Origin of the sequence: Paenibacillus sp. HGF5 (assembly GCF_000204455.1) — a bacterium.
Taxonomy (GTDB): Bacteria; Bacillota; Bacilli; order Paenibacillales; family Paenibacillaceae; genus Paenibacillus_AQ; species Paenibacillus_AQ lautus_A.
In genome coordinates, this window is the sequence record NZ_AEXS01000096.1 from 57,672 (window position 1) to 107,976 (window position 50,305).

Genomic DNA, 50,305 nt, shown 5'->3' on the forward strand with positions numbered 1-50,305 from the left:
GTTAGTATAGACTGAGCACAAATAAAAAAGTAGTACGCACTTATTTGAAAGGTACTACCCGAAAGGATAGTGTAAATATGAGCATGGCTGAATTTAAAGGTAAAGTTAAGAATATTCAAGATACGCCTTTTGGTTATACGGTGTCCGTGATCGGCGGCAAATGGAAAATGGTCATTATCTACCTTCTTGCAGAAAACCAAACGGTTCGCTTCAATGATCTGAAGAGACAGATCGGCGCCATTACTTACAAAACATTGAGTTCGCAGCTTAAGGAATTGGAGGCGGATGGACTCGTGAAACGGAAAGAATACCCTCAAATCCCCCCTAAAGTCGAGTATAGCCTCACGGATAAAGCGGTAACGCTATTACCCGTTTTGGAAGGGTTATGCGAGTGGGGAGTAAAGAATCAATACGATTAAAATCGGAACGGCTGGCTCCCCGACTACGCTCCGCGAACGACCCGAAAACCTTGATCCGGGCCAAAGCCATTGGCATCGAATTTGCCTCGGAACGAGATCTCGTTGTTGCTGACGTCGCCGATCCAGCCGCCGCCCTTCACCACCCGAAAGGTGCCGCTTTGGCTGTTCGAGTCGCCATACCAGTCCCAGCACCACTCCCTAACGTTGCCTGACATATCGTAAATGCCTAACTCGTTGGGCTTCTGGGTGCCGATCGGTTTGGTTTGATTATGGTTGTTCTCGATGACGGGCCAGTTCCAATCTCCGGATAAGTATTGATCTCCGGCGTTTCTCCAATACCATGCAACCTCGTCGGCATTATGGCTTCCGCTGTATGCGTAGCCTTTGCTCGCCTGCCCTCCGCTAGCAGCATATTCCCACTCCGCTTCAGTAGGCAACCGATAGCCGTCAGCTCCCTCATTGATCGTGACGGTCCATTTTATATGATCATTATCATTCTTATTATTTGCGTCTTTTTTATCCTTGTGGATGTTGTAATACGGTTCGTATCCTTCCTGTATGCTTCTTCGATTGCAGTATTCCACAACGTCATACCAACTCACCATTTCAACCGGCAGTTGATCTCCAACGAATTCCGATGGATTGCTCCCCATGACTTCTTCCCACTCTTTTTGAGTGACCTCATATTTGCCGATATAGAAGCTTGATAACGACACGCTTTGTCCAGCGTAGTTGGACTTGTTGTTCTTAATAGGCCCGCCTTCTACGAACACAAGATCTTCCTTCTTATCAAGTTTATCCTGCGAACAAGCGCCGATCACAAGCATTGCTGCTATAAAAAGAAACAAGCATAGCTTTCTCATGGATAGATCTCCTTTAAGCTGATAGAAGAATCGATAAGTCATGCCCCGGTCTGCAGCTCGCCTCCGGCAACGTCGAAGGCCGCTGCTCAAACAGAGAACGGCCTGCAACGCATCCGGATAACGGATTGGTTAGGATGACGGCTTACTTATGATTGATGGTTGGGAAGTTACCACACCGTTACGTTGGAGCTCCCGCTGCTCTGATAGCCCTCTGTCGCTAACACCTGGTAAGACCAGCTGCTTCCCAGATTCATTCCTTTGCTTGCCCATGCGTTCACGTGGTTGCTGAACGTGATGCTGGAGTTTACGCCTGTAGCTCTCTTCGATTGCCGAACGCTCCAATACTGGGCAAATGTTTGTGTGCCGTCAATCGAGGGCGCGTTGTATCGCATCGTTGTATAGATGTCATAGGTGCCCCCATCGCTGGTCACGGTGCCTTTATGCGTTCCGGTAGGCCGGTAAGTACCCCAGCTGTCAACGACGTAATATTCGATCAGCGAGTTTCTCGTCCAGCCGTAGAGCGTCAAATACCCGTTGCCGGACGGCGCCCAGACGCCGGCATTGTAGTTAATCGTCCGGTTCGGCGATCCTGTATTCCAGCCTTTGCCGACAACGAAATTCCCGGTATTTTGCCACGTTACGCTGTAATTGCCTCCGGAGCCGTTAACGGCATTGACCGTTCCGCCGCCATCGGTCCAATTCTGCCAGTAGTCCGTCGCTGCGTTCGAGGTTGTTGCAAACAAACCAAAACTCATGGAAGCTGCCAGCACCAGCGTCATTACCTTTTTACTAAACTTAATCATAATCTACCTCCTCTTTTGTGTTTGCTCTGTACAACCGAATGTCGAATGATTCTCTGTTTTTTACTTTTACCTCCTTTCTAAACAAATTATAGGATGATAGCGGTTACATAAATATTAACAAATTAAATATGATGTATTGATTTTCTTGGTAATTATAGTAAGTAATGGGACACTCCGGATATTCGGTGATGACTTGCCGATACCATAAACAAAAAAAGCCGCGTTTCCCGCGACTTATGCATGCTTATATTTTGCCCCTATTCGATTACGATTCTTCTTATTGCAGACTTGCCTAACACCTTACATATTTGCGTTTAAATCCGATCTTCCCTCTCTCGATCTCTTTTTGAATATTGTCGGAAGCCAGCAGGATGCTGCTCTTCTTCTTGTCCCTTTTGATTTCGACTGGGCCGACGGCCTTCGCGATTTCTACCGCCTTATCATGGCTTGGCAAATAAGAAACCCCTACGGTGTATACAAAATTGTTCATAGCGGATTTCGTTCGTTCAGGGGAGTCGTGGATCGTGTTTTTCACCTGTTCGAGCATGCTCTCGATCTTGACGGTATCAAATGCAGCGTCCGCACGATTACCCAAAAGCCAGCAGTAGCAGCTCCAGCCTGCCGACATTTTAAGCTCTTCACCGCTAGCGATCCACTTATCGGCAACTGTTTGAGCAATTTCCGTTTCGGCCAAAGTCACGGCAACCACATAATCTGACAGCATATAAAAATAGGCACGATCCATCCAACGATCGAAATCGGCTTCCGTCATGATCATGGGGTCTGCAATAATGCCGGCAAAATACATCGCATCATAGTTGCCGGTGGTGTAAAGCTGCTCTGCTAAAGGTTGATTTTTCTTGATTTTCTTTGCTAACGGCTTCATGGCACCAGTAGCAACCCCAAAAAGCGGCTCGTGTGCACCATTGCTCATATAGTTTTTTTTAATCCGTTCCTTGCCGAGTGACTCCAGTTCCTGCATAACCACGTCGAATTCCAATATAATCCACTTCCTTTTTTGTACAGTATTCATTCGTAAATCACGTAGATATCCGGGTAAGGATGGAAATATATTAATTACGAAAAATTATATCATAAGTCGGCTTGTGCAGCCTTACAACCAAAGTTAACCATGATCGTCCTTTCTCTTTGAAAACACCCCGCTTCTCCTTATGGTGGACTGAGCCGATCTTCATTGACAGGTATAGCCGTCAATGCTAGAATTCAACGTATCATTGATGAGGAGGCTCGTGATCTATGTTACATTCCATGCGTATAAGATAAGCCGGCCATAAAAAAGCGGATTTTCCAACCACGAATGTGGGCTTTTTTTGAGTTGCTTATTTCCTGCGTATGTAGACATGGATTGCGACACGGTTAGCTTTTTTTAGCTATGCCTTTATATCGCCATCTTCTCTCGTGATCCATGCAGATTTAAGCCCCATTGTGGACTCGGATCTGTATTTTTTATTGCCAAAAAAGAAGCGTGCTGCTTCCATCTATCCGAAATTTAGACAAATCAATAGGAAATGAGGCAAATCTTATGAGATCCATGCATTGGTACTTCTTTATTTAAACCTCTCTTCTTCAATCGCAGGCGATCCTGCGAACAGAAACTGCGATTTTTGAAGGAGGAAATCAATATGGAATTCTTGATCAAAGCAAAAGATATGGTAGTGGAATATTCGGGACGAGATGTTCTGGACATTGATGAACTGGAGCTTTACAGCTATGATCGCATCGGACTGGTTGGCGTGAACGGAGCAGGCAAAAGCACACTGCTAAAAGCGCTGCTGGGGGAAATTCCTTTGTCCCATGGTAAAGTTATTCGGGAAGGCAGCTTCCATTATATTCCCCAGTTGGATGATGTCATTGTGCTGGAGATTCAAGATTACGCTTTAATCGGCAAGCTGGGAATCGAGCACTGTGACGCGGAACATATGAGCGGCGGTGAAGAAACACGGCTAAAAATAGCCCAGGCGCTCTCCGGAGAGGTGCACGGAATTTTTGCCGATGAACCGACGAGCCACCTGGATCGGGATGGCATAGACTTTCTGGTCCACCAGCTTAAATATTACTCCGGCGCCTTACTCATCATCAGTCACGACCGTTATTTCCTTGACCAGGTCGTCGACAAGATCTGGGAGTTGAATGAGGGGAAAATCACGGAGTACTGGGGCGGTTATTCCGATTACCTGCGCCTTAAGGAAGAGGAGCGGCATAGTCAGGCTGCAAAATATAAGCAGTTTACTGCGGAACGGGAGCGGCTGGAGAAAGCCATTACCGAAAAGCTTAGCCAGGCTCAAAAAGTGGATCAAAAGGCTAAAGGCGCTCCAAGAAAAAACAGCTCCGATGGCGGCGGCCGCCTGGCTCATCAAAAATCGACGGGCAGCAAACAGAAAAAGCTCCATAATGCCGCTAAAAATATGGAGCATCGAATCGAAGCTCTTGGTGAGGTGAAACCTCCTGAAGCCATGCGATCCATCCGTTTTCGGCAAAGCAAAGCCTTGGAGCTTCATCATCCGTTTCCGATTACCGGAAAAGACATTTGCAAACAGTTTGAGGGCAAGGAAATTTTCGAGGAGGCCTCCTTCCAATTTCCATTGGGTGCCAAGATCGCGGTCACCGGTGCGAATGGATCTGGCAAAACGACGCTTTTCAAGATGATACTCCATCGTGAGCATGGTATTTCCGTATCCCCTAAAGCGGAAATCGGCTATTTTGCCCAAACGGGTTACAAGCTTGACCGTGATCAAGGGGTTATGGAGTTCATGAAGGAAGACAGTGATTATGAAGTGTCGGACATTCGCGCCGTTCTGGCATCGATGGGATTTTCTCAACAGGATGTACGCAAGGCTTTATCCGTGTTGAGCGGCGGAGAAATCATGAAATTGCAGCTTGCCAAAATGCTGTTAGGACGGTACAACATACTGCTGATGGATGAACCCAGCAATTTTCTGGATCTTCCTGCGGTGGAAGCGCTGGAACAATTAATGAAGAACTATGCGGGAACCATCATATTCGTATCGCATGATTTCCGTTTGATCGACAATGTAGCCGATACCGTATATGAAATCAAGGACAAAAAAATCATTCAGAGGGAATAAGTATCGTTCGGGTCTTTAAGCGGAGGATAGGAAATGGTGTTTCGCCGGGTAAAAAGTTTGGCTTAGGACAGCCTTTATGGCGGGTCCTAAGCCTTTTCGCGTTAAACTAGGTTGCTCCATTTTTATTCAAGACGGTCTTCGTCCATTCGATATTCTAAAATATCTCCGGGCTGACATTCCAAAGCCTTGCAAATCGCCTCTAAAGTCGATAATCGTATCGCCTTTGCCTTTCCGTTCTTCAATATGGAGAGATTGGCCATCGTGATTCCAACCTTCTCAGAAAGCTCCGTAACGCTCATTTTTCGTTTTGCCAGCATCACATCGATATTGATTATTATGGCCATGTCGTTCACCTCAGATTATTAAGTCGTTTTCCGATTTGATATCGATCGCTTCTTGTAACAGCCTTTGAAGGACGGCGGCAAAAACGGCAATCACCATGGAGGCGAAAATCAAGATCAATCCGATCAAGATGATGCCCGGGGCATCGTCTTTCTCCGCAACAAGATAGAACAGCGGCAGGCCAACCACGAACAAGCTGCTGATTGTGATTGCACAGTATTTTATACTCTTTAAAGCTCGTACGGACCATTCCGAGAACGCCTTGTTCTTATCAATATAACTTAAAAGCTTAAAGGCTTGATACAGCGCATAGTAAAACGGGATCGCCGCGGCATAAAAATCGATGAATACGAGATATTTAATATAACTCATATCCGGATACAGCTCGGCAGCAAAATTCGCGATCTCCGGCACCAAAAAGATGCACAAAGCAAGAATCGGAATACCGATAAGAATAACAGCCACCTTTAAAAAGAGCGTTGAAACTTGTTTCATCAAAAGCACCTCACTTCGATATTTTCATTGTTGACTTTATCACATAATTTATCGTTTTACAATAAATCATTATTGTGTTTTATTATATTATTACTGTTAATTGATTATACTTTTTATTCTGAAATTGAAAAAAAGCATTCTTCATTACGAAGAATGCTTTCATCCACAAGATGTCACCGGAACAGGGATTCAAAGAAACCTGGAGCGAAATCGCTCACGATTTTATACTCCTTGCCGTACCTTTTATGATTGCTCGAATGGTTATCAATTAGTATATGGTCTGGACTATAAACGACTATAGTAAAGGTCGGGCCGTATTCGGTACTCAACAGGATCTCATATTCGTTGCCGCTGTGATCCCTTACGCTGTTCTTACGCAGTTTGAGATCCGAGAAGCTGTTCACGATGCGGTCAATCTCCGCTTGATCCGTCATTTTCAGCTGCTGCTCGTTCGGGCGGTTCCGGTTTCTTACAATGTCCAGCTCACGGATCGTGCCGGATTCCTTCAGCTGATCAAGGACCAGCTCCTTGAACGAGGTGCGGTTTTGACTTGCCGAATATACCGTCGCGCTAAGCAGGAGCAGGACGCAGATTGCCAAAAAGACATACCAAAAGCGCTTGCTCACCCGCATCTCCTCCCTCGTGGTTGGTCATAAAAGTTCAAGATTGTTTTCGAGTGTTCGCGGCAGCTTCTTCCATAACTATACCAAAATACTAGGCACAACGTTGGGCAAAGTGACTCATGGCTTATGATAAATGGTTATTGAACCTCAGGCGTTTCATTGCGATGCCTCATGCCGAGTTGCAATACCATTGTGGTGCTCTATAGGAAAAACAAAATAACAGACGGAGGGAAGTCGTAAGACTTCGCCCCGCCTGTTAGAGGATGTGAATTGCACTCCTGCAACCGAAATAAATAACCGTATCTCCAGTTAAAAGCATGATCTGTCGAAGTATCAATTTACTCCGGCGTTCCTTGGGTCACGCCATGGATATAGGTGAGCCAAGGGGTATCCAAGGCTCCTTGTCCCGGGTTATAGGTGAAAAAGTACTCGACGGTGTCCCCTTGCTTCAGATTGTTTACAGGGTAAGTATAGTTGCCGTTCCCCGTTGGGGTCATGGCTACGTTCAGCTGCCCGCCGTTATTGATCTTGTAATGCAGATCGGCAAAGGTAGCGCCGTTAATATAGAACAGCAGGTCATTGCCGATTTTTTCAGTCCCCTCACCTCATCGCCGATGACAATCACGGTGGATGGCGCCGGTACCACCGTGATCGTGGAAGAAGCGGTTTTCTGGCCGTCGACGGTCGTAGCCGTAACGGTTGCCGTACCCGGAGCGAGCCCCGTCACGACGCCTTCCTGGCTCACAGAGGCAGCACTCGCACCCGAAACGGTCCAAGTCACCTGCTTATTCGTTGCATTGGAGGGCGCTATGCCGGCGTTTAACTGAAGACTCTGACCCACTTCCACCTGAGCGGTGGTTGGATTCAGCGTGACGCCGGTAACCGGCACATTTCCAGGATTACCGCTGCCGTTTTCTTTATAAACCCGAACATAATCGACCTGCATCGTAGCAGGAATATCGGACGGATTCGGGGAAATGCCGCCGTCAAAATTTCCGCCGAGCGCCAGATTCATGATGAGGTAGAAAGGCTGATCGAAAGGTGCGTTCGGATTGTTTGGCGCGGCCAAGGAGTACCATTGTTCATTCGTCACTTTGAAGAAAAACTTGCCATCCACATACCATTTGATGTTGTCCTCTTCCCATACGACGGAATAGACATGATAATCATTGTTGATGTTCTGCCCTTCCGGGAAATGATATTCGCCAGAAATATGTTGGTTCGCCGGCCATGTTCCACCGAAGTGCACGGCACCGCTCGTCGAACCAGGCAATCTCCCTCTTGCTTCCATCACGTCGATTTCGCCGGATGCTGCCCATGTTCCGTAAGGGCTGTCTTGCGGAAGCATCCATAGTGCCGGCCATACGCCATTGCCAGTCGGCAGTTTCGCACGGAAGTCGACTCGTCCGTACTTCAGGGTAAAATGATTCTTCGTGTTAATCTTACCGGAGGAGTACTGGGCATACCGGTTCGGATCCTGCGGGAAAGCTTTGGGATCGTTTAATGCGCGGATGTTCAGCTTCCCGTCCTGCACGAACACATTTTGCGCACTATCGGTATAATGCTGCAGCTCCGCGTTGCCCCAGCCCCAGGTGTTAGGATCATCATTAAGATAATAACCTTGTTCATAGTTCCATTTGCTTGTGTCCAATGTCGTGCCATTAAATTCATCCTGCCAAATGAGATTCATGCCTTGGATGGCCGGGTCGCTTGGTGTCCCGATCGCAATATCCTCTTGGTCGCTTACATCCGGGCGAGGAGCATCCGGATTGCCAATCAACGTGTAGTTGACGTAGTTGCTGCCCACGCTGCCTCCCTTTAGCCCGTTCAATGGATAGCCGATCCGGATCTGCATATCTACCTGGATGGGCTGAAACCACAGGCCATAAATATAATCGGCCCAATATCCCCATTGATTCGCATCGGACATGTTGTTATAGCCATTGGCAGCGTATGTAAATCCGCTCTGGCCGGAATTCCCCAGCTCAACCCACTGCCCGTTGATGTTAATCTGATATACGAAATTATCAAGCTCCTTACCTATCGGCGCTCCCCCGTCAATCTTAGGCAGCGGAATGCCGATAGAACCGTTAGCATCTGCCGTAAAGGTCGTTCCCTCATAAGGCGTAATGACATACGAATTTCGTACGGCTTCATTAAAAGTGATGGTATACACGACGTTAACTCCGGACGTTTTCGATTCCAATTTGACGTGGATCGACTCCGTTACGGTAAACCAATACCCGCCGCCTCCGTCCGTGAATTGTCCGAAGTTTTGGTCATAGATCCAGCCGCTTGCAGCGTTGTTGTCGATGTCAATCCAAGCACTGCTGTTAACAGGCTTTACATACACCTTCAAATCATCATCGACGGCTGCATAGGTCACGGCCGGATCGTTATTGAACGTAGGGTAGGTAAAACCGGCGCCCCCCGTAAAGCTTGCAGTAATCTGCGGCCCTTGGGTCGGCGTCATGGCCGTGATCGTGGTTTTGTTAATGTTCTGAAACACCAGCCTGTAATCCAGGGTAACCCCATTCGCTTTCGAGTACAGCTGAATCTCCGTCGTTGCAGAAAGCGTGAACCAATAACCTGTAAATCCTCCGTCGCTCCAATGTCCCCAATTCTGATTATAAATAAAGCTGCTCACACTATCGATATCGACCCAGCTGCCGCCCACTTTCACTTTGACGCCCACGTCTTGGGCTACATCATTCCAAGTAGCTGCGCCTCCGTTGAATATGGGCATAACAAAGCCATAGCTGGCCTGTCCGACTCCTGATTTGGAGATGACCGGTCCGTCAGCCGCCGAAAAGTAATCCATCGAGGTCACCGTAGTATCTGCTGCCTCGACCTTCGAAGCTGGCCATAATCCGACACTTGCCAGCATGACAACCGCGAAGAACAAACTCAATCCCTTTTGCAAGTACCGCCTTTCCGTCGCGTAAGATCTCTTCATGAATACCCTCCCTTGTTCATATTGTGTGCTCTCAGCAATAGCACCTGCAGGAAAACGCTTACAGCTGAGGACGTCTTCATTCTATCGAATTCCTAATCTGATGAATAGGTTCCAAATTTAGGGTAAGGTCTCAATATTTTGGATAACTCAAATGCAAAGACTTGGCTACTGTCAGAAATTCGCGAATCATGGTGCGTAGAGTTATTTTCCATGCGACAATGAACAGAAGGCTGCCTCTTCGGCAGCCTTCTGTCTTTTGGATTAGTTGACATAATATTAATTGGGTAAACTTTAAATTATCATGTGGAGGACGCCAACAATTACGTCACTTGTTTCGCTTGCTTGCTCAAAATTCGGTTCACTTTCTCGGCGCTCAGCCACATGAAGATGAGGAAGGCAAGGACAACGGAAGGGAACAATCCGATGCTTGTCTGCGAAGCGACCAATCCAAACATGGGGGGAAGCAGCGTGGTCCCCGTATAGGCGACGGCCATTTGATAACCCATCAGCTTGGCCGAATGTTCTTTTCCGAACCGAGAAGGCGTTTCATGAAGAAGTCCAGGATAAATGGGCGCAAGGCCAAGTCCAATCAGCATAAATCCCGTCAGAGAAAAGGAAGCACTAAGAGGTAGCACAAGGATAATCCCACCTAGAATGGTGATGAGCTGTCCATAGCGGATCAACAGACGATTGGCAACCTTCAGCGTGATAAAGCCGGTAATCAGTCTTCCTAGCGTAATACCTCCGTAATATAAAGAAATCCATATGGCAGCCGTATCGGCTGAAATATGTTTAGCACCGACAAGGTAACTGGCTCCCCACAACCCCACCGTGGTTTCGACTCCGCAATAGAATAAAAATGCCGTAAGTGTTGGTTTAACGCCTCTGATTCGAAATATGCCTGTTTTTACGATCTGCTCCTGTTGGCGCTTTTCATTATCGACTACGCTTTCGGCTTGCGGCCGGTCAATCTCCCGCATTGCTGCGACGCGTTTCCATAACGGGAGCGTAATGAGCAAAATGATTACAAGCGAGAACTGGATTATGGATACAGTTGTATATCCGCTTCTCCAGGAGTTATGATCTGCAATGTAAGAGGACATAATAATGGGCCCCATTGTTGCCCCGACACCCCAAAAGCAATGTAACCAGTTCATATGATGCGCCTTATAATTCTCAGCAACATAATGATTCAAAGCAGCATCCACAGCACCCGCCCCTAAACCCAGTGGAATGGCCAAAACGACAAGCCAAGCCATAGAGGGAGCCAAGGAGAAACCAAGCAGAGCTCCTGCAGTCAGGAAGCAGCTGAACAGGGTGATTCTCCCTGTTCCTAACCGCTTTATCATAGAGCCGCTTGCCAGACTCGAAACAATGGTTCCTCCTGCAATAACCATGGACACGATGCCTGCAGAGCCGACGGAAGACCCAATGTCGGGCCATATCACCGGCCAGGCGGATCCAAGTAAAGAATCGGGTAGTCCCAAACTAATAAAAGCCAAATAAATGATAATCAAAAACCAGGTTGCCAAGCGTACACCTTCTCCCCTTGTAAATACATCTTCGTTTCACTAAATAAATACTCTTTATAAAGTGTATTTATTTAATATGCAACAGCATCTTTTTTTTGTCAAGATTCAAAACTCAAAAAACCCTCGGAATATCAATTCCGAGGGTTCCGGTCAACTGCAAGATCAAGGGTCGGTTCCAATTCTTGCAGGGTTAGCCAGCGCATGCCTGCTTCAAAGTCCTCTTGAAACGTCTGCTTCAACACCACTTCAGGATAAGAAGGCATGGGATGTTGAAGCCGATAAGTTTCCCAAGCCTGAGACCAGGCTTCCGCCTCCATTCGGTATTGATATATCACGATTTTGTCAGGTGCCAGGACGGCATTAACAGTATGTATGATTTTACACACAGCATGCACAAACTTCTCCGTTGTCATGTCTTGACTCCAATCCAGGCCAATGGGCAGAAATTTGATCTCGCCCGACATGCCGTTCTTCCCTTTAACGATCCTCCCATCGAGATAAATAGCTAGGCCAGGCGGATATTTCATAGGGAAGTACATGCCTAGCACGCACTGGTCACCTTCCAAATCCTCCTTCATCGAATAACCGCTAATGGCAGCATTCACATCATTCTCGACCATTACGGGCAGCCCAAATTGAGATTCGATCTCTTCAATCATGCGAAACCCGGTTAATTCTCGATGACTGCTTACCGTAATTTCTCCATTGACGGCCTGTCCCGGAATGCCGATACCAATCACCTTGATGGAGGGATAAAGCCCAATGTAATGCTCAATGATTTCATAGAAGCGCTGTCGATCAAATACAGGCATGGTGTATTCTTCTTTGGCCAACTGATCATTTTCCAAATTCACGACGGTTGCCGAGATCAGCTCTTCTCCCTGCTTCTCCTTCAAATAAACAACAAGAGCCAGGCTGAAATTATAATTATATCTATAGGTTAGCGCGGGCCTCCCGCCGTTGGACGGAACGATATCGTCTTCAAACAATTCCCCAAGCTCATACAGCTCCTTGACCAACGAATTCACCGTAACCACACTCAGCTTGGTCAATGAGGCCAATTGGGGCTTCGTCGCCGTTTCTACTCGCTTCATGGCTTTGCGGACAATATTTAAATTGATTTCTTTCATTAAGTTAGCGTTTGCTTTTTTCATAAGCCCCCCTGCACACATGTTTCATCTTAATCTATGTTATCCCTATGATATACTACTTTACCTGGTATACAAAACGGCATAATCATGCGTAAAGAACAAAAAAACCGCATATGTCATGCGGCTTTATATGTTACTGAGATGAGATCCGGTAAACTAATTCGGTGAGGCTTCTTCCTGCGGCAGCGGCATGCCCGCTTCAACCAATCGCTTATTGCGCATGAAGAAAACAGTAAGTATTAGCATCAACAGCCCCGTACCGATCAGCAGCCATTCGATTTTGACCATGTCGGCAAGCGGACCGAATATCAGCATCCCGATGGGCATCATGGAAGTCGAAATCATCCCGAAGACACCGAATATACGGCCCAGATAATTTTCATCCACCTTCTCCTGCAGCATGACGGTCGTTGGCGTATTAAATATGGGCATCGCTACTCCGAATACAGCCATGATGGCCAAGTAAATCCAGAATACAGGCACAATGCCGAGCGCAAACGTGGACACGGCCATGACGAAGCTGGCTATAGCCATCGTGTACACTTTATTTTTAAAGCCGCCCCAGGAAGCAATGATCCCCCCTCCAGCCATCATGCCGACGGAAAACGCGATCTCGATTGCCGTCAAGCGCCATACATCGTCCCCGAAGCTGCGGGTAACCTGCAGCGGAGTCAGAAAGGCAGCAGGCGCCATAAGCACGAAGAAAAAGGCGAAGAAGATAAAAAACGACTTGAGAAAAGCATGCTGTTTAATGTAGACCAAGCCCTCTTTGAAGTCGTCCAGATAACCCGTTTTTTGGGTGTCCGACGCCTTTTTGTGCAGCGGAATTTTGAGAAAGACAAACAATGTAAAGATCGCGATCGCAGCCGTAACGACGTCGATAAAAAAAATCGCCTCGATCGTTGCTACAGTGAGCAATCCCGCGCTGACGATGGGCGCTACGAACATGATCAGCGCTTGTAGGCTGCCGTTAATTCCGTTTACTTTCGTCAGCTTATCTTGCGGCACGATTTGAGGCAATATGGCTCCGACCGCTGGAGTCTGAATTCCGGCCCCGAGCGCGCGTACGGCGGAAATGATAAACAGCAGCCAAACCGCCTGATAGCCAAGCATAAACGTAATGGCCAACATCAGCGTAACCACCGCGATCATAGAATCCGCGATCATAATGAGCGTTTTACGGTTGAAGCGGTCCGCCCATACCCCGGCAAAAGGCGACAGCAGGAACGTCGGAATGAATCCGCAAATAATATACAGCGTCATCATGATGCCCGACTGCGTCGTCAGCGTAATGTGCCACATAATGGCATATTGAACCAAGGCAGACCCGAACAGCGAAAGTGTTTGGCTGCTTAAAAAGAGAATGATGTTCCTTTTCCAATGGATTTTCTGAGCATCTTCGGTTTCTGACATCGTCCCACCCTTTCGTATGATCTCGCTACCGCGAATTACACTCATTATAACGTTTAACGCCAGGCGACATTTCTTCTTAATTGCTCATTATGCGTTATCCGCGATCCATATATCCTACAGAATATTTCTAAGTTATCCTATAAAACGCTTGATGAAAACATGTATCGCCTTTTCTTATTTGCTGCCGCGCTCCACCTTGCGTTCCGTCAGAAAGTAGATCAATGCCAAGGCCGGAAAAAGAACGCCTAGCCACATCGCCGCTTTCCAGCCGCCCATAGCGTATGCCCATCCCCCTGCTGCGGAGCCTATGGCCCCGCCGGCAAAAAAGATCGCCATATACAAGCCGTTCAGCCGGCTCCGTACCTCGGCTCCCAAAGTGAAGATCGCGCGTTGTCCCAACACCAAATTGGCGGACACGCCCATATCCAGCAGGATGGCGGCGAGCACCAGGATTACGATAGAGAGCAGAGAACCGCCGGCAAACACGATCGGCAAAAGTCCGGATAGTATCACCAGCACGATGGATATTCCGGTTGCAGGCCGGATCAGGCCCTTATCCGCAAAACGGCCGGCAAGAGGCGCGGCGGCCGCGCCTGATACCCCCGCCAAAGCAAACAACGCAACGCCTGCAGAGGAAAAATGATACAGCGGACTTGTTAATACAAGCGGAACCGTTGTCCAGAACAGACTGAACATCCCGAACAGAAAAGCGTGATACAGAGCTCTGCGACGTAGAATCGGCGTCGTTTTCAGCAGCCGCAGCATGGATGAGATGATAGCCGGATATTGATCGGACGTCTGCGGCTTTCTTGCCGGCAATACTTTGATCAAAACCAGAGCCAATACGAAGAGAATGGCGGATGAAATCAGAAAGATAGCGTGCCAGCCGAAATAATTTTCCACCAAACTCGAAACCGGACGGGCCAGCATGATTCCTAACAGCAGCCCGCTCATGACATTACCGACATTACGTCCTCTCGTCTCCTCCGGGGAGAGATGCGCTGCATATGGGACCAAGATCTGGGCCGCAACGGACCCCACGCCGATAAACAAGGAGGCGGCAAGAAACAGAGCGGCGTTTCGGGCTGCGGCAGCAAAGATTAAAACCACGGCCGTCAGAATCAGCAGCGTAACCACCAATTTGCGATTTTCGAGCAAATCTCCCAAAGGAACGATGAACAGCAAGCCGATCCCGTAGCCGATTTGGGTCAGCGTGACGATGACCCCCGCTGCTCCTGAAGATAATCCAATAGATGAGCTGATGGACTCAACTAAAGGCTGCGTATAGTAAAGATTGGCAACGATCAAGCCGCACGCAACAGCAAGAATCAACATAATCCAGGGCGATGCGGTGATCTCCAACTTTCCCTTTGCATGTCCATTTGCATTCATAATAAGCGCTCCTTTTATTATAAAAATGATAGTGTAACTATATTGGAACGTTCATTCCAAAATGAGAATACATTCCCCCTCCATGCTTAAGCAAGGAGGAATCAATTGGAATGATCGTTCCGTAATGATGAAAAAAAGCTTTACAGCGACTCGATAACGGCGTTCATCATGCCGCGGACCTTATCGCTGTCGCTTTGGATCCTGGCCATCACGTTGATGCTGTGATTGAGATTAAGCAGCAGGAACGATAACATTTTTATGTCTTTCTCGGGGGAAATTTCGCCCGTTTCCTGACCCTTTTTTAATTTCTCGTAGAACAGCTGCTCGAGCTCCGTAAAGCTCTGGCGAATCGTATTCTGCAAGGGCTCATCCATGGCATCCAGACCCACGGAAGCGTTCGTAATCAGACATCCGTTCGGATAAGCTTCACCGTGCGTCGCAAACGCGTTCGTGATATGCAGCTCAAAATATTGGCGGATCCCGGTGATCGCAGAAGGGGCTTGGTTCATCAGATCGCGTTTTTTTTGCGACATTTTTTTGTATTGCTGGATGGCCTCATAATAAAGCGTCTGTTTATCCTGAAACGTTTCGTACATGCTGGATCTGCTTAATTCCATGGATTGCAATAAATCCGGTATGCTTGCCCCCTCGTACCCTTTCTCCCAAAAAACGATCATCGCTTTGCGAAGCACCTGCTCACGGTCAAATTCTTTGGTCCGTCCCATTCATACCTCCTCCTTCTCAACACGAGTATAAACTATCTGGAACGAACATTCCAGTATTTTTTAATCCGTTATTTTCACCGTACCTCCATTCGAAGCAAAATAGATGGGGTTTGTCACGGCCGCCATCGACATGCCAGCCGCCTGTCCGAACTGCCGCCAAACCTCTGCCCGTAAGAAGCTTCTATGCTTAGCGTCAAACGTTAGTATAACTCCACCTTCCGAGTCCACAGCGGTTTCTTCCTCAAGACCCCGCTCGCTGTACAGGCGAATCAGATCGCCCGCCATTAAATCATCCAGTTGAACGACCACCTCGTGACCGGCTTGCTCATATGGCACTTCATCACCAATGCCGTAGTCACCGCACTGAAGGTTGGCAAAAGGGCCGTCAGGCGAATTGGTAATCACGACGCGGCCATCCTTAATACCGTTTAGAACGCCTTCCACCGTTTTTTCATGGGTCCAGACCCATACGCATGGCATCGCATGCTTCACATAGGAATCCGGGCGATGCACATCGCTTCCGCCTACGGCTACCAGGCGTCTCCCTGCGACAAGCTGTTCCTGCCACCAAGAAAGCGCGCGTCTGTTGTGCTCTCTCCATGGCCCGTTCCAAATTTCTACCCCGTCGTAATCCACATCGAAATCCCACTCCCACGGGCAGTGATCACAGTGCGTATGGTTCAGCACAATCTTGGCCCCCCGCTCGCGGGCGACTCGAAACTTCTCGCGAACATCGGATATGCCCGATACGCGAAAATCATCCATGGCGCTCGTCACGCCAAGGAAATTACTATGACCATAATTCGTCGTAAACTCCGTACCCGGTATCATAAGCACAGAGGTCCCTCTCGGATAAGCAAGGTTCTGGCTGCTCGTATTATGATCGGTCATAGCCATAAAATCGCAGCCCAGGCTTTCCATGATGGTCGCATTTTCTTCCAGCGTATAAGAGCCGTCACTATGAATGCTATGTGTGTGAAGGTCTCCCTTCAACCAGCGCCATGTCTTGTAGGTAAATTCGATTTCAATCGTGACCAAACAACCCTGAGCGGGTACCTTGTAGGCATTATGGAGAATAGCCCATTCTCCTGTCGCCAACCGTCCGGGCAGATAACCCGGAGTGGCTGTATTCGGACCGATATTGAATTCCTGACGAGCCCCTCCGCTCCAGCCTCTTACTATCTCCGCGTCCCGTATTCCTAGATCAATAACCGCTTCGGCGGGGGCGCCGCCATGGGAATCCACCAGAAAGCTTACGTGGATTTCTTCGACATCCGGTGGCATTTGGAACGGAATTTCAATGTACGAGCTTTGTTCCGAATGCTCAATGTATCGTTTGAAAACCGATGTGCTGATCTTCCGCTCGAGTTGTGCCATATTGCTTCCTCCTCTTCTCTGCCTATTCTTTATTTGCGCCGACAAACATTCCTTTGACAAAATATTTTTGCACATATGGGTAGATGATGATGAGCGGGAGCAAGGCAATGACAATCCCCGCCATTCGGACATTGGTCGTGATCATGAAATTGCTCGAGGTCGAATCGGTATCGACGATGAGCGATTTCAGCGCGATTTGCAGCGTATATTTGGACGAGTCGTTAATATAGAGCACAGCCGGCGTGAATTGGTTCCAGCGACTGACAAACTCAAACAGCGTAACCGTTGCCAGTCCTGCGCTCGCAAGCGGCAAATACATCGTAAAGAAGATCCGAAGATCCCCCGCACCATCGATCCGGGCCGATTCCGACATCTCGTAGGGAACGCTCAAAAAGAAATTTCGCATGAGCACGACGCTGAAGCCGGAGACGAAACCCGAAAGTATCAATGAGGACAGCGTGTTAAGCAGTCCTAAATCCTGATTCACGATATACAGCGGGATCATGATCGCCTCGCTTGGAATCATCATCGTCAGCAGGATCGCGGATAACATCCACTTTTTTCCGGGAAGACCTTTCTGTATCAGGACATAGCCCGCCATGGAACTTAGGAAGACATGACCTAAGGTACCGACAACGGTCACAATGACATTGTTCGTAAAAGGCAAATAAAGCTTCATGCGGTTCCATACGGTGGAGAATCCCTCGAGGCTGAATTCCTTGGGCCAGAGTACGATCCCCGGCTGCATGGAAGCAAAATTGGATGAGAATGCAAGCGCGAGTGTATTTATAAACGGAATAACCATAGTTAAAACGAGCAAAAGGAGGAACAGAACATTGATCGTATCAAACAAACGGCCAGGCAGGCTTATTTTATTCATCGATTTCATATACCGACTCACCCTTCATCGTAGCGGATCACCGCTCTTGTTACATACGTCAGCGTGAATGTTGCCAAAATCACCAGGAAGCCGGCCGCCGTTGCAGGTCCAACGCTAAATTCCAATATCCCTTTTTGATAGGTGTACATCATAATGACGTCAACTTTCTTGGCAATGGCGCCATTACTCATCACGAATATTTGATCGAATAAACGCAGGATACCCAATACATTTAACATGATGACCACTTTCATGGTGGAACGAAGCATCGGAACGGTAACGTAACGGACCTTCTGCCATCGACTGGCGCCGTCCATGCTAGCAGCCTCATACAGCGAGGGATTAATGTTTACGATGGCGGCCAAATACATAATGCAGGTATACCCCATCTCCTTCCAACCTGAAGTAAGGATCATGACGATGCGGGCATAACGATCCGAAGAGAGGAACCCGACCGACTGGCCGCCGAATAGCTGAATGATCTGGTTTACGATGCCTGTATCCGGAGACAACAGCAGAATCCACATCCCCCCTACGACCACCCAAGAGAATAAATGAGGTAAATAGACGATCATCTGGGTCATTTTTTTGAACCAGGCGGAAGCCACTTCATTTAAGGAGAGCGCAAGAATCAGCGGCAAAAAGAAGTTGATGATAAAGCCTCCGGCTCCGATCACAATTGTATTCTGAAAAACTTCCCAAAACACCGGATCCTTCAGTACCCTCAGATAGTTATCGAAACCGATAAAGGGCCGGTCTCCGATCAGCCGGTAATCTTGAAAGCTGATGGCTAGTCCCCGAGCCAGCGGATAAAAGGAAAAGATGAGGAAATAGGCCAAGATGGGAAGCATCATAAAATATAGGGTTTTGTATTTGAATATGGCTTTCACGGAATATCACCACCATGATCGAAAAATAAAGACGGAGCGGCGTAATCACCGCCCCCGCTCTTAAAGCTTTAATCGATATACCCGCCGGCTTTCAGTGCTTCCCGCATTTTCTTTACGGCGTCGGCTGCCGGCACCTCGCCCATGATCGCTTTGAAGGAATGTTCATTGATGATCTTCTCGGCATCCGCCCAATGGGAAGGCGTTAATTCCAAAGCAGCGTATTGATCGACGAGATCCTGCGCTTCCTGCACGCCCGGGAGTTTACCGAAAGGCGCTTCGACGTTACGGTTGTACCAGAAAGGAACGCCATGGTCGGAAGCATGCTCTTTGCCGGTTTGCGTCAGCGTATACTTGCCGTTGTCAACCGTGTAATCCACATCCTTGATCCCTAGACTGCCCAGGGTAATCCCTTCCTCCGAATGCCACCATTCAATGAATTCGAAGGCTGTTTTCGGATGCTCCGCATTCACGGGAATAACCCATACGTCCGGATCGCCCCTGCGCAGCATGTGGTTGCCGTTTGCATCGGCAGCACCAGGCAAGCCCTTCGCTTCGAATTCCGTATTCGGGTCTTGTTCATGACGCGTGTTGTTCAGCATGCCTACCCAAGCGTCCCAATACGTAATCATGCCAACGCGGTCCGCAAGGAATAGGTCGCGCATTTTACCGGTGTCATTCGTGGTGAAGTTCGGATCCAGAATGCCTTCCTCAAACAGCTTGTTCAGCCATTCATAAACCGGGATGGCCGCATCCGTGGAATACGGAACGTCCAGCTTGCCGTCAGCGGTTTCCACGTATCGTTGTTTCAGGCCTGCGGCGCTGAAGAAGCCCTGCAGTTCGTACATGCCGGCCGTGCTGAGTCCGTACGTGTCTTTCTTGCCGTTGCCGTCCGGATCTTGTTCGGTGAAAGCTTTGAGGACGTTGTAATAATCGTCCAGGGTTTCAGGCTCGGACAGATTTAATTTGTCCAGCCAGTCCTTGCGAACGATCGGCATCGTTCCGCCTTGGTACTTGGTGAACACGCCGTAGATCTCACCATCCTTCGTCTTGACTTGTTCCCACTCCTTGGCGGGAATGACATTGGGATCCGAAAGCACCTTGGAGCCGTTCACTTGATTGGTCAACGGTGTAAGGATTCCTTGATCAATGAAAGTGGACATTTTTTCTTTGCTGATCTGCAGCAGATCGAACTTTTCCCCGGAAGCGATGGCTGCCAGCAGCTTCTGGTCATAGTCAGCCGCCGGCTTGTTCATCGTTACCTTGATACCGGTTAGACGCTCGATTTCCTGCTCGAACTGCGTGTTCTCTTCAGGCGTTTTGCCGCCGATGACACCCGTCATGATTTTGAGCGTGCGTTCTTCGGCATTCGATGCAGCCTGGGACGCGGTATTGCCGCCTTCCTGTGTACTGCTGCCTGCGTTCGGGGAACACCCCGCAAGCAGCCCGCCGAACAGAGATACAGCCATGATTGCACTCATGATCTTGATTCTTTTTACCAAGCTAACCACTCCTTCATTGTGTCGTTATGATAGAAATTTGCAGGATTCCCTTACAACCAGCTGTGCGGGTATGATGATTTGCCTGTGGATACGTTTATCGCTTATTTTCTCGAACAACAGCTTGGCTGCTTCCGCTCCGAGCGCCTCTGCCGACAATTCCACGGATGTCAGCTTTGGATTCATATCCTGAGCCAGAATAGCATCATTGCTGAGAGCGATGACCGATAGCTGATCAGGCACCTCGATTTCCAGCTCCCTGGCAGCCCTCAGCACGCCAAGCGCCACTCGATCCGTATCCGTAATGACTGCCGTATAGTTCATGTTTCCATAGGTGTTCATGATGGACATATATCCGTATTCCGTGCCGTTAGCATGCAGCTTGTGGTCATAGTACACCACATACTCTTCGGGCATCGGCAGGCCGTGTTGGCTATATGCCTCCGCCAAGCCATGTTTTCGATCATAGGACACGGTCATATCGGAGGATGCATTCAGGAAGAGCACGGTTTGATGTCCGCCCCGGAGCAAATAATCTCCAACCTGTTGAGCCACGTTGGTATTGTTGTTATCCACGTAACTGATCGTATCGTCATAAGGGTCCGACCGCCCCACCAGCACTAAAGGAGTGCCCATCATCAGGTACCGTTGAATTCGCAAATCATTTTTCCGGGGGTTGAGCAGAATGACGCCATCGACAGGATCCTGCGAATATAATGTGGGATCCTCCTGCTCGGGCAAGGTGTCCAGAACTAGGCGGTACCCTTGCTTGGAGCATTCCTTAATGACACCGTTTATCAGCTGAGTATCGAATGCCGTCATCGTCCCATCAGGCGGGAGAGGTATCTTGAGGCCGATGCTCATCGTTCGCTTGATCGCCAGGCTCCGGGCCAGGTGATTCGGAAAATATCCCAGCTCTTGGGCTACCTCCAGTACCCGTTCCGTCACTTGTTGGCTGATCGGCCTTTTTTTGCTGAACACACTGGACACGGTCCCCTTGGAAACTCCAGCCATTCTGGCGACGTCATCAATGGTAGCCATCTATCATTGTTCCTTTCTCTAGCAGATTCTGATGGATTGCGCTTGATCATTAAACCGGTTTAATAACCCTACGTGATTGATTTTAAAAAAGAATAATTGAATAGAATGCAGGTTTTTGTTAATTGAAAATTAAATCTTTGGAATGAAACTCGTTTCTTTTTGGCAAACAAAAAAAGCCGCCTATCAGGCGACTTGGTATGCACGTATATGATAGAAAGCCTTCCTAATTGAGTTCAGTTACCGTTAAAGTTTATCCTTCCGGTGCATCCCCTAGGCTTTCTTTGAGCGCATCGCTTTACATTGAGTTATGCTGTTATCGTTCATGAATCTGAGGTATTCGTCTGACTCTACAGCATAGATCGCGACTTTCCCTTCAGCGTCATGATGAATCCCCCAGCCATAGCGCTTTCCTAAGGACGAGGTTCGGAGACAAGGCTGCCCTTTCGAAAAAAACTTCTCGCGAGCGGCTTCCCTTTCCGTTTCCGAGATATGATTGCGCTCAGCAAACACTTCGAACAACACATCCTCTTGCGTGTATCGGTATGGGTGGTTCGATAGCATCTCATACTGAATCACCGGTATGGTCTTAGACTCGCCTTTTGCTTTCGGAATGACAGCCTCGCTGACAGGGCAGTCTTCGGCTATTTGAATAAAGGTATCGTATTCATTCATGTCTTTCATATGTAAGAATGACCTCCATTACTTTTAGTCCTCTCGGGCAAACCTTCCGATAACAACATCATATCCTCTTTGGGTTTGGAGTGGTAGTCCCTAGACGTGGCTGAAGCGTTCGCTGATTTACATAAGTTAGTTCTACCGTCTGCATTGCATGCGAGTTTCCTTGATGGAAATCGATTTTTGGATAGTAATGTAATTTATTGTAACGCCATTCTCGGGTGTATCGGTCAACGTTAAATGAATACGATTAAATGGTGAATCACCGTGAGTGCATCTATAATTTAAGGCGCATTGATGGACGACATGCCTTCTTGTATTCCCAAGATTGAAACCAATGATGTTTTAGGAGGATTTTTATGAGGGAGAAGCTGTTAGACTAACAGCATGCGGACACTGATTCCGCTAATTATCATGCAAACGTGCTAATTATAAGAGGACACAGGTTCCGCTATTATCATGCATACGTGCTAATTAGAAGGTTATGCGGACACAGGTTCCGCTATTGCCCAGCATACCACCGCAAAAACAGGACAAAGCCGTGAATAACGGATACTGTGTCCGCCAAGCCTTCAATTGGGTACACTTTTGGGGAAATAGCGGATCTACTGTCCGCATGCATCAGTGCACCCAGCCCATTTTTAATTCCAGCATGAAAATAGGCTATTATTAACGTTAGCTCAGTTCATCCGTTAGAAGAACCCCATGTATTTATCCAAATAACCATCTTATCAAACCTAACTTCTTCATATCCAACACGTTGGTTGAATATACGTAGAAATCTCATACGCACTCTTAACTTGTATCCATAAAAGCCCCTCCCTTCTATATGTCACCCCCTGAAGTTCTATTGCATGTACCTTCTCTTCGTATGGAAAATAGAATCCAACGTGTTGAAAAGCTGTAAAGACCCGTCGATTGACGGGTCCCTACAGCTTCTTTGCATACCTATATCTCTCAAAAAAACTAATCCTATTCCGAACAAATCAAAAACGAATGTTTCAATCGAATTATGTCAGAATCATGCCAGATTGATGCTTCGGATCGCTTCTACGCTTACTTTCGGTTTGCGGTCTTCCGTCAGCAAGCCGTTCACTTCCTGCTGCACGTCCGTAATTTGCGTATAACAGAATCCGCACACATAAGGCAAATTCTTGATCGCTTGTGTGATTCCTTCGTACCGTTTCAGGAATTCATCCTCGCTGCGAACCTGATTGCCGTAGCCCCAGCCCTCTTCGCTTGTAAAAGCGATGCCGCCGTATTCGCTGATGATGACGGGCTGGCCTCGATAGCCGTAACCCTGCGCGAATGGATAACGATGTGTATTATGCGCGATTTGGTTGCCTAACAGCGCATCCTTGTCCCGATACCGCTCTTCCAGCATAGCACCGATTTCTTCATAATCGTGGAGCGTAATGATATCCGAAACGGTATGCTCCCAGCCGTCGTTCACGATCACTGGCCGCATCTGGTCGAAAGCCTTGGTCAGATGATAGATCGATTCCGTAAATTGCTGCTGCTTGCGATTGGTCGATATATCGGAAATTCCCCAAGACTCGTTGAACGGTACCCAGGTGATGATGGAAGGATGGTTGTAATGCTGCCGGACGACGTCCATCCACTCTTTCGTGAACCGCTCGACCGCATCGTCTCCGAATTCGTAAGTCGATGGCATTTCCGACCACACCAACAATCCTTTGCGGTCACACCAATATAAATAACGGGGATCCTCCAGCTTCTGGTGCTTGCGCACGCCGTTAAAGCCGAGTGCAATCGTTTTGTCGATGTCTTCCAGCAGCGCTTCCTCCGACGGAGGGGTCAAATGCGTATCGCTCCAGTATCCTTGATCCAACAGCAGACGCTGATAAATCGGCGTATGGTTCAAGATGATTTGATCCCCCGCGATCCGAATGCTCCGCATGCCGAAATAAGAATAGGCGGTGTCGATCGGCTTTCCGTTTTGCTTCAGAATCATCTCGACGTCGTATAAATTCGGATGGTTCGGATGCCACGGCTTGACTTTCCATTCGCCCACAGCTTCGTTTACGACGCTCACATCCACCGTTACCGTTCCGCGTTCCACGCTCGTTTCACTCGAACGGATCAGCTTCCCGTCAAACCGGATGATGGTCTGGAGGGTTAACCCGTCGTAGCCGTGCGCGGCATTGCCCAGTTCATAACCGAAATTCGCCGACCCGCGTTCCAGTTCCGGCGTTATCTTCACCCGGCTGATGTGAATTGGATTCACGTATTCCATCCATACGGTTTGCCATATTCCAGTCGTCTGCACGTACCAGCACCCGAAGTTGTCCTTCATCCATCGCTGTTTGCCGCGCGGCTGCGTGCAGCTGTTGCCGTCCACGACTTGTACGGTAATCCTGTTCTCGCGTCCATACTCGACTGCTTCCGTAATGTCGAAGGAAAAGGCCGCGTATCCGCCTTCATGCATGCCGATTTTGCTGCCGTTGACCCACAGGGTCGCCGCGTAATCGACCGCTTGAAAATGCAAAATGATCCGTTTGCCTTCTACCTCCGCAGGTACGGCTACACTTCGTTCATACCATACGCAAGGATGAAATGTTTCATCCTCGATGCCGCTTGCTTTCGTTTCATACGCAAAAGGCACCGTGATTTTACGGTCAGCCTGAAGGCGTTCGTACCATTTGGCGCTTTCTCCTTCCAGAGCATCGTCGAAGCGAAAATCCCATTCCCCGTTCAGATTTACCCATTCCTCGCGTACCAATTGAGGTCTGGGATAGTCCTTTATATATTTGTGCGAGCTAGACATTATGTTCCACTCTCCATCTTCTGTTAGTTTATCGTTTCTATTTGGTTCCTATGGATTCTACCGTTAAATCGCCAAGCCCGATCTGTTCGGCATGAACCGATCGAATGCCGACCCTCCCCTGCATGAAGGCCTGGGGATCGTCATACGTCAGGACAGGCTCTTCTCCATCCTCTACGAAGACGCGGATCGTGCCGTGAACTGCTTCGATGCGCAAGCTGACGGGCTTGTTCCGTTCCAGCTCCATTTTGATGCTTTGAAGCAGCTCGGAATCGTAATTATGTTTGTACAGTTCAAGTTTCGTGGCGGTAACCGCGAGAAAATATCCCATCAGCGAATCGCTCACTTGATCCCTGAAATCCGACTCGTTTGTCACCCGGAAGAGTACGCCCGCTTGACCGGACGGATCATCGCCCAGCGTTACGGTCGTCCTGATGCGGTAGTCGGACCAAAGACGGCTGCCTCCGTACATCTTGGCATCGGCATCGGCTGCTCCGGCATAACTGCCGGCGGTTTCGATCCATGGTCCGTGAACATCCTCTGAGCTTGCTTGTTCCAGCAGACGTTCTACCTCGAACGTTTGTTCATCGACCAGCTCGAAATCCATCGTTTTCCACTCTAGCTGCCCGTTGTCCAATTGAATCGCAAGGCTATGTAATCCTTTTTCTAGCTTTAGATATCCAACCCGAATTTTAATCCAGGGCTCGCTGCTGGCGTCATGACTGCTGTCAACTTTAAAGCTTCCGGCTTTTTGATCGTCCACGAGCAGCTTAAAGGTTGCCGGCCCAGCGTCAGCCTTGACCGACAAGTCCAGCGCATAGGTGCCGGATTCCGAAACGTTGACTGCATAACGCAGCCAGTCGCCTTTTTCCGTAAGCGCAGCCGAATAGCTCCCATCCTCCGCCTGCCGGATCTCGGTTCCGTCCGATTGACGCCAAACGGCGGTTTCCGTCGGTTGGCGGACCGCATATCCTCTGCCTTCGCCGCTAAGATAATGCACGGCTTCCATGCTGCCGGGAAGCGGCTTGGCCGTTTCGAAGTCACTGCTGCCGTCGGCTTGATTCGAGAATGCGGTATACGACAATCCCGGAGCGCCTTCATCGTACTGATACCCGATATGGCCAGGTCCGAACGGTTCCGCCGATTCATCCAGCTTCAGAATACCGTCCAGGTAAATGCGAAGCCGCTCGTTCCCTCGTTCGATACGAATCGTGTGCAGTTTCGACCAATCCGAATCTTCCGGAAGCTCCGCGGTGCCGAGCACTTTACGGTTGCCATCGTCCATCCTGCCCAAGGATAGCCGGTTTAGTTCAGGATCGATTTCGGCGAACCCAAAACGGTTGGCCTCCTCATAGGCAAACAATGCGGCGACCCGCGTCTTCGACGGCACCAGGTTATATTCCGCCGTATAGATGCGATCCGTGCTCGCCTTGCTGATGATTCGACCGCCTTCATCCGATTTCGCCGATTCCCACCGGTTCTCATCAATGGCATTTGCGTCCAGCCTATCGGCAAAGACGGGCCCTCTCGGGATAGGCTGATCGTAATTCGTAGGACCCAGAATCTCCATCTTGTCTCCGTTGAATACCAGACGGTCGATGTTCATGCGACGGACTGGCGGGCCTTCCTGGGATCTTCCCGTCAAGTTATGATAGACAAGATAATAGGAATCCAGATCGGGTCCCATCACCGTCGAACTGTGGCCGAGCCCGTAAAAGTCCGGCTTGGTGCTGATGACGAGCGGATTGTTGGCCGGAATGCTGTATGGGCCTAGCGGCGAATCATGCGACACGGCATAATGAATGCGGTAGCCTTTGCTGAATACATGATTGCCGGTATATGTCATGTAATAGGTACCGTTCCGCTTGATGATCATGGATCCTTCCGTCCAATGCCCCAGATAGGGCCCGGGAATCGTCTGACCGACGCCGAATTCGGCGGGTCCTTCCATCGGAACGCCGACAATGCCCGACGTACCAGCATGGGTAAACAGCCAGGAGCCGTCATCGTCGATAAACACCGAGCCGTCGATGCTCATCCCGACGTTCTCGGAGATTCTTTCGAACGGGCCTGTCGGCGATTCGCTTCGGAACACGTAATGTCCCCTTCCCGCAGGAGAAGTGTACAGATAGAACCACCCGTTCGAGTAGATCACTTCGGGGGCATAGGCCCCGGTCGATACGGGATCTTCCGTCACAAGACCCGCATAGCTCCAATCGACCAGATTGTCCGACACCCAAGCCTTGATTCCCGTCCGATGATCCTTCGTGCTCACATACAGATAATAGCTGCCGTCATGCCGCAGCACATACGGATCCCCGTTGCCGTAATCCTCCCATTCTTCCTCCAACGACGGAAAGGGATTGGCATACATTTCATTGTATATTTCCATATCGACCGCCTCCGGTTTCGTGATTGTATCGCATCCCGACAATGCCAATCCGGCCGCTAAACCTAACGCTCCGATACAACATGCGATTTTTGACAGGCGCGGCATTCTTATCGGCATGCGCCTCACCCCTTGATTCCGCTGATTGCCATCGATTCGATAAAGTACCTTTGGCAGAAAAAGAACACGATAATCACCGGCACCATGGCAATGATGGCTGCGGCCATGATCATCGGATAATCCGACTGGCCGATGTACATCGCCTGCATGGAAGCAATCAGTACTTGAATCGTTTGCTTCTCGGGCGTATGCAGGTAAATCAGCGGGCCGAGAAAATCGTTCCAGATGCCCATAAAGCCAAGGGCGGCTTGGGCGGCGAGCGCCGGCTTCATGATCGGCAGCGCGATTTTGAAGAAGATGCCCGGAAAGCTGCAGCCGTCGATCTTCGCCGCTTCGATCAATTCCGTCGGCATCGCGCTTTGCAGATATTGCCGTATGAAAAAAATGACGACGATGTTGCCGAACAGACCCGGGACGATGAGCGGCAGCAGGGTGTCCACCCAATCGAGCCTGGAAAAACCAACATACTGCGGAATCATCACGACCGAATATGGAATCATCATCGTTCCGAGCAATCCCATGAACAGGACGCCCTTGTATGGAAACTGGAATTTACCGAATGCATAAGCCGACATCGCGGATACCAGCATGCCGATGGTCAGAACAATCACCACGATGATCAAGCTGTTCATGAATCCGTGAAGTAAGGGCGATTCCTGCCACACCTTTGTATAGTTGCTGAACGAAATCGGATCCGGAATCCACACAGGAGGAATTTCGAATACGTTTCGCTTATCCTTTAACGAAGTCGAGATCGTCCATATGAACGGTGCGATCATAAAGATCGAACCGCAAAGCAGCAACAGCAATGACCAGAGGTCCGTCATTTTTTTTCGATTCACAGATTTCCCCCCTAGTCTTGGTAAACCCATCGATTGGATAGCTTGAATTGAACCAGCGTGACGATAAAGATAATAATGCCCAGAACCCAGGCAACCGCGCTGGCATAACCCATGTTAAAGTACTGGAACGCATGCTGGAAAATATAATAGACCACCGTGGCGCCACTGTATTCCGGTCCGCCGTCTACCGCCAGCACGTAAATTTGGCTAAACGACTGGAATGCGCCTATGAGGCCCATAACGATGACGAAAAAATGGATCGGCGTGAGCAGTGGAATCGTAATTCGCGTCAGCTTGTGCCATGCCCCGGCGCCATCGATTTCGGCAGCCTCATAATACGATGAGGAGATTGATTGCAGTCCCGCGAGATACAGCACCATATTTCCGCCGATGCCGCCCCACAGCCCGATCAGGATGAGGGAAGGCTTCACCCACTCCGGCTTGCCCAGCCAGTTAGGTCCGGTTATCCCAAACACCTCCCATAGGAAGTTGTTCAGCAGCCCGTAATCCTGATTCAATATCCACTGCCACAACAGTGATACCGCGATAATCGGCGAGATGACCGGAAGGTAATAGATCGTCCGCATGAACGAGATGCCCGCGAATTTGCGGTTCATCAAAATCGCCAGCAAGAGCGACAGCACCATGCCGATCGGAATGCCGATCATTAGAAACACTGTGTTGTAAATCGATTTGAACACTTTTTCATCGCTAAGGAGCTCTTTATAATTAGAGAGTCCCATCCACTGCGGGTCGGACAACATATCCCATTTGTGAAAGCTGATATATATCGAGAACAAGATCGGCACAAGGCCGAACAAAAGAAACCCGAGAACCGGCGGAGCGACGAACAAATACAACCATGCCAGTTCTCTTCTGCGATACCCGCCAAGCTTGGTACCCATATTCCATTCCACCTTCGCCAGTATTCGATTGACAGGACGTTTCGGTATGGCCGGAGGCGCCAATATTTATGGCTGGCGCCCCGCCTGCTTCATTATTTATTGCCTTTGTCGTACAGTTCCTGCATCTTCGGCTGGATCTGCGCCGTAAAGTCTTTCGCTGACATCTCACCGTTCCAAACTTTGTATGCGTTCTGATTAAACGTATCGTACCATTGCGTGTCCTTTGAGAAGGCTATGACGTTAGGACGACCGTAATCTTGGATAATGTCCAGAAAGACTTGGCGCGTCTGCGGTCCTTTGTCCATTTCCTTAAATTCGCCTTCTGCCATGTTGATCAAGTTGGGAACCGCTTGGCCAAGCTGGTAGTTTTCTCGCTGCCCTTGCTCATCCAAAGACAGGAATGCCGCCAAGTCGAAGGCTTCCTGCGGGTGCTTGGATTTCGCGGATACGGCAAATCCCATCGAGCCAAGCCAGGTTGCCGTCTGTCCCGTGTTCGGGCTTGCCGGCCACGCCGCAATATCCCAGCCAAAAGGAAGCTCCCAGAATGCAGGTTGATCCCATGGGCCCATCGCGAACATGCCAAGCTGACCGTTAATAAAGCGGGTATATGCATTCATCGCTTGCTCGGCTTCCTGATTCGGGCTGACCTTATGCTTCTGGTTCAGGTCGGCTACAAATTGCATCGCCTCGTAAAATGCAGGCTCGTTCACTTTTACCGTTCCGGTTTCGTAGTCGATAAATTCTCCACCGTTCGCCCATACCGCAGACTCCAGGCTGTATGCGCCTACTCCGTACTGATCTGGCTTTCCGTCGCCGTTACTGTCGACCGTCAGCTTTTTGGCTGCTTCCAGCATATCATTCCATGTCCATTCCCCGGCTTTGGCCGAAGGATACGGCACATTCGCTTTGTCAAACAAATCTTTATTGTAGACAAAAGCCCACGGACCTACATCCTTTGGCAACCCATACAAGTCACCAGCTCCTACCTTGCTTCCATCGTAGCGATAGCGATCCATTGCCTGCTTCCATACGTTATCGGAATTAAAGAGCGACGTTTGATCCAGGTAAGACTGGATGTTGAGAAGGGTGCCGGCTTCGGCGAAACGGTAAAATTCCGGACCGCCGACATAGAATACGTCCGGCACTTTGCCTGAACTGATCAGCGTCGTCATCTTTTGCGAGTATTCACCCGGCGGCACCGAAGTGTATTTAACGGTAACGTGCGGATATTTCTCCTCGAAGGAAGCGATCAGCTTTTCGAAAATCTTTTTTTCGTTCGGATTGCCGTGTCCCATAAACTCAATCGTGACGGGTTCCTTCTGGTCCGTACCAGTGGAGGCTTCCTGACTTGGCTTTGTCGCGTCCGGGTTGCTTGAAGAAGCCCCTCCGTTTGTTCCATTGCTGCCCCCGCTGCAAGCGGATAACGCGAACACCAGCAGCAGCATCACCATACCTGCAAATTTGCTCTTCGTTTTCATGCGATCCCCCTCTTCTTTAAAAAAGAATTTGTTGTAAGCGCTTTACGGAATCATAATAACTTATATTATTATAATTTTATATACTATATTTGTTATAAAATTAGTGGTTTTTCATCGGCTTTGCGGATGAACTTTTCATTCTTTTACCAGCATGACCGGCACCATAACCCTTCTCGCCTCAAAGGCGCCTTCAATTTGCTCGATCAGCAGTTCCACGGTCAGGCGGCACATTTCCTCCTCGTTTTGGCGGATAAACGGCACGTGCGGCAAATCAGGCGGATCGAACGTAATCAGCTCGAGATCCTCCGGTACGCGCTTTCGGGATGCAACCGCCGCTTTATAAACACTTCGGCAAAGCTCCGTATTGGCCGTAACGATGCCGGTAATTTCGGGATTGCCGTCTAAAAACTCCCTGATTTTATCGACGGAGTTGCCCGAGGCGATCTCCTCTAACGGGATTAGGCACCATAAGCTTTTGTCGATCGACATCCCGCGTTCCAGAAAAGCCTGTTCGAACCCATGGGCTCTCTCGTCCGTCACGGTATTCGTAATCTCCGGTGAGATGAACGCGATGGACGAATGGCCATTGTTAATTAAATACTCTACGGCTTCCTTGGTACCGTTTACGTTGTCCGAGCTTACGCTGTACGTCTTGATTTCCTTCAAAAACCGGTCGATCAGGACAAAAGGGAAACGGTCCAGCGACAGTCTTAAAATCGAATCATTGTATGTCTCGTTTTCAACCGGAAAAATGATGATGCCGTCCACTCCCTGGTTCAGGAAGGACGAGATGACCTTGGACTCCTCGAGCTGGGATTCTCGCGTAATTCTCAGCATCAGTTCAAAACCGGCGGCGGTCGCATATTTCTCGATGTTGTCCAAGAATCGCTGGTCCACTTTCGTTTTCATCGTGGGCAGTACGAGGCCGATCCGCCCGCTTCTGCCCGGACCTGCCGTCCATTCGCCCAACTGATCGAGTGCCGAAGCGTTCTCCGGCCTGCTCATCACGAAGGTACCCTTGCCCTGGATCCGGACGAGCAAGCCTTCCTCCATGAGTCCGACCAGCGCGTTCTTGCTTGTAATTTGACTGACGCGATAACGTTCGGACAATTCCTTCTCGGAAGGGACCCGGTCTCCTTCCCGCAGCTTGCCGATGGCGATCAGCCGCTTGATGTCTTCCTGGATTTTTTTGTATAGCGGCAACGATTTCAACGCGCATCACAACCTTTATATTGTAAATAGTATATTTAGTATATTATTATAATACAACTTTCGAATTGTAAATAAAAAAACTGAACAGAGCAGCGCTTTGCCTTAAAAATATGGAAAAGAAAAAACGGCCTGAACGAAGTTCAGACCGTTTTCATGAGAATATTTCGCTTATAGTTCTAGCAAGGATTCTTGATGAACAGATCATTCCGGCCAAACCCATTGGACCGGGACGACCTCCCTTCGTGGCTCGTGCTTGCCGGCCAGCTGTTCCGACAGCAGATCGACGGCACGCCGGGATACTTCGTCCGGTTGCTGCCGGATATAAGGAATGTCTTCAATATCCGGATCGTCAAAGGCGGCGAGCTGCGGTTTTCTCTCCGTCGCCGGCCAAATTTCCCGCATGGCGTAATGGGCATAGCGGGCCAGCTCCGCATTCACGCAAAAGACCGCGGTTACATCACTGCAGCCCTGCAGAAAACGAAGGACCTCCTGCGGTCCGTGTCCCTCCTGAATCGTAACCAAATCCAGCAAGCACCATAACCTTTTGTCTATCGGCAAGCCCTGCTCCAGAAATGCGGCTTCGAAGCCTTTGGCTCTTTCGTCCGTAACCGAATTCGTAATCTCCGGCGACAGGAAGGCAATGCGCCTGTGCCCCTCCGCAAGCAAACCGGATATAGCTTCGCGTACGCCCTCGTAATTATCAGAGCTGACGCTGTAGGTCCGGATTTCCTTCAAAAAACGGTCGACCAGCACCAGGGGTACCCGGTCCAGCGACAAGCGTAAAATTGCGTTATTGTAGCTCTCCTGCTCGACCGGAAATATCAAAAAGCCGTCGACTCCCCGTTCCCGGAACTGCTCGATCGCCCGGGATTCTACCTCCTGCGATTCGCGTGAGATACGGATCAACAGATCATATTCTCTTTCCGCGCAGTAGCGCTCCAGGCCGTCCAGCAGCTGTTGGTCGATCTTGGTTTTCATCGTTGGCAATATGATCGCGATCGTCTTTTTCATGTCCTTCCCGGGCTGCTGCACTTCCGAAGAACCCTGCTCCCGGACAAAGGTTCCTTTTCCCCGGTAACGAACCAGTAAACCTTCCTCCACCAAACCGTTGAGCGCGTTTTTGGATGTGATCTGGCTTACGCCGTACCGCTGCGCCAGCTCCTTCTCCGACGGTACCAAGGCACCTGCCGGAAGCTCGCCGCTCTGAATACTGCGCCGTATATCGTTCTGTATTTGTTTATATAATGGATGCTCCATGTCATACCTCGCTTTTTACGACTGTCCAAACTGAAAAATAATATATATTTAGTATATCTTAATTTATACTAACTGCGATACAATCCATTTTAGAAAGCGCTTTCTAATCTGGATTGGAAGGATTGTTGCTTATGGAACGGAACAAACGCTTTTGGAAGAAACCGCTTGCCTTTATCGTGATGCTTGCGCTTGCTTTAACGTCGTTTCCGTTGTCGCCGGCTCATGCGGCCTCATCCGGTATGGCATGGGCTTCGCAGAAGATTACTGTCTATACGCCGCCTTCAGGAGGCGTATGGTATCCTCGGCTGCTCAAACTAACGCCGAGCGAATGGCTCGTATCGTTTGACACCAACGCCGGCGGAGGGAACACCCGTATCGTGGTTTCCCGTACGCAGGACGGCGGCTACACTTGGAGCAATCCGGTTACGGCCGTTTCAAGCAGCGCCGGCAATGTGGGTAACGGACAAATGTTGAGGCTGCCGAGCGGTGAAATTTGGTTAGCCTACCGTCATGTCGTGCAGAGCGGCTCGACCTATGATATCCAGCTAAACGTCCGGCGGAGCGTCGACGGCGGGTATACTTGGAGCGATTTGCCGGGAGGCTTGATCGGAAGTTCAACCGCCTCCAGTTTTAAAGGTCTATGGGAGCCGCATTTGGAAATGATTAACGGCACGATCGCCGTTCTTTATGCAGATGACAGTCCGGCGACGGTAGGTACGACCGGGCGGCAAAATTTGTACATGAAAACGTGGAACGGAAGCGGCTGGGGCAGCCGGATTACGGTCAGCGACGGCGTTGCCGCCGGTTCTCGCGATGGCATGCCGGTCATCACGCGGATGCAAGACGGCCGCTATATGACCGTATTCGAAGCGTCGGACGTTGCAGGTCACCCTTTTGTCATTAAATATAAAATATCCCCGGACGGCTTGAACTGGTCGGTTCCACGCCAAACGCTGTACGTGCCGGTCGGCAACGGCAAAAAAGCCGGCGCTCCCTTTGTCGTAACACTTCCCGACGGCCGTCTGATGACCGCATTCCAAACCGATGAGAGCAGCGCCAATACAGGGGATCCCTACACTTCGATGTTTACCATGATCAGTTCCGACAACGGCGCGACATGGCAGTACAAAACCAACGTTTTTCCGGTATCCGATACGAAGTCTTCCAATTGGAATTCCCTGATGACCGTCGATTCGACCCGCGTCGCAGCCGTGACGAGCGCGACTGATCCGGTTAGCGGAATCTATCTGCGCTTTGGCTATACCGTTACTCCTTCGCAGACAAATCTCGTTAACAACCCCGGCTTTGAAACGGCGAACGTAGCTGGCTGGACCACGTACGGCGACGATTACCCGAACCGCATTCTGATTCACGGAGCCAATGACGGCGTCGGGCTTCCCGCCGCGGAAGGCTCATACTTTGTTGGACTTGCGGGCATCAGCGGGCCTGCAACCGCGTATGTCGGCCAGACCATTACCGGTCTCGATAACGGTACGTATACGATGCGGGCCCGCATGCGAAGCAGCGGAGGCCAGAACAGCTGCGTCATGGAAGTGAAGGACTATGGCGGCGGGATGCGCCAAACGGGCTGCCCGGTAACGACGGCGTGGACGCCTGTCACGATCTCGAATATTCAAGTGACGGCGGGCAAGGCAACGATCGGGTTTTACGTGTCGAACTCCTCCTCTTCCCAGTGGGCAGATATCGATCAGGTTGAATTTTTTCGGAACTGAATGAGTTAGCCTTTTGCCGAATCCCATCCGGGTCAAACAAACATTGGCAGACTGTCGTAAAGGGACACGCCAGCTAATAAAACCTTGAACCCGAATAATGAAAACTAAAAAAGCCGCTTAAAGCGGCTTTTTAGTTTCCTCTTTTCCCTGTCAGCCTGACAATCATGATGGTTCCCGCTTTTTGCGTCCTTCTTACATCTCCTTTAATGTTGCCTCCGCCACAAGAAAGGCGGTCCCGTCGTATTCGTAGCGCAGCCGGACCTCTGCCGGGAAGTTGCCCGGCGATACCTGGATCGGCACCGAAGCATAGAGGGTGTTTTCTTCCACGGAATACCTGACAATGCTGCCAAGTGCGGGCTGGTCCAGCCAGAAACCGGCGTCCTCCTCTTTGTATTCAAAGCTGCGGGTTACGCCGCTCAACGTAAGTTGAAATATCCTTTTCCCGTCTTCCGCCGTCATATGGTAGCTTAGTCTGGATTGTGCCGCAAGCACCGGGTCGGCTGCCTTCACTTCGATGAGATCGTCGGTAAGAAGTTTCAATGCGGATTCGCGCATCCCTGTTCCGTAACCGGTTGTCAAAACGATTGCCAATATATCCTTCTCCTTCCCGCTGCTGTTTGCGGACAGTATCGCGGTTTCCGGATAATAGGATTCGTTACTCACGCTGCTCCAATCTGCAAAGGTTCGTTCCGTGTCGCCATATTGAACATTGACCGAACGAATGGTTCCTGCCTCCTTGAACAGAGTACCCGTAATCTTCAGATCCAAGGCTGCATCTTCCTTTAAAGTAACGGTTGTTCCTTGTTCGTCTCCAGCCTCGAAATCGTCCCGTGGCGTTCCCGTTTCGTCAGTGCTTATTAGTTGGATTTGCGAGATTCGGTGAGTATCATTACGAATCGTGACATCTATCGTTTCCTCATACACCATCGGGATCGAATCCCGGAGCAGCAGACGGAGCTTGTATACCGTTTGTTCAGCATCTGTCGTAATCTCGTTTACGTATATTTCATATACCCAGGGACTGGACACATCATAGCGTTCGAGCGGCCATTTCACCTCGGGATGCTCCCAGATGTCCGGCGTCGGGCCGCCCCAGATGCCTATCTCCCGCTTTAAAAGCGCTGTTGCCAGCTTCAAGATCGTACGGTCGCTCTCCTGCGAGACTTCACGATCCGCAAGGTTCCACCAATCGAAATCGCCTCCTGACCCGGATACGAAGCTGGATTGGAACGTCCCGCCCTTTGGTACAACCGGACCTGGGCTTACCGTATTAGCGTTAGGTACAGCCTGGTAACCGAACCAGATTCCAACCCCGAACAAGAGCAGCAATACGGGAACTAAGGCACCGATAGCTCGGTTCCAATCCCTGCGGAATCGTTTCTTTTCAACAGCCTGAAGACGTTCCTCCACAGCCTCCATCATATCCGTCCGGAAACGCTGGTTCTTAAATGGCGGATCAGCCAGCCTTCGATTCCAATCCGGTCTCCAATCATTCATCCCCGATCGCTCCTTTCCATGCGGCGGCCACTTTCTGTTTGGCCCTGAAAATTCTGGACTTTACCGTGCCTGGCGAAAGGCCTGTAATGGCGGATATTTCATCTATGGATAGCTGATGATGCAGACTAAGCACAAGCGGATCTCGAAATTTAGCTGGCAGTTTCAGTACCTGCTTCCACAATTCATCGGCCTCTGCCCGTTCCAAATATTCCGCTTCGGCTGATGGCGAAATCGGGGTCCGCATCGTCCCCTTCTGCCCGGTGCCGGGAGATTGCTCGCCCATCAGCACCACTCTGCGCAGGAACGCTCGCTTCAGATAGGAAAGCGCGGTGTTGCGCGTGATTTTCAAAAGCCAGGTCTTGACGGAAGCCTCCCCCCGAAAGGAAGCAAAATGTTGATAGGCTTTAATAAACACATCCTGCGCGACATCATCCGCCGTGTGCGTGTTTCTAGTTATGGCGTAAGCATAGTTCCAGACGTCCTCCCCATAGGATTCCATAAGCATCCGAATGTCCGAAGTTTTCAGCTCCGCGGAATGCTGCATCTGCATTTCCTTCAAAGCAGTTCTCCCCCCTCACCAAAACAGACTCCGTACAGTCGATGAAAGTTCCCGAAATTATTTAAATTTGCATAGGTTCATACATATTGGTGCATTGTAGTAATGCAGCTTTTTACAATGGATATATCATCACATGGAGGGATCATTTTGGCAAAGAGCAAACAACAGCAGGAAGCACATGGGATCGGACAAGTCGAGCAGCAGCTCAATCATCAAATGGAGGCTGCCGAAGAAATTCAAGGAACGCCGAAATTGGACCGGGAAATTAAAAAAGCCGCTAACCGGCAGGCTGATCCATTAGATGACCTTTCGGAATAAGGAGAATTGTCATGAACAAACAAAGAGCGATTGAAATTTCGGAATCGGCCATTATGAAACATGTAACTTATCAGGATACTCCCATCTATATCCAGCACGTGAATGAGGATGAAACCGCCCGGGTCTATCCGATCGGCAACTCGGAGCAGGAAATGACCGTCCCTTTATCCAGTCTCACGGAGCATCCGTAAGGCAGAAGGCAAGGCATAACCCTCTATTGGTCCATTCAAACCTTCTATAATAAAATCCCATCCAGATTCAGACGATGGGATTTTTTTATTGCAATTACGAAACAAACCTCAAGTATTACAATTTCAGTTGTTTCAAATAATGCTTCTTTTACTAGAAACCCATTTTCTTTCAAATGGCGATTGACAGCTTCAACCAGACTCATTATGCTAGGGGCGTAATCGCTGTCATGGTTCATATGAAGATCCGGGCGGATGGTTGAATGAATAAGGGGTGTTGGCCGAAATGAGTAAGTCATTGCATTTTAAGTCGAATGGCACGTTTAAGATCGTACAGTTTACCGATACGGAGTTTTGTGAACCGGATGAGGAAGAACTACAGATGAAGGCCATGATGAAGAGAATACTGGAGAAGGAGCAGCCAGATTTGGTGATTTATACCGGGGATGTCATTGCAAGCAATAAAAGTCCGAATCCCGTTCAAGCTTTTAAAGATGCGGTATCGGTCCCCGAAGAAATGCAAATTCCATGGGCGGCCGTGTTCGGCAATCATGATTCCGAAGCTGCTGAAATGACACGTGAGCAGCTGCACTATCTCCAGCTATCACATCGGTACTGTTATGCACAGCCCGATCCGCCGAATGTCCATGGGGTAGGCAATTATGTGCTTGAAATTCTGGACGGGCTTCACCAGCCAGCTGCCGCCTTGTTTTTTCTGGATTCGGGGAGCTACTCACCGCTTGAGCATCTGCGGGTTGGATTCTATGACTGGATACGCCGAAGTCAGATCACATGGTATACGGAAGCGTCTCATCGTCTGACCGCTCGAAACGGAGGTGAGCCCCTCCCTTCACTCGGCTTCTTTCATATTCCTCTGCCGGAGTATAAGGACATCTGGGATTTCTCGGTCTGTTACGGACAGAAGTTAGACGCCTATTGCTGCGCACCGCTCATCAACACCGGATTTTTTGCGGCCATGCTGGAAATGGGCGATATCATGGGAACTTTTGTTGGCCATGACCATGGGAACGATTTCTGGGGGACGCTGCATGGAATACGTCTTTGTTATGGTCGTACGTCCCGCAATGCTTATCTGGATCGACCATTTCAACCCGGAGCAAGGGTGATCCAATTAACGGAAGGCCAGCGGAGCTTTGAAACATGGCTTCATCTAGAAGATGGAACCATCGTTCATGATCAGCCCGCGCATATACCCGAAGGGCGAGCTCTTAAGATCGAATCGACTATAGACTGAATGTTTGTATCTATTCAAAACGCACAAAAAGGCGGTTGAAGTTTGGATGTAAAAAAAAGGGGGACCCAAAAGGACCATTGACCTGGGGCGCCCCCTCCTGACGTATGATACTACGTATATGAATAAGAAGTTACGTGTCCTTCATCGGTACAATGTTTCCCTCAATCATCGTCCACTGCACTTGATACCGTTCATCCATCAGAACGAGATCCGCATCGTATCCGACCTCGATTTTTCCTTTGTAAGATAAACCTAGAATATGGGCCGGCGTTGTTGAAGCCATGCGCACGGCATTCTCCATCGAAATGCCGTTGGCTTCGGTCAGACGCAACGCTTCATTCATAGTCACGGTACTCGATGCTAAAGTGCCATCCGCGAGCCTGGCGATCCCCTCGGAAACGGTGACCTGATGACCACCAAACATATAATTCCCATCACCTAATCCCATCGCCTGAAGCGCATCCGTAATAAGCACCATGCCTTCCGGCCCTTTGAGACGATGCATTAATCTGACAATGGCCGGATGAAGATGGACTTGATCGACAATCGCTTGCAGGCTTACATGCGGTTCTTCGAACGCGGCTACAATCAGTCCGGGATCTCGATGGTGAATCGGTCTCATGCCGTTAAAGCAATGGGTTACATGACTCGCTCCGGCTGTAAAAGCCAGCTTTGCTTCCTCGTAAGTGGCATCGGAATGAGCTACGGCGATCACGACGCCGTGCTCTTTCAGGAAGGATATAAGCTCCAAGCCTCCAGGCAATTCCGGGGCGATCGTTACCATTTTAATGAGCGAACCCGCTTCCTGAAAAATCAACTTCATTTCTTCCAGATTCGGGTGACGAAGATATTTCTCGTTTTGCATCCCTTTACGCTTGGGATTCAAATAAGGGCCTTCCAGATGAATGCCGGCAATCTTAGCCCCTTGTTCTCGCCCGATGACACCTTTTACGCTGCGAATCATGTTCAACAGATCCTCTATCGTTGAACTCACGGAAGTTGCCAGAAACGAGGTGCAGCCGGTTGCCGCACAAGCGCGTGACACTTCTTGTATGCTGTCCTCGGTTCCATCCATCATGTCATACCCATTGGCCCCATGGATATGAACATCAATCATCCCCGGTATAAGCCACATTCCGTTTCCATCAATCCGTTCATCATCGCCTTCGATAGTTTCAATTTCTTGCGTTGGTTCTATTCTCTTCAACTTTCCGTTCGATATCCAAACCGTTGCAGAAGGAAGTATTTGATGAGGCAGGTGGACTTTGACATGCTGAATGATTTTGTTGTTCATTATTGCTCAACTCCGTCCTGTGGGTTATGAGACTCGCATTCTATGAGCGTAATATTTTTCTGGTCTAATATTTCTTGTATGTCAACGGGAATCGATTGATCGGTTACAATAATATCCACATGATCAAAGTCCAGCTTGAACCTTGATTTCACCGTGAATTTGGTATGATCCGCAACAAGTATGACTTGATCCGAGCGCCGGGCCATTTCCCTCTTCACCCGGACATCTTCTTCATATGGATAATAGAGTCCGTCTGACCGGATTGCCGTCGCACCAATGAATGCTTTGTCGGCACGGATTTCACTGATTTTATCGATGACGGAAGGACCGTATAATAATCGATTTTGGGTATGCAGATAACCGCCGAGCACGTAGATGCTCAGATCTTCTCGTTTGGAAAGTATCCCTACATTATCTATGGAGTGCGTAACCGCTGTTATCTGTTTGGCTTGAATATGCTCCGCAACAAATTGTACGGTCGTAGATACGTCCAAAAACACCGTTTCGTGGTCCCGAATCAGTTTAGCGGCATGCTCGCCAATCACGTTCTTGCCCGCGGGCTCATCAATAAGTCGTTCCTGATAAGAAGTCAGTTCCTTTTGCAGATCAGGCAAGGCTACTCCTCCATGTGTTCGAACAACCACTCCTTCTTGAACTAATCTGACAATATCCCTGCGTGCGGTATCCCGCGACACTTGAAAAAACGAGCATATCTCGCCAACACTCATCGTTTTATGTTGTTTTAAATAATCCAGGATTTTTACGAGTCGTTCCTCTTGGAACACATCTCATCCCTCCTCTGTTTAAGCATTCACATCATATTTATAAGTATATATAAGCAATTCAGAACAAACAATAAGTATTTATAAGTTTATTCATGTTATTATAAAAACTAAAAAAACCACGATCATCATGGTTTTTTTAGTAGACATATGTTAGCTCTTCGACATTTCCCGTTCCGGTAATCGTGATGTAAGTCACTACTCATAGCTTGGATGAAGATAGACTCCTTCTTGCTTGAAGCAGCCCCCTTACCGTCGATGCATAGAACCCGTTAATAAGTAAATGACTGCTGGATTGTACCAATCCGTGCACTTAAATATTGATTTTCTTGATATCTCATATTTTCGAACGCCTGCACAGCGGCATTGGCTACATCGATGTCTTGTGCGCTAGTTCCTCCGCTTACACCAATGCCGCCGACAACCCTGCCTTCGTGAACGAGCGGAATCCCCCCGCCAAGGATGACGACTCTACCCTGATTCGTTGTATTAATGCCAAATGTTGCTCCGCCCGGAAGCGCAGATTGCGCTAAATTCGCCGTCGGCATTTGCATCGCTACGCTGGTCCATGCTTTGCCAATGGCAATATCGATGCCTGCTATTCTCGCGTTATCCATCCGATGAAAAGCAATGAGGTTCCCCCCTTCATCGACGATCGCTACATCAGAATTAAGACCCATTTGTCGTGCTTGGTGTTCAGCAGTTTCCAACAACTTCTTAGCCGTTGTTAAAGTGAGTTTGTACATGGTAGCTCTCCTTTGCTTAAAAGAAATACTACATTATATTGCCATTGCCTATATAGGTGAATTGCCCAATACCAGCACTTTCGGAATGCATATTAAAGAAATGTCTCGGATACCCATTCAAAAAACTTTTCCTTCTCTTCAAATTGCGGATAATGGGCAGATTGATCAAACGCGATAAACTCCTTCTGATCGGCCTCAAGCTTATCGAAAAATTCTTTTGCTGCATGGGAGGACGTCATATAGTCATATTCGCCCATGATAAAGTAGCACGGTATTTCAAGTTTCGTTACAAGTGTTGGCAGCGGATGTTCTATAACTTCCTGCAACAAAACCCTTTGAGAAAAAGATATCCCGACGTTATATCGAATGACGTCCATTAAGTTATACTCGCTGCTTAACAGCATCCCAAGGCTATCGCCGTCGGGACTGTCAATAAGTCTTGAAGCTCCTCCGTATTGAATGACATAATTTCGTGGAGTGAACATTTCGCCCTTTTTGATTTTATCGGTTAGTCCTTGCAGATATAAGACGTCTTCCGCGTTGCCGGCCTGTTGAGCTTGGCTGATTAAGTAGGTCAAGCTGTCCATCTCGCTTGTTACGGTATCCCCCATCTGACCAATCCCCACGTAAGCCTCGTATTTTTCGGGTGCCTTTTGGGCCGCCTGAGTAGCAATGTACGTGCCATAAGAATGTCCCATGAGAATTACCTTTTCTTTGCCAAGGCGTTCCGAAACATAATCCGTTATAGCCAATAAGTCATTTACCAACAGTTCCGATGAAAGATCAGCGTAATCCTCAAAAAAATGATAGGATTTTCCGCTTGCCCTTTGGTCGTAATGAACAACCGTGAATCGGGTTTCCAATAAGTCTTGATAAGTATCGGCATATGGGATTTCCGGGGCCCCAGGTCCACCGTGTACGAACAGAATCACAGGATTGTCCTTGTCATTACCGCGTATCATCATTTCTTGCTTGCTTCCATTGATCTCTACTTGTTCTAATATGCTAATACTATTTTCGCCTTTGATGGACGATGTCCATGTAGGAAAAATTAGGGCTGTTATGAGTAGTGCTATTAGTGTTACTCCGGTAATTTTTAATGTTTTTTTCAATTTTCTCATGTTCTTGGGACACCTTTCTGCTAAAAGCATGAAGTAAAATGCGGAAGATCCAATGTAGGATTTCATACATCTCATTGTACCTTAGGCTCGTTTACTCCAAATCCTTCCTGAGGCTGAATTCGACCTAGACCCTAGTCGAAGAAATCAGCGACATTAGAACAGCGCTTATAACAAAAAAAGCCGCGATTTCCGCGACTTATTTGGCACCATGTTGAGTTCCTCCCGTTTTGAAAGAAGGCTGTGTGCTCCTGGTGCAATGCTATTTGACTAGTGTGGCCATACTGAAGCCTGTGTTATGCATAGGCAAATTCCGGTCCCAACCGTTCGATAACTCGATCCAATTGTCCGGTTAAATAAGGCGAAACCTCACCCAGTCCGGCTAATGCTTCTAACAAGGGGAAGGTTTGCCCACCCCAAGGGCCATGTGGATCATGGACCTGTCTGCCGATCCGCAAGCCATCCGGTTCGATGTAAATCTTCAATCGCTCCACACCCTCCACAAGCAGGTCGACCGGCAGCGCTTTGTTTCTGCGCCGGGACCATTCTGCCAAGAAGGACATCCCGCGTAGGATATCATATTCAAAAAAACGCGGAAAGCAAGGCTTCAGCCAATCCATGTCCAGAACGCCGCCATGCTGTTTCGAACACACTAGACGATGCTCGATCAAATACCGGGCGCCTTCATCCAAGAAAGCGGATTCCTGTTCGGTGAATTCACGGTCTGTATGACATAAGATCGCTTCCAGCGGGGGAAGCGTTGAAATGATAGAGCTTTTTCTTGAATCAATGTAAGCTTCCGGCTCGCAGTTCAATCCGCCGTCGGGCAGCTGATGCTTTAAGAGCCATTCGCGAATCCAGGGCAGCTCCGTGTCCACATCACAGCCGTACGCTTTCATAATCATATAGAATACGGCAAGTTCACAATGACAGCAATCCATCTTCAACCGGTCACTATCTTTGGTTGGCTGGTCATCGGCTGTAATGACGAAGGTCCGCCAAACCTTGGTTTCGAGTAGATGTTTAGCCTTGGCGATAACCGATTCCGGGATCAGCTTCACCTCTCCCATTTCGTATAAAGCGGCCATATGCCACCAAGCTCCATCCCATTTATGGCGGCTGTTCTCGCCGTGAGCCGTCTCCCATTGCGAAGTAGATTCAAGGAATTGGATCGATTCTTCAATTGCCAAACGGATTCTCTGATTAGATTCCATTCTACATCCCCTTCTTGGACATATCCGGTTCACGCTTCCGTCATTCGGATTTCGATTTCCTTAATCACCATGGCTGGATTGCCCCCGACGACCACGTTATCCGGTATGTCCTTGGTAACCACCGCCCCCGAAGCAATCACGACATTGTTGCCTACCGTGACGCCTGGATTGATGGTTGAACGTCCTCCGACCCATACGTTGTTTCCGATAGTTACCGGCTTTCCATATTCCGGCCCTTTAATTCTCTCGAACGGGTCCACCGGATGCGTTGCCGTATACACATGAACGCCTGGGCCGAACATGCAGTTATCGCCGATTCGCACTTCACACACATCCAGGATGGTACAATCAAAATTCGCGAAGAAGTTCTCGCCTACGTGTATGTTGTAGCCATAATCAAAACGAATGTTGGGCTCCATTCCTATGTTATCGCCTGTTGACCCCAGCAAGGCTTTCAATATTTGAATTCGCTGTTGATCTTCCATCTCCGTAGTCTGGTTAAACTGCCGTGTCATTCGCCTTGCATATGCCCGGTCTCGCATTAGTTCAGGGTCGGAAGCGATATATAGTTCTCCATCCAGCATCTTTTGTTTTTCTGTTTTCATCCTGATAATCCAATCCTCTCTCATCTTGAAGTCAAGACTCTGTCCGACAAACTAGTTCTGTAATCCGTCCGTCCTGTCTAAAGCGGCTTAGCTCTCTCTGCCAATAAAAAGCACCCCCAGAAGGAAGTAGTTTTTAGATATATATCACTTCCCCTTCTCCACAAGCTCAAGCGAATAAGCAAGGCTTTCCAAGGTCCTGGCAATTAACCCGTACATATAGTCCTGATCCGGATGTTCTAGCAATATCATTTGAGGCATGTGCATGTCCGGAATATACTTCAGACACTCCTGCCGGATGATATTCACATCAGCAGGCTGCACCAGGCTCCCAGTCAAAGCAATCGTTTCTGGATTTAATATGGCGATCAGGCTTGCCACTGAACGCGCAGCCAGTACATGAAAAGTTTTCCGATCGTGCAGCTGTTGGAATTGAGCCTCTTGGGATATGCCTAATGGCAAAAAAGCAATTTCGCCCGCAAATCGTGTAAAACCTCGATGAATACGCCCATCCACCATCATGCCCGCACCGGGTAAGCTGCCATCGATGAAAGTTACGACGGCAACCGTCTGTTTCTCATCATATCCTTGTTTATGGTAGAAGCCATATACGGTCAAGTTCATGTCGTTTTCAAGAATGACCTCAACCTTATGCTTCTCGCGAATGAACGCTTCCAAAGGAACGTTAGTCAGTTCCGGTATATCACTGACATTGATAACCCCCTGGTCGACTGCACCGGGGACGCCGATCCCAACCGCCCGGATTTGCGGATATTGCAAGATAAGCCTCTCGATTACCCGATCGATGAAGGCGGGATCTATTCGATTGTGTTCTTCATACCCTTGGTCTACAATCTCCCCGGCCAAATTGGCGATTGCATATGTAAGAGAGCGGGATCCCGCTTCGGTTTTGATAACGGCAGCAATAATATATGAATGATGCATGTTATACTGGTACATTTTGGCTGGACGCCCGCCCTTCGAGTCATCCATAGCCACTTCCAACACTTCGCCAGCATCCAGCAACTCGTTAAGAATATGATTACAAGTGGCGATGCTTAAGGTGGTAGCCTGCGCAACCATGGCCTTCGTAGCCGTTCTCATCGCTATGAGCGCCTGGCGAACTTTCTCCTGATTCATTTGTTTAACCAACATGGTGTTGTTTGTAATGGAGTTCATAACCAAAACCTCAAATAGTTTTTATAACTCTTATAATAAGTACTATATTATACCGTTATTAGTTTGTCTACCAGTAATCATCCATTCCTCTATCCATAAATTCAGGTGTAACAACGACGGCAATTGACAACGCTTCGTGATCCTCTATCCAATCCTTCGTTCAAATAAGAAAAGGCTGGTAACCGACTCTGCAACATGATTGCCAAAGTTATACCCAGCCTCTTACTCGGGGCATCAACTTCCTATTTCAAGTGTCTGCTAGCCCTTCTAATATACATTGCATTTTCATTATTAGGATCATGTTGGAAAATTCCGAAGACATTTTCAAAAAAGCTGCCTGCGCTGATCATCGAAAGCATCTCGGCCGCTGTCATCAAGAATCCTCTCCTCCTTCTATGCTATGTGCCGATATACAGCTTCTCGCCTGAGAAAACAGCCGAATACCCTAACCTGTGCAGCTCGAAATACGGCGCGAACGGGTCGCCTTTTAGCCCGTAACGGTGCCATTGCAAATAGTAGGAGATCCAGTAATCGCAGGCAATCGAATAATAAGCCTCATCCAGAATCTCTATAGGCTCCTCATCATTTTTGTGCTCTATAATCACTTCGGACAGCGCCTCATAGACATCGGGATCATAGGATTCGCGAACGGTGTCGATTTTCCCTGGAGGAAGAAGCTCGATTTTTTCGATTCCATCCAGGTAGGCGACCGCTTCCGCTGCACGTTCCCATTTCGCAAAAGTATCCAGCAGCTGCTTTAACTCCCGAATAAACTGCTCGCCATACCCTCTCAATGCATCCTCGGATGCCTCCTCCCCTTTGCCGTTAAAATAGGCAGGCACCGTTCCTCTGGTAAAATCCGCCGGGTCCAGCATCTCGTAAATCCGGGAAATCCGCCGCAAGTAAGCATGTCCATCCTCAAGCGGCTCAAAGGTGGCCTCCACCCCATTTCCGCTAGGCATATACATTTGAAAATATCCATATAACGCTGCTTCTTCAATCACGGCCTCATCGGAATCTGCTTCTTCATCCATCAGGTTGAGCAGATACCGTGCATACGTCTGCTTATCCATATGTACCCTTCTCCTTCTCGCCGTTAAGCTGGTTATTAAGGTTCTGGTATCGAACGTTCACCGACCGAATGCTCCTCAGCTAAACACGTTATTATATTAACACACAAATCTCCTTTCATTGGCTTCGGTTAACAATAAGCCATCACCTTGGACGGCTGTGTTGATAGGTTCTCTCTTCTTTTCGCCCAGAGGAAAGCACTTGCATCGCAGGAACAAAAAAGTCGCCAGATTGGCGACTTTTTGTTATGAATAATCCCTTATGGTTAGGGGAGGTACAACCTACCACCATATCCTTGATTCAATCAGGACCATCCATCAATGAACGCTTGAATGCGCTGCTCCACTTCCGAATGCTTCTCTTCGGTAATCCCGCCGATTTTAGATTTATTCAGGTGCTTGAGCGCATCATTCAGGTGTTTCACCGCCTGTTCCTGCTTCCCTTGCTTCTGCTTCAGCTCCGCCTGTTTGAGCGCATTGCCGATCTGTTGGCTCAGCGGATGGCTGATATCGCCTTGTTGCTTCCAGGACTGAATATCGTCCATCAGAGACCCAATCGTATCCGATGCTGCAGCATCCGACACTTCAATCTTCATCAATCGCGTATCGTTCGTGTAATAAATATCCCCGTCGTGTCCAAGATTCACATGCTGGGATTCCGCCAGCGTCTGATGCTCCATCGTTTCCGGGTCAACCACGGTGACGTGACCGGCAAGCGTCAGATACATGAGGCCGTCCTCGCTCCAGCGAATATACACCGGACGCCAGTTGCCGTATTTCTCCACGCCTTCGTAAATCGTTTTGCTTTTTACGATTTCCTGGGTATCCGGATCTACGGCAAAGAGCGTTCCGTCGTAAGCCGCCCACAGCAGTCCGTCCGGACCGAAGCTGGTTCCGCTAATAATATGCGGCGTAGGAGAAGCACCTTCAATAGAAGGAACCCATTCCTTCTCCACCTTGCCCGTCGCGATATCCCAGACAAACATTTTGGCAGCCGGTTCGGAAGGAGTGATGCCCAGCCCGCCAGCAACGGTGGTTGAGCCATATACCTTGCCGTCTTTTACCGCAATGCCGACAATCGATTGATTGTTGATGACGTTCTTGTATTCGGTGTACTGGCTGCCGTTCGCCGGATCATAGATCGTCAGGGAGCCGCCCAGCTTGCCGTAGTCCGGAATGGTGCCGATGAACAGTTTACCTTCCGCTGCTCTCATGATGAACGGACGGTCCTGACCGGTAATTTTGAACAGGCTCTTGCGCTGGGTCGGATTCTCCGCATTGTATTCGAAAATATCCGCACCCGGATATACGCCCATATACATCTTGCCGTTCATGGCGACCATGCCCTCTGACTGACCCATCGGGAAGGTCTCGAAGGTTCCGGTGTGGATGGAATACGCGGACCCCGTGCCGCCAGGGTAACCGCTGATAAACAGCCGTCCATCCGGACCGTTCTCCATGGTTTGAACAGGAATCGGATTGCCTTTCACCGGATAAGGTACGGCTTTGACCTGCTTGGTCGTCAGATTCATGTAAGCGACGCTGCCTCCGAATTGAACGGTTGCAAGCGAAACACCCGGAAGATCCGGATCGTTCGGCACCTCCACCCAGGCCGTATTGCGCAGGAACGTTCCGTACACGACGCCGGTGTCAACAGCAGCAAGGGTATTCAAATCCACTTCCATCAGATGGTTATTCTGGACGAAATAGATTTTATTGCTGCCCTCCGGCCCGTAAGAGAGGCGGATGCCTTTATTGTTCAGATGGTAGGTATCGCTCCATTGCTGCAGCTCAAGGTCATAGAACAGAAGCCCGCTGTTGCCTTTGCCGATGCCGGCAACCAAATATTTGCCCGCAACGTCCAGCTGGTTCACCATGCCGATGTCTACCGCTCCGTTATAGGACGGAAGCTGGATGGTTTCCTTCTCCCCAGTCGCTACGTTCACTTTTACAATGCTGCCTTCAATCCCGATGCCGACGTACAGATATCCGCCATGATATGCCGTGGAACGGCTGTAGCTTTGGCCCGTGCCTACGATGCCGTAGTCCTTCATTTCCCCTGTAGCTGGATCGTAGCGGCCCGCTTTCGCATTCGGGTAAGAACCGAAGTAGACACGACCCTGTTCATCGTGGGACAGGCCGTACACAACCTGCTCACCGATGCCGCCCAGATTTTTCAGCTGTTTCGTGACCGGAGAGTAGGCGTACAGCGTGCCGTTGCCCCCGATATACACCGTGCCGTCCGGGGTCGTCAAATGCGTCCACGAGCTTTCGGAACCCGTTAGCGGATGCGTGCTTAGCACCTCTTTAGTTTTCAGATCAATGACATGAAAAATAGCCGGCTTGCCGGACACCGTCGTATAAATAACCTCCCGTCCGTCCTGTATGCCAAAGGCCCCGTCATATATGGCAACGCTCTGCATCGGGGAGCCCAAATCGATAGGGTCGCTGTAGGTTTTGCCGATTTGCGCCGAGGCGCTTGTCGTGAAGAAAACCGTAGTCAGCAATGTGACGCAAATGGCAAGACATAGATGACGGAGTCCCTTTTTCGCTAGAGGTTTGCTGTGGGTAACGTTCATTAATTCATCCTCATTTCTGGTATGGAATGTACTGCCGAAATCAATCAAATGGACCGATCTATAAGGGCAACTCGAGCGTTTACCTAGCAAGGATCGCGGCATCCCTCCTCCGTTATGAAGTGTTGTTCATGCTTCTCTGGTATTTATGTAGTTCATATGTTTGCAAAGAATTTAGCATACACCCCCATGTCTGTCAACTGGTTCTTATCTGGTTATTCATAGAGAAAACGATAACTCAAAAAAAAAGCGGCGACCTCATCGGTCGCCGCTTTCGTCCCCACTCTAGGTCCCTGCCGTTTTCCTGCTCAGCAGCACGGATATCAGTTCCCCTTCGTCTACAAGGTAGGAGAAATATTGCTTCAGCCGTTCCCGGAACAGCAGCATCTCGTCCAGGCTAAGTCCTACATCTCTGCAGGTCTTATACAGCGGGGCAATTTCTCGGTGCAGATTGAGGCGGGACGGCCGTCCCTCCATCTCCGGATCTACGTTCTCGGTGATGTAACGGTTCGCCGGAATGCTGTAAGTATGCCTGCGAATGTATTCCTGCACTTCGTCAGAGACTAGGAAATCGGCAAAGCTCTGAGCCAGCTCCCGCTCCTTGGAGCACGCGCTGACCCCGATTCCGGTGCCCAATAGAAGGGTTGTCCCATGATCAAAATGCGGCAGAGGCGCCACGTCATACTCAAAGGTGGCTTCCTTCAGCTGGTTGAGCAGATAATAGGTCGTCAGAATGACAGAGACCTTTTGCTCGCGGAACAGCTTCTCTGCTTCAAAAGCGCCTTGGGCCAAGGCCAGCGGGAACATGCCGTCCTCGTGAATCAGTCCGCGAAGCCAAGACAGCCCCTCGACCGCACGGCTCCACGAAGCATCGATCTCCGCATTGCCCCTTCGCTGCATGAGGAATATCGGCCAGCGGTTCAACGAGTACAATTGCAGGGCCAAGCTGTAGCGCCCGGGGCTTCTCAGCTCACGCAGCATTCGCTGGAGATCGTCCCAGCCCCAA

44 protein-coding genes and 1 pseudogene are annotated in these 50,305 nt (G+C 49.2%); 6 read left to right on the forward strand and 39 right to left on the reverse strand.

All coding sequences use genetic code 11. The features are described from left to right. The first annotated feature begins 77 nt into the window (after positions 1-77). Complete coding sequence (locus HMPREF9412_RS15200; RefSeq protein WP_009592544.1) at positions 78-419, forward strand: winged helix-turn-helix transcriptional regulator; 342 nt, start codon at positions 78-80, stop codon at positions 417-419. A gap of 23 nt (positions 420-442) precedes the next feature. Here HMPREF9412_RS15200 and HMPREF9412_RS15205 read toward each other — a convergent pair whose 3' ends face one another. The 3 genes from HMPREF9412_RS15205 to HMPREF9412_RS15215 form a co-directional block, all read right to left on the reverse strand. Then, the gene (locus tag HMPREF9412_RS15205; RefSeq protein ID WP_009592480.1) at positions 443-1,282 is read right to left on the reverse strand and encodes a formylglycine-generating enzyme family protein; all 840 of its coding nucleotides are present in this window, start codon (positions 1,280-1,282) and stop codon (positions 443-445) included. A gap of 167 nt (positions 1,283-1,449) precedes the next feature. Further along, positions 1,450-2,085, reverse strand: coding sequence for a glycoside hydrolase family 11 protein (locus tag HMPREF9412_RS15210; RefSeq protein WP_009592475.1), 636 nt, complete (start codon positions 2,083-2,085; stop codon positions 1,450-1,452). A 292-nt stretch (positions 2,086-2,377) separates the two neighbouring features. Then, positions 2,378-3,067 (reverse strand): DNA alkylation repair protein, encoded by a 690-nt coding sequence (locus HMPREF9412_RS15215; RefSeq protein WP_441295372.1) that lies wholly within the window; start codon positions 3,065-3,067, stop codon positions 2,378-2,380. A 661-nt stretch (positions 3,068-3,728) separates the two neighbouring features. Here HMPREF9412_RS15215 and HMPREF9412_RS15220 point away from each other — a divergent pair. Next, the gene (locus tag HMPREF9412_RS15220; RefSeq protein ID WP_009592455.1) at positions 3,729-5,192 is read left to right on the forward strand and encodes an Msr family ABC-F type ribosomal protection protein; all 1,464 of its coding nucleotides are present in this window, start codon (positions 3,729-3,731) and stop codon (positions 5,190-5,192) included. A gap of 122 nt (positions 5,193-5,314) precedes the next feature. On the opposite strand, the gene HMPREF9412_RS15225 is transcribed toward HMPREF9412_RS15220, so the two are convergent. The 23 genes from HMPREF9412_RS15225 to HMPREF9412_RS15335 all read right to left on the reverse strand — a co-directional run bounded on the left by HMPREF9412_RS15225 (position 5,315) and on the right by HMPREF9412_RS15335 (position 33,168). After that, entirely contained in the window at positions 5,315-5,536 is a 222-nt protein-coding gene (locus HMPREF9412_RS15225) for a helix-turn-helix domain-containing protein (protein ID WP_036672361.1), read from the reverse strand. Between the two features lie 10 nt (positions 5,537-5,546). Next, entirely contained in the window at positions 5,547-6,029 is a 483-nt protein-coding gene (locus HMPREF9412_RS15230) for a DUF2975 domain-containing protein (RefSeq protein WP_009592519.1), read from the reverse strand. A gap of 173 nt (positions 6,030-6,202) precedes the next feature. Then, positions 6,203-6,655: a hypothetical protein gene (locus HMPREF9412_RS15235; protein WP_009592513.1), complete on the reverse strand. Its 453-nt coding sequence runs from the start codon at positions 6,653-6,655 to the stop codon at positions 6,203-6,205. 335 nt (positions 6,656-6,990) lie between these two features. Continuing rightward, a complete protein-coding gene (locus tag HMPREF9412_RS33775) occupies positions 6,991-7,239 on the reverse strand; it encodes a hypothetical protein (protein WP_441295373.1) in 249 nt (82 codons plus the stop codon). After that, positions 7,158-9,608 (reverse strand): family 16 glycosylhydrolase, encoded by a 2,451-nt coding sequence (locus HMPREF9412_RS15245; protein ID WP_009592448.1) that lies wholly within the window; start codon positions 9,606-9,608, stop codon positions 7,158-7,160. The genes HMPREF9412_RS33775 and HMPREF9412_RS15245 overlap by 82 nt, the downstream gene beginning before the upstream one ends. Positions 9,609-9,928: 320 nt before the next feature. Further along, positions 9,929-11,140 (reverse strand): MFS transporter, encoded by a 1,212-nt coding sequence (locus tag HMPREF9412_RS15250; RefSeq protein WP_009592495.1) that lies wholly within the window; start codon positions 11,138-11,140, stop codon positions 9,929-9,931. Positions 11,141-11,271: 131 nt separating this feature from the next. Continuing rightward, positions 11,272-12,294: an ROK family protein gene (locus HMPREF9412_RS15255; RefSeq protein ID WP_009592551.1), complete on the reverse strand. Its 1,023-nt coding sequence runs from the start codon at positions 12,292-12,294 to the stop codon at positions 11,272-11,274. 153 nt (positions 12,295-12,447) lie between these two features. Further along, positions 12,448-13,704: an MFS transporter gene (locus HMPREF9412_RS15260; protein ID WP_009592457.1), complete on the reverse strand. Its 1,257-nt coding sequence runs from the start codon at positions 13,702-13,704 to the stop codon at positions 12,448-12,450. 174 nt (positions 13,705-13,878) lie between these two features. Continuing rightward, on the reverse strand, positions 13,879-15,096 hold the full coding sequence (locus tag HMPREF9412_RS15265) for an MFS transporter (RefSeq protein ID WP_009592505.1): 1,218 nt from the start codon (positions 15,094-15,096) through the stop codon (positions 13,879-13,881). A 140-nt stretch (positions 15,097-15,236) separates the two neighbouring features. After that, the gene (locus HMPREF9412_RS15270) at positions 15,237-15,821 is read right to left on the reverse strand and encodes a TetR/AcrR family transcriptional regulator (RefSeq protein ID WP_009592537.1); all 585 of its coding nucleotides are present in this window, start codon (positions 15,819-15,821) and stop codon (positions 15,237-15,239) included. Between the two features lie 60 nt (positions 15,822-15,881). Then, positions 15,882-17,198: a CehA/McbA family metallohydrolase gene (locus HMPREF9412_RS15275; RefSeq protein ID WP_009592482.1), complete on the reverse strand. Its 1,317-nt coding sequence runs from the start codon at positions 17,196-17,198 to the stop codon at positions 15,882-15,884. Between the two features lie 22 nt (positions 17,199-17,220). Beyond that, entirely contained in the window at positions 17,221-18,087 is an 867-nt protein-coding gene (locus HMPREF9412_RS15280; RefSeq protein ID WP_009592464.1) for a carbohydrate ABC transporter permease, read from the reverse strand. An 8-nt stretch (positions 18,088-18,095) separates the two neighbouring features. Continuing rightward, entirely contained in the window at positions 18,096-18,968 is an 873-nt protein-coding gene (locus HMPREF9412_RS15285; RefSeq protein WP_009592462.1) for an ABC transporter permease subunit, read from the reverse strand. A gap of 68 nt (positions 18,969-19,036) precedes the next feature. Then, complete coding sequence (locus HMPREF9412_RS15290) at positions 19,037-20,476, reverse strand: extracellular solute-binding protein (protein ID WP_441295371.1); 1,440 nt, start codon at positions 20,474-20,476, stop codon at positions 19,037-19,039. 15 nt (positions 20,477-20,491) lie between these two features. Then, positions 20,492-21,505: a LacI family DNA-binding transcriptional regulator gene (locus tag HMPREF9412_RS15295; protein WP_009592539.1), complete on the reverse strand. Its 1,014-nt coding sequence runs from the start codon at positions 21,503-21,505 to the stop codon at positions 20,492-20,494. A gap of 270 nt (positions 21,506-21,775) precedes the next feature. Next, a complete protein-coding gene (locus HMPREF9412_RS15300) occupies positions 21,776-22,186 on the reverse strand; it encodes a DUF6157 family protein (protein ID WP_009592460.1) in 411 nt (136 codons plus the stop codon). A 1,015-nt stretch (positions 22,187-23,201) separates the two neighbouring features. Continuing rightward, complete coding sequence (locus HMPREF9412_RS15305) at positions 23,202-24,968, reverse strand: glycoside hydrolase family 2 protein (protein ID WP_009592528.1); 1,767 nt, start codon at positions 24,966-24,968, stop codon at positions 23,202-23,204. Between the two features lie 37 nt (positions 24,969-25,005). Then, positions 25,006-27,474 (reverse strand): family 43 glycosylhydrolase, encoded by a 2,469-nt coding sequence (locus HMPREF9412_RS15310; protein WP_254664055.1) that lies wholly within the window; start codon positions 27,472-27,474, stop codon positions 25,006-25,008. Positions 27,475-27,479: 5 nt separating this feature from the next. Then, positions 27,480-28,301 (reverse strand): carbohydrate ABC transporter permease, encoded by an 822-nt coding sequence (locus HMPREF9412_RS15315; RefSeq protein WP_441295374.1) that lies wholly within the window; start codon positions 28,299-28,301, stop codon positions 27,480-27,482. A 26-nt stretch (positions 28,302-28,327) separates the two neighbouring features. Beyond that, complete coding sequence (locus HMPREF9412_RS15320) at positions 28,328-29,221, reverse strand: carbohydrate ABC transporter permease (RefSeq protein WP_009592471.1); 894 nt, start codon at positions 29,219-29,221, stop codon at positions 28,328-28,330. Positions 29,222-29,313: 92 nt separating this feature from the next. Beyond that, positions 29,314-30,699: an ABC transporter substrate-binding protein gene (locus HMPREF9412_RS15325; protein ID WP_009592549.1), complete on the reverse strand. Its 1,386-nt coding sequence runs from the start codon at positions 30,697-30,699 to the stop codon at positions 29,314-29,316. A gap of 135 nt (positions 30,700-30,834) precedes the next feature. Next, on the reverse strand, positions 30,835-31,911 hold the full coding sequence (locus HMPREF9412_RS15330) for a GntR family transcriptional regulator (protein WP_009592542.1): 1,077 nt from the start codon (positions 31,909-31,911) through the stop codon (positions 30,835-30,837). Positions 31,912-32,112: 201 nt separating this feature from the next. Continuing rightward, on the reverse strand, positions 32,113-33,168 hold the full coding sequence (locus HMPREF9412_RS15335; protein WP_009592548.1) for a GntR family transcriptional regulator: 1,056 nt from the start codon (positions 33,166-33,168) through the stop codon (positions 32,113-32,115). Between the two features lie 131 nt (positions 33,169-33,299). On the opposite strand from HMPREF9412_RS15335, the gene HMPREF9412_RS15340 reads away from it, so the two are divergent. Beyond that, on the forward strand, positions 33,300-34,901 hold the full coding sequence (locus tag HMPREF9412_RS15340; protein ID WP_009592509.1) for a sialidase family protein: 1,602 nt from the start codon (positions 33,300-33,302) through the stop codon (positions 34,899-34,901). 192 nt (positions 34,902-35,093) lie between these two features. Here HMPREF9412_RS15340 and HMPREF9412_RS15345 read toward each other — a convergent pair whose 3' ends face one another. Both HMPREF9412_RS15345 and HMPREF9412_RS15350 read right to left on the reverse strand, forming a co-directional pair. After that, the gene (locus HMPREF9412_RS15345) at positions 35,094-36,398 is read right to left on the reverse strand and encodes a hypothetical protein (RefSeq protein WP_009592510.1); all 1,305 of its coding nucleotides are present in this window, start codon (positions 36,396-36,398) and stop codon (positions 35,094-35,096) included. Then, the gene (locus HMPREF9412_RS15350; protein WP_009592504.1) at positions 36,391-36,957 is read right to left on the reverse strand and encodes an RNA polymerase sigma factor; all 567 of its coding nucleotides are present in this window, start codon (positions 36,955-36,957) and stop codon (positions 36,391-36,393) included. The genes HMPREF9412_RS15345 and HMPREF9412_RS15350 overlap by 8 nt, the downstream gene beginning before the upstream one ends. Positions 36,958-37,104: 147 nt before the next feature. Here HMPREF9412_RS15350 and HMPREF9412_RS32935 point away from each other — a divergent pair, with 147 nt between their 5' ends. From HMPREF9412_RS32935 to HMPREF9412_RS15360, 3 genes are all read left to right on the forward strand, one after another. After that, the gene (locus HMPREF9412_RS32935) at positions 37,105-37,275 is read left to right on the forward strand and encodes a hypothetical protein (RefSeq protein ID WP_162939122.1); all 171 of its coding nucleotides are present in this window, start codon (positions 37,105-37,107) and stop codon (positions 37,273-37,275) included. A gap of 11 nt (positions 37,276-37,286) precedes the next feature. Further along, positions 37,287-37,466: an H-type small acid-soluble spore protein gene (locus HMPREF9412_RS15355; RefSeq protein WP_009592545.1), complete on the forward strand. Its 180-nt coding sequence runs from the start codon at positions 37,287-37,289 to the stop codon at positions 37,464-37,466. A 283-nt stretch (positions 37,467-37,749) separates the two neighbouring features. After that, a complete protein-coding gene (locus HMPREF9412_RS15360) occupies positions 37,750-38,718 on the forward strand; it encodes a metallophosphoesterase family protein (RefSeq protein WP_009592443.1) in 969 nt (322 codons plus the stop codon). A 130-nt stretch (positions 38,719-38,848) separates the two neighbouring features. Here HMPREF9412_RS15360 and nagA read toward each other — a convergent pair whose 3' ends face one another. The 11 genes and pseudogenes from nagA to HMPREF9412_RS15410 all read right to left on the reverse strand — a co-directional run. Continuing rightward, a complete protein-coding gene (gene nagA, locus HMPREF9412_RS15365; RefSeq protein WP_009592467.1) occupies positions 38,849-40,012 on the reverse strand; it encodes an N-acetylglucosamine-6-phosphate deacetylase in 1,164 nt (387 codons plus the stop codon). Next, positions 40,012-40,626 (reverse strand): DeoR/GlpR family DNA-binding transcription regulator, encoded by a 615-nt coding sequence (locus HMPREF9412_RS15370; RefSeq protein WP_254664059.1) that lies wholly within the window; start codon positions 40,624-40,626, stop codon positions 40,012-40,014. Before HMPREF9412_RS15370 ends, nagA begins: the two co-directional genes overlap by 1 nt. Positions 40,627-40,629: 3 nt before the next feature. Then, positions 40,630-40,797, reverse strand: a pseudogene (locus tag HMPREF9412_RS33595) (DeoR family transcriptional regulator); the annotation flags it as partial. Positions 40,798-41,066: 269 nt separating this feature from the next. Then, positions 41,067-41,540, reverse strand: coding sequence for a GlcG/HbpS family heme-binding protein (locus tag HMPREF9412_RS15375; protein ID WP_009592506.1), 474 nt, complete (start codon positions 41,538-41,540; stop codon positions 41,067-41,069). 92 nt (positions 41,541-41,632) lie between these two features. Continuing rightward, positions 41,633-42,661, reverse strand: a complete 1,029-nt coding sequence (locus tag HMPREF9412_RS15380) for an alpha/beta fold hydrolase (RefSeq protein WP_036672369.1) — start codon at positions 42,659-42,661, stop codon at positions 41,633-41,635. A 293-nt stretch (positions 42,662-42,954) separates the two neighbouring features. Next, positions 42,955-43,872 carry a hypothetical protein gene (locus HMPREF9412_RS15385; protein ID WP_009592456.1) on the reverse strand — a complete coding sequence of 306 codons (918 nt, stop codon included), beginning with the start codon at positions 43,870-43,872 and terminating at the stop codon, positions 42,955-42,957. Between the two features lie 29 nt (positions 43,873-43,901). Beyond that, positions 43,902-44,477: a sugar O-acetyltransferase gene (locus tag HMPREF9412_RS15390; protein ID WP_009592521.1), complete on the reverse strand. Its 576-nt coding sequence runs from the start codon at positions 44,475-44,477 to the stop codon at positions 43,902-43,904. Positions 44,478-44,621: 144 nt separating this feature from the next. Further along, positions 44,622-45,653, reverse strand: coding sequence for an ROK family protein (locus HMPREF9412_RS15395; protein ID WP_009592527.1), 1,032 nt, complete (start codon positions 45,651-45,653; stop codon positions 44,622-44,624). Positions 45,654-46,051: 398 nt separating this feature from the next. Then, positions 46,052-46,726: a hypothetical protein gene (locus tag HMPREF9412_RS15400; protein WP_009592516.1), complete on the reverse strand. Its 675-nt coding sequence runs from the start codon at positions 46,724-46,726 to the stop codon at positions 46,052-46,054. Between the two features lie 302 nt (positions 46,727-47,028). Further along, positions 47,029-49,302: an FIMAH domain-containing protein gene (locus tag HMPREF9412_RS15405; protein WP_009592469.1), complete on the reverse strand. Its 2,274-nt coding sequence runs from the start codon at positions 49,300-49,302 to the stop codon at positions 47,029-47,031. A 282-nt stretch (positions 49,303-49,584) separates the two neighbouring features. After that, positions 49,585-50,305 (reverse strand): ABC transporter substrate-binding protein (locus HMPREF9412_RS15410; RefSeq protein ID WP_139083983.1); only part of this gene is annotated, 721 nt, incomplete at its 5' end.

Bases quoted from the DNA above. Each gene is read 5' to 3' on its own strand.
- HMPREF9412_RS15265 (WP_009592505.1), bottom strand. From the start codon at position 15,096: ATGAATGCAAATGGACATGCAAAGGGAAAGTTGGAGATCACCGCATCG.
- HMPREF9412_RS15245 (WP_009592448.1), bottom strand. From the start codon at position 9,608: ATGAAGAGATCTTACGCGACGGAAAGGCGGTACTTGCAAAAGGGATTG.
- HMPREF9412_RS15275 (WP_009592482.1), bottom strand. From the start codon at position 17,198: ATGGCACAACTCGAGCGGAAGATCAGCACATCGGTTTTCAAACGATAC.
- HMPREF9412_RS15395 (WP_009592527.1), bottom strand. From the start codon at position 45,653: ATGAACTCCATTACAAACAACACCATGTTGGTTAAACAAATGAATCAG.
- HMPREF9412_RS15400 (WP_009592516.1), bottom strand. From the start codon at position 46,726: ATGGATAAGCAGACGTATGCACGGTATCTGCTCAACCTGATGGATGAA.
- HMPREF9412_RS15215 (WP_441295372.1), bottom strand. From the start codon at position 3,067: ATGCAGGAACTGGAGTCACTCGGCAAGGAACGGATTAAAAAAAACTAT.
- HMPREF9412_RS15320 (WP_009592471.1), bottom strand. From the start codon at position 29,221: ATGGGTACCAAGCTTGGCGGGTATCGCAGAAGAGAACTGGCATGGTTG.
- HMPREF9412_RS15225 (WP_036672361.1), bottom strand. From the start codon at position 5,536: ATGGCCATAATAATCAATATCGATGTGATGCTGGCAAAACGAAAAATG.
- HMPREF9412_RS15380 (WP_036672369.1), bottom strand. From the start codon at position 42,661: ATGAGAAAATTGAAAAAAACATTAAAAATTACCGGAGTAACACTAATA.
- HMPREF9412_RS15295 (WP_009592539.1), bottom strand. From the start codon at position 21,505: ATGGCTACCATTGATGACGTCGCCAGAATGGCTGGAGTTTCCAAGGGG.
- HMPREF9412_RS15325 (WP_009592549.1), bottom strand. From the start codon at position 30,699: ATGAAAACGAAGAGCAAATTTGCAGGTATGGTGATGCTGCTGCTGGTG.
- HMPREF9412_RS15385 (WP_009592456.1), bottom strand. From the start codon at position 43,872: ATGGAATCTAATCAGAGAATCCGTTTGGCAATTGAAGAATCGATCCAA.
- HMPREF9412_RS15230 (WP_009592519.1), bottom strand. From the start codon at position 6,029: ATGAAACAAGTTTCAACGCTCTTTTTAAAGGTGGCTGTTATTCTTATC.
- HMPREF9412_RS15200 (WP_009592544.1), top strand. From the start codon at position 78: ATGAGCATGGCTGAATTTAAAGGTAAAGTTAAGAATATTCAAGATACG.
- HMPREF9412_RS15390 (WP_009592521.1), bottom strand. From the start codon at position 44,477: ATGAAAACAGAAAAACAAAAGATGCTGGATGGAGAACTATATATCGCT.
- HMPREF9412_RS15220 (WP_009592455.1), top strand. From the start codon at position 3,729: ATGGAATTCTTGATCAAAGCAAAAGATATGGTAGTGGAATATTCGGGA.
- HMPREF9412_RS15270 (WP_009592537.1), bottom strand. From the start codon at position 15,821: ATGGGACGGACCAAAGAATTTGACCGTGAGCAGGTGCTTCGCAAAGCG.
- HMPREF9412_RS15280 (WP_009592464.1), bottom strand. From the start codon at position 18,087: ATGAAATCGATGAATAAAATAAGCCTGCCTGGCCGTTTGTTTGATACG.
- HMPREF9412_RS15375 (WP_009592506.1), bottom strand. From the start codon at position 41,540: ATGTACAAACTCACTTTAACAACGGCTAAGAAGTTGTTGGAAACTGCT.
- HMPREF9412_RS15355 (WP_009592545.1), top strand. From the start codon at position 37,287: ATGAACAAACAAAGAGCGATTGAAATTTCGGAATCGGCCATTATGAAA.
- HMPREF9412_RS15335 (WP_009592548.1), bottom strand. From the start codon at position 33,168: ATGGAGCATCCATTATATAAACAAATACAGAACGATATACGGCGCAGT.
- HMPREF9412_RS15345 (WP_009592510.1), bottom strand. From the start codon at position 36,398: ATGAATGATTGGAGACCGGATTGGAATCGAAGGCTGGCTGATCCGCCA.
- HMPREF9412_RS15300 (WP_009592460.1), bottom strand. From the start codon at position 22,186: ATGAAAGACATGAATGAATACGATACCTTTATTCAAATAGCCGAAGAC.
- nagA (WP_009592467.1), bottom strand. From the start codon at position 40,012: ATGAACAACAAAATCATTCAGCATGTCAAAGTCCACCTGCCTCATCAA.
- HMPREF9412_RS15205 (WP_009592480.1), bottom strand. From the start codon at position 1,282: ATGAGAAAGCTATGCTTGTTTCTTTTTATAGCAGCAATGCTTGTGATC.
- HMPREF9412_RS15310 (WP_254664055.1), bottom strand. From the start codon at position 27,474: ATGCCGATAAGAATGCCGCGCCTGTCAAAAATCGCATGTTGTATCGGA.
- HMPREF9412_RS15255 (WP_009592551.1), bottom strand. From the start codon at position 12,294: ATGAAAAAAGCAAACGCTAACTTAATGAAAGAAATCAATTTAAATATT.
- HMPREF9412_RS15360 (WP_009592443.1), top strand. From the start codon at position 37,750: ATGAGTAAGTCATTGCATTTTAAGTCGAATGGCACGTTTAAGATCGTA.
- HMPREF9412_RS15305 (WP_009592528.1), bottom strand. From the start codon at position 24,968: ATGTCTAGCTCGCACAAATATATAAAGGACTATCCCAGACCTCAATTG.
- HMPREF9412_RS15315 (WP_441295374.1), bottom strand. From the start codon at position 28,301: ATGACGGACCTCTGGTCATTGCTGTTGCTGCTTTGCGGTTCGATCTTT.
- HMPREF9412_RS15210 (WP_009592475.1), bottom strand. From the start codon at position 2,085: ATGATTAAGTTTAGTAAAAAGGTAATGACGCTGGTGCTGGCAGCTTCC.
- HMPREF9412_RS15340 (WP_009592509.1), top strand. From the start codon at position 33,300: ATGGAACGGAACAAACGCTTTTGGAAGAAACCGCTTGCCTTTATCGTG.
- HMPREF9412_RS15405 (WP_009592469.1), bottom strand. From the start codon at position 49,302: ATGAACGTTACCCACAGCAAACCTCTAGCGAAAAAGGGACTCCGTCAT.
- HMPREF9412_RS15260 (WP_009592457.1), bottom strand. From the start codon at position 13,704: ATGTCAGAAACCGAAGATGCTCAGAAAATCCATTGGAAAAGGAACATC.